Origin of the sequence: Citrobacter sp. wls716 (assembly GCF_005280975.1) — a bacterium.
GTDB classification, from domain to species: Bacteria; Pseudomonadota; Gammaproteobacteria; order Enterobacterales; family Enterobacteriaceae; genus Citrobacter; species Citrobacter youngae.
On the sequence record NZ_SZWX01000039.1, the window covers coordinates 229,440 to 275,904 of the forward strand.

57 protein-coding genes, 2 tRNA genes and 2 pseudogenes (1 of these 61 running past the window's edge) are annotated in these 46,465 nt (G+C 49.5%); 47 read left to right on the forward strand and 14 right to left on the reverse strand.

The features are described 5' to 3' along the window. Window positions 1-120: the 3' portion of a hypothetical protein gene (locus tag FDX24_RS23730; protein WP_071524449.1), read on the forward strand. Its footprint begins 48 nt before the window's first position; only the last 120 of its 168 coding nucleotides appear in the window; its start codon lies beyond the left edge, outside the window; its stop codon occupies window positions 118-120. Between the two features lie 119 nt (window positions 121-239). Continuing rightward, the gene (locus tag FDX24_RS23480; protein WP_170973077.1) at window positions 240-401 is read left to right on the forward strand and encodes a hypothetical protein; all 162 of its coding nucleotides are present in this window, start codon (window positions 240-242) and stop codon (window positions 399-401) included. Window positions 402-730: 329 nt separating this feature from the next. Here FDX24_RS23480 and FDX24_RS15980 read toward each other — a convergent pair whose 3' ends face one another. The 3 genes from FDX24_RS15980 to FDX24_RS15990 are packed head-to-tail and all read right to left on the reverse strand — an operon-like array spanning window position 731 to window position 3,418. After that, a complete protein-coding gene (locus FDX24_RS15980; RefSeq protein ID WP_137364592.1) occupies window positions 731-1,669 on the reverse strand; it encodes an alpha/beta hydrolase in 939 nt (312 codons plus the stop codon). 38 nt (window positions 1,670-1,707) lie between these two features. Further along, window positions 1,708-2,463 carry an SDR family oxidoreductase gene (locus FDX24_RS15985; protein ID WP_137364593.1) on the reverse strand — a complete coding sequence of 252 codons (756 nt, stop codon included), beginning with the start codon at window positions 2,461-2,463 and terminating at the stop codon, window positions 1,708-1,710. Window positions 2,464-2,509: 46 nt separating this feature from the next. Next, window positions 2,510-3,418, reverse strand: coding sequence for an alpha/beta hydrolase (locus FDX24_RS15990; RefSeq protein WP_212732652.1), 909 nt, complete (start codon window positions 3,416-3,418; stop codon window positions 2,510-2,512). A 114-nt stretch (window positions 3,419-3,532) separates the two neighbouring features. Here FDX24_RS15990 and FDX24_RS15995 point away from each other — a divergent pair, with 114 nt between their 5' ends. Next, entirely contained in the window at window positions 3,533-4,423 is an 891-nt protein-coding gene (locus tag FDX24_RS15995) for a LysR family transcriptional regulator (protein WP_137364594.1), read from the forward strand. A gap of 225 nt (window positions 4,424-4,648) precedes the next feature. Beyond that, window positions 4,649-5,530, forward strand: coding sequence for a hypothetical protein (locus tag FDX24_RS16000; protein ID WP_137364595.1), 882 nt, complete (start codon window positions 4,649-4,651; stop codon window positions 5,528-5,530). Window positions 5,531-5,826: 296 nt separating this feature from the next. On the opposite strand, the gene FDX24_RS16005 is transcribed toward FDX24_RS16000, so the two are convergent. The 3 genes from FDX24_RS16005 to FDX24_RS16015 are packed head-to-tail and all read right to left on the reverse strand — an operon-like array spanning window position 5,827 to window position 8,856. Next, the gene (locus FDX24_RS16005) at window positions 5,827-6,690 is read right to left on the reverse strand and encodes an HlyD family secretion protein (protein ID WP_005121043.1); all 864 of its coding nucleotides are present in this window, start codon (window positions 6,688-6,690) and stop codon (window positions 5,827-5,829) included. Next, window positions 6,687-6,902 carry a DUF1656 domain-containing protein gene (locus FDX24_RS16010; protein WP_040233557.1) on the reverse strand — a complete coding sequence of 72 codons (216 nt, stop codon included), beginning with the start codon at window positions 6,900-6,902 and terminating at the stop codon, window positions 6,687-6,689. The genes FDX24_RS16005 and FDX24_RS16010 overlap by 4 nt, the downstream gene beginning before the upstream one ends. Next, the gene (locus tag FDX24_RS16015) at window positions 6,892-8,856 is read right to left on the reverse strand and encodes an FUSC family protein (RefSeq protein ID WP_252362824.1); all 1,965 of its coding nucleotides are present in this window, start codon (window positions 8,854-8,856) and stop codon (window positions 6,892-6,894) included. Before FDX24_RS16015 ends, FDX24_RS16010 begins: the two co-directional genes overlap by 11 nt. A 152-nt stretch (window positions 8,857-9,008) precedes the next feature. Between FDX24_RS16015 and FDX24_RS16020 the strand changes: the two genes are divergently transcribed. Beyond that, window positions 9,009-9,803: a helix-turn-helix transcriptional regulator gene (locus FDX24_RS16020; protein ID WP_137364597.1), complete on the forward strand. Its 795-nt coding sequence runs from the start codon at window positions 9,009-9,011 to the stop codon at window positions 9,801-9,803. A gap of 222 nt (window positions 9,804-10,025) precedes the next feature. On the opposite strand, the gene FDX24_RS16025 is transcribed toward FDX24_RS16020, so the two are convergent. Continuing rightward, complete coding sequence (locus FDX24_RS16025; protein ID WP_137364598.1) at window positions 10,026-11,063, reverse strand: hypothetical protein; 1,038 nt, start codon at window positions 11,061-11,063, stop codon at window positions 10,026-10,028. Window positions 11,064-11,427: 364 nt separating this feature from the next. On the opposite strand from FDX24_RS16025, the gene FDX24_RS16030 reads away from it, so the two are divergent. Next, window positions 11,428-12,168 carry a DUF559 domain-containing protein gene (locus tag FDX24_RS16030; RefSeq protein WP_137364599.1) on the forward strand — a complete coding sequence of 247 codons (741 nt, stop codon included), beginning with the start codon at window positions 11,428-11,430 and terminating at the stop codon, window positions 12,166-12,168. A gap of 269 nt (window positions 12,169-12,437) precedes the next feature. On the opposite strand, the gene FDX24_RS16035 is transcribed toward FDX24_RS16030, so the two are convergent. Further along, complete coding sequence (locus FDX24_RS16035) at window positions 12,438-13,127, reverse strand: aspartate/glutamate racemase family protein (RefSeq protein ID WP_137364600.1); 690 nt, start codon at window positions 13,125-13,127, stop codon at window positions 12,438-12,440. A gap of 174 nt (window positions 13,128-13,301) precedes the next feature. Here FDX24_RS16035 and FDX24_RS16040 point away from each other — a divergent pair, with 174 nt between their 5' ends. The 6 genes from FDX24_RS16040 to FDX24_RS16065 all read left to right on the forward strand — a co-directional run bounded on the left by FDX24_RS16040 (window position 13,302) and on the right by FDX24_RS16065 (window position 16,560). Then, window positions 13,302-14,192, forward strand: a complete 891-nt coding sequence (locus FDX24_RS16040) for a LysR family transcriptional regulator (RefSeq protein WP_005121037.1) — start codon at window positions 13,302-13,304, stop codon at window positions 14,190-14,192. A 424-nt stretch (window positions 14,193-14,616) separates the two neighbouring features. Then, a complete protein-coding gene (locus FDX24_RS16045; RefSeq protein ID WP_137346182.1) occupies window positions 14,617-14,853 on the forward strand; it encodes a DinI-like family protein in 237 nt (78 codons plus the stop codon). 122 nt (window positions 14,854-14,975) lie between these two features. Next, a complete protein-coding gene (locus FDX24_RS16050) occupies window positions 14,976-15,158 on the forward strand; it encodes a hypothetical protein (protein WP_046671202.1) in 183 nt (60 codons plus the stop codon). A gap of 145 nt (window positions 15,159-15,303) precedes the next feature. After that, window positions 15,304-15,612: a Ref family recombination enhancement nuclease gene (locus FDX24_RS16055; protein ID WP_137364601.1), complete on the forward strand. Its 309-nt coding sequence runs from the start codon at window positions 15,304-15,306 to the stop codon at window positions 15,610-15,612. Beyond that, window positions 15,605-15,964, forward strand: a complete 360-nt coding sequence (locus FDX24_RS16060) for a RusA family crossover junction endodeoxyribonuclease (RefSeq protein WP_137364602.1) — start codon at window positions 15,605-15,607, stop codon at window positions 15,962-15,964. The genes FDX24_RS16055 and FDX24_RS16060 overlap by 8 nt, the downstream gene beginning before the upstream one ends. After that, entirely contained in the window at window positions 15,961-16,560 is a 600-nt protein-coding gene (locus FDX24_RS16065) for a hypothetical protein (protein WP_137346178.1), read from the forward strand. The genes FDX24_RS16060 and FDX24_RS16065 overlap by 4 nt, the downstream gene beginning before the upstream one ends. A gap of 342 nt (window positions 16,561-16,902) precedes the next feature. On the opposite strand, the gene FDX24_RS16070 is transcribed toward FDX24_RS16065, so the two are convergent. Further along, window positions 16,903-17,115 (reverse strand): KTSC domain-containing protein, encoded by a 213-nt coding sequence (locus tag FDX24_RS16070; protein WP_016150437.1) that lies wholly within the window; start codon window positions 17,113-17,115, stop codon window positions 16,903-16,905. 704 nt (window positions 17,116-17,819) lie between these two features. Between FDX24_RS16070 and FDX24_RS16075 the strand changes: the two genes are divergently transcribed. The 4 genes and pseudogenes from FDX24_RS16075 to FDX24_RS16090 all read left to right on the forward strand — a co-directional run bounded on the left by FDX24_RS16075 (window position 17,820) and on the right by FDX24_RS16090 (window position 18,545). Beyond that, window positions 17,820-18,008 (forward strand): hypothetical protein, encoded by a 189-nt coding sequence (locus FDX24_RS16075; RefSeq protein ID WP_137364603.1) that lies wholly within the window; start codon window positions 17,820-17,822, stop codon window positions 18,006-18,008. Between the two features lie 158 nt (window positions 18,009-18,166). Further along, a pseudogene (locus FDX24_RS16080) lies at window positions 18,167-18,367 on the forward strand (putative holin); the annotation flags it as partial. 25 nt (window positions 18,368-18,392) lie between these two features. Further along, window positions 18,393-18,469: transfer RNA gene (locus FDX24_RS16085), tRNA-Arg, on the forward strand. A gap of 1 nt (window position 18,470) precedes the next feature. After that, window positions 18,471-18,545, forward strand: a tRNA-Gly gene (locus FDX24_RS16090). Window positions 18,546-18,637: 92 nt separating this feature from the next. On the opposite strand, the gene FDX24_RS16095 is transcribed toward FDX24_RS16090, so the two are convergent. Next, the gene (locus FDX24_RS16095) at window positions 18,638-19,180 is read right to left on the reverse strand and encodes a DUF6037 family protein (protein WP_137346176.1); all 543 of its coding nucleotides are present in this window, start codon (window positions 19,178-19,180) and stop codon (window positions 18,638-18,640) included. Window positions 19,181-19,394: 214 nt separating this feature from the next. Here FDX24_RS16095 and FDX24_RS16100 point away from each other — a divergent pair, with 214 nt between their 5' ends. Genes FDX24_RS16100 through FDX24_RS16115 form a run of 4 tightly spaced genes read left to right on the forward strand, consistent with a single transcriptional unit; the run spans window position 19,395 to window position 20,932 of the window. Beyond that, window positions 19,395-19,673: a phage holin gene (locus FDX24_RS16100; RefSeq protein ID WP_072025529.1), complete on the forward strand. Its 279-nt coding sequence runs from the start codon at window positions 19,395-19,397 to the stop codon at window positions 19,671-19,673. Beyond that, the gene (locus FDX24_RS16105) at window positions 19,645-20,193 is read left to right on the forward strand and encodes a lysozyme (RefSeq protein WP_137346175.1); all 549 of its coding nucleotides are present in this window, start codon (window positions 19,645-19,647) and stop codon (window positions 20,191-20,193) included. Before FDX24_RS16100 ends, FDX24_RS16105 begins: the two co-directional genes overlap by 29 nt. After that, entirely contained in the window at window positions 20,190-20,705 is a 516-nt protein-coding gene (locus FDX24_RS16110; RefSeq protein ID WP_137346174.1) for a DUF2514 domain-containing protein, read from the forward strand. Before FDX24_RS16105 ends, FDX24_RS16110 begins: the two co-directional genes overlap by 4 nt. Further along, window positions 20,702-20,932: a hypothetical protein gene (locus FDX24_RS16115; protein WP_137346173.1), complete on the forward strand. Its 231-nt coding sequence runs from the start codon at window positions 20,702-20,704 to the stop codon at window positions 20,930-20,932. The genes FDX24_RS16110 and FDX24_RS16115 overlap by 4 nt, the downstream gene beginning before the upstream one ends. Here the strand turns inward: FDX24_RS16115 and FDX24_RS23765 are convergent. Next, on the reverse strand, window positions 20,925-21,053 hold the full coding sequence (locus tag FDX24_RS23765; RefSeq protein WP_255562039.1) for a hypothetical protein: 129 nt from the start codon (window positions 21,051-21,053) through the stop codon (window positions 20,925-20,927). The genes FDX24_RS16115 and FDX24_RS23765 overlap by 8 nt on opposite strands. A 240-nt stretch (window positions 21,054-21,293) precedes the next feature. Between FDX24_RS23765 and FDX24_RS16120 the strand changes: the two genes are divergently transcribed. The 21 genes from FDX24_RS16120 (at window position 21,294) to FDX24_RS16215 (ending at window position 38,298) form a co-directional block, all read left to right on the forward strand. Continuing rightward, window positions 21,294-21,533 carry a hypothetical protein gene (locus FDX24_RS16120; protein WP_137346172.1) on the forward strand — a complete coding sequence of 80 codons (240 nt, stop codon included), beginning with the start codon at window positions 21,294-21,296 and terminating at the stop codon, window positions 21,531-21,533. A gap of 164 nt (window positions 21,534-21,697) precedes the next feature. Continuing rightward, window positions 21,698-23,155: a glycosyltransferase family 2 protein gene (locus FDX24_RS16125; protein ID WP_137346171.1), complete on the forward strand. Its 1,458-nt coding sequence runs from the start codon at window positions 21,698-21,700 to the stop codon at window positions 23,153-23,155. Next, the gene (locus FDX24_RS16130) at window positions 23,137-23,754 is read left to right on the forward strand and encodes a hypothetical protein (RefSeq protein WP_137346170.1); all 618 of its coding nucleotides are present in this window, start codon (window positions 23,137-23,139) and stop codon (window positions 23,752-23,754) included. The genes FDX24_RS16125 and FDX24_RS16130 overlap by 19 nt, the downstream gene beginning before the upstream one ends. 39 nt (window positions 23,755-23,793) lie before the next feature. Continuing rightward, window positions 23,794-24,159, forward strand: coding sequence for an HNH endonuclease (locus FDX24_RS16135; protein WP_137346169.1), 366 nt, complete (start codon window positions 23,794-23,796; stop codon window positions 24,157-24,159). Window positions 24,160-24,479: 320 nt separating this feature from the next. Continuing rightward, entirely contained in the window at window positions 24,480-24,992 is a 513-nt protein-coding gene (locus FDX24_RS16140) for a terminase small subunit (protein WP_119922270.1), read from the forward strand. 3 nt (window positions 24,993-24,995) lie between these two features. Then, complete coding sequence (locus tag FDX24_RS16145) at window positions 24,996-26,654, forward strand: terminase large subunit (RefSeq protein ID WP_137364604.1); 1,659 nt, start codon at window positions 24,996-24,998, stop codon at window positions 26,652-26,654. Between the two features lie 58 nt (window positions 26,655-26,712). Next, window positions 26,713-28,647, forward strand: a complete 1,935-nt coding sequence (locus tag FDX24_RS16150) for a phage major capsid protein (RefSeq protein ID WP_137364605.1) — start codon at window positions 26,713-26,715, stop codon at window positions 28,645-28,647. A gap of 38 nt (window positions 28,648-28,685) precedes the next feature. Then, window positions 28,686-28,853: a hypothetical protein gene (locus FDX24_RS23485; RefSeq protein WP_170973078.1), complete on the forward strand. Its 168-nt coding sequence runs from the start codon at window positions 28,686-28,688 to the stop codon at window positions 28,851-28,853. Next, entirely contained in the window at window positions 28,853-30,211 is a 1,359-nt protein-coding gene (locus FDX24_RS23735) for a phage portal protein (RefSeq protein ID WP_137364606.1), read from the forward strand. The genes FDX24_RS23485 and FDX24_RS23735 overlap by 1 nt, the downstream gene beginning before the upstream one ends. Further along, on the forward strand, window positions 30,208-31,599 hold the full coding sequence (locus tag FDX24_RS23740; RefSeq protein ID WP_137364607.1) for a phage gp6-like head-tail connector protein: 1,392 nt from the start codon (window positions 30,208-30,210) through the stop codon (window positions 31,597-31,599). The genes FDX24_RS23735 and FDX24_RS23740 overlap by 4 nt, the downstream gene beginning before the upstream one ends. After that, window positions 31,596-31,922 (forward strand): head-tail connector protein, encoded by a 327-nt coding sequence (locus tag FDX24_RS16165; RefSeq protein WP_119922244.1) that lies wholly within the window; start codon window positions 31,596-31,598, stop codon window positions 31,920-31,922. The genes FDX24_RS23740 and FDX24_RS16165 overlap by 4 nt, the downstream gene beginning before the upstream one ends. Window positions 31,923-31,992: 70 nt before the next feature. Continuing rightward, window positions 31,993-32,205 carry a hypothetical protein gene (locus tag FDX24_RS16170; protein ID WP_137364608.1) on the forward strand — a complete coding sequence of 71 codons (213 nt, stop codon included), beginning with the start codon at window positions 31,993-31,995 and terminating at the stop codon, window positions 32,203-32,205. Window position 32,206: 1 nt separating this feature from the next. Next, complete coding sequence (locus FDX24_RS16175) at window positions 32,207-32,539, forward strand: phage head closure protein (protein ID WP_137364609.1); 333 nt, start codon at window positions 32,207-32,209, stop codon at window positions 32,537-32,539. Beyond that, window positions 32,532-33,101 carry an HK97-gp10 family putative phage morphogenesis protein gene (locus FDX24_RS16180; RefSeq protein ID WP_119922247.1) on the forward strand — a complete coding sequence of 190 codons (570 nt, stop codon included), beginning with the start codon at window positions 32,532-32,534 and terminating at the stop codon, window positions 33,099-33,101. Before FDX24_RS16175 ends, FDX24_RS16180 begins: the two co-directional genes overlap by 8 nt. Continuing rightward, the gene (locus tag FDX24_RS16185) at window positions 33,098-33,463 is read left to right on the forward strand and encodes a DUF3168 domain-containing protein (RefSeq protein WP_137364610.1); all 366 of its coding nucleotides are present in this window, start codon (window positions 33,098-33,100) and stop codon (window positions 33,461-33,463) included. Before FDX24_RS16180 ends, FDX24_RS16185 begins: the two co-directional genes overlap by 4 nt. A 58-nt stretch (window positions 33,464-33,521) precedes the next feature. After that, the gene (locus FDX24_RS16190) at window positions 33,522-34,013 is read left to right on the forward strand and encodes a phage tail tube protein (protein WP_137364611.1); all 492 of its coding nucleotides are present in this window, start codon (window positions 33,522-33,524) and stop codon (window positions 34,011-34,013) included. Window positions 34,014-34,065: 52 nt separating this feature from the next. Further along, complete coding sequence (locus FDX24_RS16195; protein WP_137364612.1) at window positions 34,066-34,446, forward strand: phage tail assembly chaperone family protein, TAC; 381 nt, start codon at window positions 34,066-34,068, stop codon at window positions 34,444-34,446. 110 nt (window positions 34,447-34,556) lie between these two features. Then, on the forward strand, window positions 34,557-34,733 hold the full coding sequence (locus FDX24_RS23745) for a hypothetical protein (protein ID WP_199999103.1): 177 nt from the start codon (window positions 34,557-34,559) through the stop codon (window positions 34,731-34,733). 62 nt (window positions 34,734-34,795) lie between these two features. Continuing rightward, window positions 34,796-35,515, forward strand: coding sequence for a zinc ribbon domain-containing protein (locus FDX24_RS16205; protein ID WP_137346292.1), 720 nt, complete (start codon window positions 34,796-34,798; stop codon window positions 35,513-35,515). Between the two features lie 74 nt (window positions 35,516-35,589). Beyond that, window positions 35,590-38,064 (forward strand): phage tail tape measure protein, encoded by a 2,475-nt coding sequence (locus FDX24_RS16210; protein ID WP_137364613.1) that lies wholly within the window; start codon window positions 35,590-35,592, stop codon window positions 38,062-38,064. 42 nt (window positions 38,065-38,106) lie between these two features. Next, window positions 38,107-38,298, forward strand: a complete 192-nt coding sequence (locus tag FDX24_RS16215) for a hypothetical protein (protein WP_137364614.1) — start codon at window positions 38,107-38,109, stop codon at window positions 38,296-38,298. On the opposite strand, the gene FDX24_RS16220 is transcribed toward FDX24_RS16215, so the two are convergent. Next, window positions 38,293-38,508 carry a hypothetical protein gene (locus FDX24_RS16220; protein WP_108961635.1) on the reverse strand — a complete coding sequence of 72 codons (216 nt, stop codon included), beginning with the start codon at window positions 38,506-38,508 and terminating at the stop codon, window positions 38,293-38,295. The two genes, FDX24_RS16215 and FDX24_RS16220, sit on opposite strands and share 6 nt — an antisense overlap. A gap of 164 nt (window positions 38,509-38,672) precedes the next feature. Between FDX24_RS16220 and FDX24_RS16225 the strand changes: the two genes are divergently transcribed. Genes FDX24_RS16225 through FDX24_RS16250 form a run of 6 tightly spaced genes read left to right on the forward strand, consistent with a single transcriptional unit; the run spans window position 38,673 to window position 45,332 of the window. Beyond that, the gene (locus FDX24_RS16225; protein WP_137364615.1) at window positions 38,673-39,266 is read left to right on the forward strand and encodes a hypothetical protein; all 594 of its coding nucleotides are present in this window, start codon (window positions 38,673-38,675) and stop codon (window positions 39,264-39,266) included. Continuing rightward, window positions 39,266-39,850: a hypothetical protein gene (locus FDX24_RS16230; RefSeq protein WP_137364616.1), complete on the forward strand. Its 585-nt coding sequence runs from the start codon at window positions 39,266-39,268 to the stop codon at window positions 39,848-39,850. Before FDX24_RS16225 ends, FDX24_RS16230 begins: the two co-directional genes overlap by 1 nt. Before the next feature lie 6 nt (window positions 39,851-39,856). Continuing rightward, window positions 39,857-40,255, forward strand: coding sequence for a hypothetical protein (locus tag FDX24_RS16235; protein WP_137364617.1), 399 nt, complete (start codon window positions 39,857-39,859; stop codon window positions 40,253-40,255). Further along, complete coding sequence (locus FDX24_RS16240; RefSeq protein ID WP_137364618.1) at window positions 40,255-42,975, forward strand: DUF1983 domain-containing protein; 2,721 nt, start codon at window positions 40,255-40,257, stop codon at window positions 42,973-42,975. Before FDX24_RS16235 ends, FDX24_RS16240 begins: the two co-directional genes overlap by 1 nt. After that, window positions 42,975-43,919, forward strand: coding sequence for a DUF6453 family protein (locus tag FDX24_RS16245; protein WP_137364619.1), 945 nt, complete (start codon window positions 42,975-42,977; stop codon window positions 43,917-43,919). Before FDX24_RS16240 ends, FDX24_RS16245 begins: the two co-directional genes overlap by 1 nt. Window positions 43,920-43,928: 9 nt before the next feature. Next, entirely contained in the window at window positions 43,929-45,332 is a 1,404-nt protein-coding gene (locus FDX24_RS16250; RefSeq protein WP_137364620.1) for a phage tail protein, read from the forward strand. Between the two features lie 52 nt (window positions 45,333-45,384). On the opposite strand, the pseudogene FDX24_RS16255 reads toward FDX24_RS16250, so the two are convergent. Further along, a pseudogene (locus tag FDX24_RS16255) lies at window positions 45,385-45,486 on the reverse strand (DinI-like family protein); the annotation flags it as partial. 69 nt (window positions 45,487-45,555) lie between these two features. Next, the gene (locus FDX24_RS16260) at window positions 45,556-46,170 is read right to left on the reverse strand and encodes a YagU family protein (protein WP_137364621.1); all 615 of its coding nucleotides are present in this window, start codon (window positions 46,168-46,170) and stop codon (window positions 45,556-45,558) included. Window positions 46,171-46,465 lie beyond the last annotated feature (295 nt).

Here is a 46,465-nt window from a genome sequence, read left to right on the forward strand (position 1 = left end):
GCAACGGCAGCAAACAAGCCATGCTCAGGTAAGAAAGGCGGAATATCGCATTGTTCGGGTGAAAAGTTTGTTTGCAATGATGGCTCTATCAGCAAGTCTAAGAAGGTTTGTCAGAAATAGTTATTAATAAATAGCACTCGCCATCAAAATCAAACCCGCTTCGGCGGGTTTTTCACTCTCTAACGGATATGTTATTTTCATGCAATAAGAGCGATTAGTAAGATGCTGCTGGGGAGAACATGGATTCAACGGACGACGAAGAGAAACGCATAGAATTTGAAAAATTCATCATTGAAAGGTTTGGTGATACGGTTGACCTTCGCAGGGCGAAGCATGGCAATAACGGATATATTTCATGGGAAGCGGCGGTTGCTTGGGTTGTCTGGCAGGAGCGCTCATAGCACCATGAAACAACGTCTACCTCTAGCGGGCGCTGATTTATTATGGCGCTGCCCGGAGCGTCCCGTCATTCACTATGGACTCCCACTTGGCAACGTCGTTTTAGAATTTGATTTTGGTCCGCTATGAGCTGTGAGTTCAACTGATGGACGCAACACACTTATTGAACCGCTCTGCAGGATGGCTCGACACCTGGATTATTATTCCAGAGATTAGCGCTGGCTTTTTTCTCGCTTTCAGGCAGCAGAATGAGGCCAATTTTTAACACCCGACCATGGCTTGCACGGCCGGGTAATGGCTAAGAATGCGCGTAAACAAAAGGTTATGCCACTTATGTGCCTAAATGTTTATTAAAGAATGGAATAATCTCCGATAGCGCTTGTGCCGTCGCTTCCGGACGATCATACAGATCATAGTGAGATACCCCTTTCACAACCTGCAGCGTCTTCTCAACGGAGCGCGCGCGCTGATAAAGTTCATAACCGTCGCGATAAGAACCAAAACCACCAGGAACATCGCCAATAACAATATGTAATGGTTGTATCAGTAGCTTTTCCGTAAAGGCAAAAGCATCCCAGTTTAAGGCCGGTGCGGTGCTGGTAAGTCGCAGTTTGTTAGGCGAGCCTGGCTTTTGCCCGCGCGGGGTCGTGTAGTAATCAACGGCCTCAATGAGGTCGATATCGTTGATGTTCGCATTCGCCAACGCTTCTGCATTGTCAGGAATATAACCGACAACAAGAGCAGCGGCTCCCCGAGCTTCAGCAGTACGCTGTTTACCCAGCGCGTCAATCGTTCTGAGCGCGGCATCCGGACTGGAATCCCCTTCACGCATAATGCGCCCATAATTGGCGGCAACCACAGTGGCAACGGCTTTGAAACGGTGATCAATGGTAGCGGCGCTAACGGCATATCCACCGCCGCCACAAACGCCTAAAACCCCAATACGATCTTCATCCACGTAGGCTAAAGTCACCAGATAGTCTATCGCGCAGCGAAAGTCTTCCACGCGGATGGATGGATTTTCGCTAAAGCGTGGCTCACCCCCGCTTTCACCCTGGGTAGAGGCATCGAAAGCAAGAGTAATAAATCCAGCTTCAGTTAGCTTCTGGCCGTAGACTGCGCCAGATGTCTGTTCTTTACAACTGCTGATAGGATGGGCGCAAACAATCGCCGGGTATTTCTGGTTGGCATCAAATCCCTCAGGTAAGCGGAGAGTGGCGGCAACTTGCCAGCTGTTGTGCCGGAATGAAACGAGTTGTTCATGAGACATAGCAGGAGTTCCTCAAGTTAATGGCGACGTTCTGAGCATTAATGCGGGACGTTAATGTAAGGATAGACGGGTGACTTAAGCATCAACTGGCGGTCGGCATTGACGATGCCCACCGTACTGTCGCTGTCAAACAGTTGCCATGTGTATTCCGCCAGCTTTTCCGCGGTAATAAATGAGTCCTCGGCAAACAATCCATCGCCACTGATGCCACTATTGTCTGAAGAATGAGCAACGAATTCACTCTGTGTTGGACCTGGCGCGATCACTTTTGCCCGCATTTTTTTGCCCTGGTCACGCAGATTCTGTGCCAGCCCCTCGGAAAATACGGCGACAAAGAACTTAGTCGCGCAGTAGGTAACGGCGATATCAAAGAGTGAATAACCGCCGACAGATGACACATTAATCAGCGTCGCCTCCCGATCGGCATAATCCCGTGTATACAGAAGGGAGAGTGTGGTCAGGGCCTTAACATTTAAATCCAGCATCCGGGTCGCTTTCGCTAAATCGATATCCCAGGGCATGGAGAAATCGCCAAACCCCGCATTATTGATAAGCATAACGAGATCGAAATCAGCCAACTGGCGATACAGGTGTTCTGCCTGGCCTTCCTGCGCCAGATCGCACGGTTTTGCGATGACCTGCACCGCATACCGGCTTTCAATATCCTGTTTAAGTTTCTGCAACTCGTCCTCGCGTCGGGCAGTGAGAATCAGGTTGTAGCCGCGGGAAGCGAACTGATAACTAAGGGCTTTGCCGATGCCTGAACTGGCGCCGGTGATAAGGGTATATTTCATGATGTCGTTCTCTGGTCAGTGGTAGCCCGGTGGGCAAGGCGTGGGTCTACAGGTGTTCTGCGAAGAAAGAGACAAATTTGCCTGCTGCTTCCGACACATATTCAGGCTGGTCATACATGGCGATATGGGTAGCACCATTAACGATATGCAGGTTTTTATTTTGGCTTGCGGCTCGCTGATAAATCTCTTCCGTCATCCAGCGCGTTCCCGCTTCGCTGCCCGCAATTACCAGCATGGGCTGAGTCAAAAAAATATTGGCGAGGTTGAAGGCATCGTAGGTAACCAGCTGCGCAAGGCTGCGGGTGGTGAGCCGACTCGGCGAATTGCGATGCATTGCCCGTGGCGTTCGGTAGTACTCATAAGCTTCTGCAAAATCTCTGTTTGGCGCCTCCGCCATGGAGTTTGGGGTGGTGGGCAGATAGCCAGTGGCTGCGCCTTTTGCCTCCGCAGTACGTTGTTCCGCAGCCATTTGCAGAAGTTCAAGGGATGATGCAGGCTGTTGATTGCCTTCCCATCCCTGGCGATACATGTCGCCATAGTTAACGGCGCTGACGGTGCCAAGTGCTTTAATTCGACGATCCAGCATGGTGGCGTGAATGGCATAGCCGCCGCCGGCGCAGATGCCAACGACACCGATTCGCTGATCATCGACGCAGTGCTGAGCCACCAGATAGTCTATAGCTGCGCTGATATCTTCCACCCGGTGGTATGGGTTTTCAAGCTGACGAGGTTCCCCGCTGCTTTCACCCTGATAAGCGGCATCAAACGCCAGGGTAATGTAGCCATGACGCGCCAGCTCTTCAGCATACAGGCCTGACGTTTGTTCTTTAACGCCGCCGCTCGGGTGAACGACCACAATAGCTGGATAGCATGCGGATTCGTTAAAATTCTCGGGCAGGAATAGATTCCCCGCCATGGTGATTTCGGCATTGGTAAATCGAATGGATTTCATCATTTTCTTCTCCTGGAGTCGACGTGTGTTGTGTCGGTGAGATGATGATAGAACTGGACAGTTCATTTGATTAGTTAGGATAATCTGATGTCAGTTATTAGCGTGGCTTATTAATCAATGAAAGAGAATCTTAACGACCTGATCACTTTCCTGACGGTTATTCAGGAGGGAAGTTTCACGCGGGCGGCAGTGAAATCAGGGACATCACAGTCGGCGGTGAGTCAGACTATCGGGAACCTTGAAGCGCGTCTGCAACTAAAATTACTCAACCGCACGACGCGGAGCCTGACTCTTACGGAGGCGGGAGAGCGTCTGGCACAGTTGATTGGCCCGGCTATCGAAGAAATTTCTAGCGGTCTTGATCAGCTTGCTGACTTGCGGGATAAACCCGCGGGAAAAATACGTATATCCGCCGATGAATACGCTATCCAGCAGGTTCTGTGGCCGAAACTGGCGCCGGTTTTGAAGAACTATCCTGATATTCACCTGGAACTGATCACGGATTATGGCCTGGTTGATATCGCCAAAGAGCGTTTTGATGCCGGCGTACGGCGAGGTGGCCTGATAGCCCAGGATATGGTGGCCATTCCGATTAGCGCGGAACACCGTATGGTGGTCGTAGCCTCGCCTCAGTGTCTGCAGGAACAGGATTTCCCGACAACTCCCGCACAATTGCTGACGCTGCCGTGTATCAATTTACAGTTACCCACTCATGGTCAGAATTTGCCGTGGACGTTTTTAATTAATGGGCAAGAGCAAAAGTTGCGCGTTCAGGGGCAGGTTATCGTTAACGGCATCAATCAGGTTCATCAGGCATCTCTTGACGGTTACGGGCTGGCCTATGTTCCGCAGGCATTAGTGCAGGATGATATCGACTCAGGCCGACTGCTCACCGTTCTAGACGACTTTACTATCACTTTCCCGGGGTATTATCTGTATTACACCAGTCGGCTGAAATCCTCGGCTGCGTTTAATATCATTGTTGAAGCGCTGAGAATGCCCGCATGACCAACGTTCAGCAACTCGTCCACGGCAGCAACGTAGCGGACAGCAAGTATGGCCATAAAGTCCGCAGTGAGCGAACAGCGGACGTTATTGTACAAAGCATATAGCCAGATTACAGTGAAGCTACTGATTGACAAGTGAGCCAAACCAGACAAGCAGCCAATGAAACAAAACTTCGCCAACGTAACCAAATCTGGATAACTGATCGGTTCATGAGGACAACAAATAATGTCATTCAATAATAAAAAACTGTTAATTACTCTCTTATCCCTCTGCACATTTCAGACTTCTGCAGCACAATGCACTGCGGAAACCTTCGCAAAAAACAAACTGAACAACTTCATCCTTCTGAGCGAGCCGACAAGAACTGAAATTCCCAAATCTGTATCAATCACTATTGATAGTCCTGACGGGTATCTCCGCACATCGGTTCAAAGCAACTTCAGTCAATGCGGTGAATTAATTGGCGGCCGTATGAAAGAGGTCAAAACCTCAACAGGCCAGAAAGCAGTTTTCACGGCAACCTCTGAAATTCAGTTGAATAAAACGGAATTTGGCTGGCGCATCCAGGTGGACTCAAACGGCGTCATAGCCGATAAAAACAGTCAGAAAACCACGCAGGCATATCGGCAGACTCTTGAGGGAATGTACCTGCTTAACGATAAAGGAATTATCAACCGTGCAGTTAATCGTTCGGTTATCGCGGCCACAAAACCAGAAGATAAAGACAAAACCGTAGTGGGCACAATCGACTACGCCTTCAATTCATCAGGATTACTGGCAAGCGCGACAAGCAAAGGAAGTATGGCGATAGATAATAATACGATTGTATATAGTTATGATGGCAATCATCGCCTGATCAAAACCCAATCACCCTCAACCATAGAGGAGTATGGCTATGATAACGAGGGCCGTGAGTTGACCCTGAGCAAGACCCAGACGTATTTCACCATCGAAAAAAATCTGACCACCTGCGAGGAGTGGAACTCACATGGAGAATGCACACACGCCAATATAGATATTACAATCACCCCAACTGATCGGACAGGTAAACAGTATGTGGACAAACATAACGCAGTAATGACGGCGAAATATGAATACTGGAACTGACCATTTGTAAGTATCCCTGCAAAACGAACCATCAACTCTCAGGGAGTCTCTGGCACTCCAACTTCCGCTCCTGGCACGATGGGGACCTTCGCAAACAGGACACCCTCGATCTCACCAAAATGGTCAAGCTTCACCTCTTTAATAGAAATATGGCTACTACCCATCGTGTTGCGACCTGGCTCATTAATAAATCAACATTATAGGTCCGCAGAAGTCATGGGATGACCGGTGTTACTGGGATATTTACACATACACCGTTACCCCAAACCTATGATAGTCAGAGCTGTTAATACCTGTTAAGGCATAATGGATACACTCGCGGATAATCCTGCCACTAACTCAATGCCTGCAGGCATGGTATCTAACTGGATGCGCACCGGTACGCGTTGAGCCAGCCGAACCCAGCTAAAGGTGGGATTGACATCCGGCAGCCCAAGTCCGCCGGTCTCATCGTTGCTGTCACCAATTCCCCGCCCGATACTCTCCACATGGCCTATGAGCAGCGAATCAAAACCCATCAGTGAAATCTGCGCGGTTTTCCCGACGCGGATATGACGCAGTTTAGTCTCTTCAAAATAGCCCACCACCCAGAAACTGTGCGCATCGACAATGGCGACTTTTGTCTCTCCCGCGGTGGCATAGTCACCGGGCCGAAGACGGAGATGTGTGACATAGCCGTCCACCGGTGATCTCACGGTGGCATGCGCTAAATTAAGCTGCGCCAGTTCCAGCGCGGTCAGTGCGCCCTGATAATTGGCCGCCGCGATGCTTGCCGCACTGCCTGTTTGCTGGATGTCCTCACTGGATATCACCCCTTTGATCAGCGCCCGTCGCCTTGCCGCATCCTGCCGCATGAGCATCTCATGACGTTTTGCCTCAACGTCAGCCTGTGAACTCAGCACGGCCAGCTTCAGCCAGTGGGGATCGATGGCATAGAGAATATCGCCACGGTTAACCCACTGGTTATCGCGGACCGCCACGCGACTCACCGGCCCGGAAACATCCGGTGCAATCTGCACCACATCCGCACGCACCCGCCCGTCGCGTGTCCAGGGTGTTTGCGCATACTGTTTCCAGAAAATAAATGCCACGAGTATCGCCACCGCAACGGCACTTAACGTCAGTGCATAGCGACCCAATAAAGAGAGTAAAGATTTCATGCAAATAACTCCAGAGTGGTCAGGCCCTGCAAAAGCAGGAAACAACTAATGATAAAAGTCGAAAAATCAATCAACGGGCGAAAGGGCAAACGTCGGTAAAGCCTGCTGAAAGAGAAAATTAATAAGAGTGATAGCGTACAGATCAGCGCGATGAGCACAGTCATCAGCAGACCGGGGAAAAAAACACCCCCGATATTGATGTCATTTATCATTTGTGGATTCCTCGTCCTGCGTTCGTAACGCGCAGTGCAAATCAACCAGTTTGTCGACTAACTGGCGCGATGGTTTATCAGTGGCGGGCAAGTATTGAACGGTTATCTCCGCAATGCGCTCGCGCAAGGCTTCAGTCTCCGTAGAGCGGGTAAGGTCATAAAGGATGGCGTTGATGCCACAGCCTGAGGGCATGTCGCAGCGGCGAAGATGCATCACACCGAGGCCAATGCGCAGAAAGTGCATCAGGTGAACAAGTGCCCGAGCGGATGATGGCCTGCTACGCGGTATGCGTGGCAGCAGCAAGGCAGCTCGATCAATCATCAGATTGGTCCAGTGCGTTTCATCTCCTTTAAATACGCCGTTCACGCTCCGGCGGATATCACGCTGACAAAGTTTCAGCAGGCGGTTTATCGCCGCGTCGGCTTGCACGGTTTGCAGCAGGCTCATGCTAAAGACCGCAAAACCGGTCGCGAAAAATAGCGCGATGGCGGTGTTAGCCGCATCGGCGAAGTTGCCGCTGTAATGCGCACCCAACTCGCACAATACAGGTAGCGTCAACGTTATTCCCATCGCCATAAACGTGGTGGGCGGCCGTGCCTGGAGTGACCCGGCAAGCAGGTAGACCGGAGCAAGCACGGCAACCAGTACGGGAAAATCGCTGACCTGGGGAAGCAGGGCAAAACTATAGATGAGACTTATCAATACGCCCCAGAAGGAGCCGATAATGTATTTCACAATATGGGGTGCAGGCGTGTCGAAACTTCCAAACAGCGTGCAACAAACCCCAAGAATGGAAACCGCTGTACCGCCATCTGACCATGCTGAGTCGATCCATATCAGACAGCCGCTCAGGATGATGGCAAACGCGCCCAGTGCCGTCCGGATTGCACTCAGGGGATCGCGATGAAAAATATATCCTTTCGCCGCGCTATCTTCCGCCCGTATGGTCTCGGGTTCCGCGTGAAATATAGCCTGCGAAAGGCGCTCACACTGGTGAATAAGACTAATCAACTCCGCTATGTAGCCTAAGAAGTTCACCCCCAGCGTGTCCTCAAAGGTTAGTGATTGCACCGCACGCTTCTGTAGTAACCGGGTGCTACGTTTTTGTAGGGCTTCAGCAGTACTTTTGTGTTTCCCGACATTGTCGCAGGTGAGCCAGGCCTGGACATCATTCAGCAGCGTCTGTATATCGGCGGGCATATCCGCGATCACCTGCAAGCGATCGCGTAATTCGCCGTTCACGATGGCTAATCGTGCCAGCCTGTCATGGAGTGCTTTTCTGGCCTGTCGGACCGGAACTGAAAGGGCAAAATCATACGGGATGTGGTGGCTGATGCCCTGCAGGAATTGCAGTGCAAGCGCGAGTTGCAAGGGGGCTGAAACCTTATCAGACTTGCCCGCCAGAGTATCGGCAACATGCTGTCGTGCCGCGTGTAGCGTCTGGGTCAATTTGCTGTTGAACAGGCCTGATATCCGACTTGGCAGAATGTACCGGTGGATCAGCGCGGCGCAGACGATACCGATCGTTATCTCCTGCACCCGGATGATAGCAATGTTAAACACCGAGCCTGGGTCGGATACGGCGGGAAAGCCAATCAGGCTTGCGGTGTAACCGGCCAGTACAAAGGCATAGGCGCGGGGAGTACGGTCAAGCAGGGATAACCAGAGGCAGAAGGCTATCCAGCCTGTCAGCATCACGCTGCATAAAATCGGCATATTCACAAACGTAGGCACGATCAATACCGTTGCCCCTGCGCCCGCCACGGTGCCGACCAGGCGATAGAGACACCGGCTCAGCGAAGCGCCCACCGAGGTTTGCGAAACAATATAGACGGTGATGATGGCCCAGGATGGCCGTTCCAGGCCAATCGATAGGGCGATATAATAGGCGAGCATCGCAGCGGCAAAACTCCTGAGGGAATAGAGCAGGGCATGGGCGTCACTCAGTAGCATGGGAGTGATTATGCTGCCTGACCAGCGGCGTATCGCGTGCCAAAAAGGGACGTGTTGGGGGATGATTGTATTCATGCCGAGAATTATTCCCGGTTTGCACACGTCACTAAATACTCTATTCTGTCAAAAAATACCTAAATGTTGCCAATAACATGACATCCCGACTTGCCAATACCTTGTTTGATCCCGACAGCACGTCGAGCCCGGCAGTCGCTCGTCATATCGATTTCGTCGATTACGCAGCCGAAGTGCCGGTTCATACGCACCGTAAAGGGCAGTTGATTATTGCACTGTATGGGGCGGTAATTTGTCGTGCGGAAAACGATATCTGGATTGTGCCACCCGATTGCGCGGTGTGGATCCCCGGCGGCGTTCCTCATAGCGCCAAAGCGACCTGGAATGCGCACCTTAACTATCTGTTTATTGAACCAGGCACTGCCGCATTGCCGGAAAAATGCTGCACGCTGGCCATTTCACCGCTGATTAAAGAGTTAGTTGATCGTTTAACGAATGAAGGCGTTGATTACGCACCACAGAGTCATGTTGGCAGGCTAACCAGAGTGACACTTGATGAACTCGTGACCATGCCACAGCAGAAATTGAGCCTGCCGGTCTCTGCGAACCCTAAAATTCGTGCTATGGCCGATGCGTTAGTCAGCAATCCAGACGACCGGAGCACATTCAAAGTCTGGGCAAAGCGACTGGCACTCAGCGAACGCTCGTTAGCGCGCTTAATGCTGCGTGAAACCGGTCTGACCTTCGGTCGCTGGCGTCAGCAACTGCACTTGATTATTGCCCTGCAGGAGCTGGCAAGTGGGGTGTCAGTACAAAATGTGGCAGCAAACCTGGGGTATGAGTCGGTTAACGCATTTATCACCATGTTCAGAAAAACCATGGGCAGTACGCCAGCGCACTATTTTTCTGTTCGCAAAACGGCTGATTCATAGACTTGATAAAGTGTGAGGCTCTTGATTTACGCGTGGGCAAGATGCGGGCAAGCTTACTGAGTTGAACGTCTGCTATCAGCGAGGAGCGGAAGTTCACTTTAAAGGTAACCTAATCCGCATGCAAAGACCCCTTAAGGAGATTTGTGTGGATTTTAGGCACATCTGTGGTTCGAAATTAATGCCTGAAAAATTTTAATTTTGGTTTAATTGCACATTAAAGATTCATAAATGTCGTATATATAGTGACGGAAATGGATGTAGATAATTTCTGCTAGCAGTAGTATTTAGCGCTTCAATCAATGCAACATATAGCTTAGTCGTTTTACCTCGTACAAAGCCATGAGTGTAAACTGGCCCATATCCAGGCGCTAAACTCATGGTTTTATGATGGCCATCTAATATCTGTATTTTTGTAAAAAAACAGTTCTTATCGCAAAATAAGCTTAACTCATCGTGACTGAAAGTGATCACTTTGAAATCAGCATCAAATGGATAGTGCTGCTCTTGAATCTCAAATAATGATTTTTTAAGCATAGAAATTGTACGGTATAGATGTATCATTTCTATGGAAACAGAAACACTCATTTTATTTGCCATGTACCCTCCCCCGGGGGACATAATTGCAATGTCATCACTAAGGGCCGTAATCACATTGGCACCGTTACTTCGTAAGGCATTTCGTTCCTCTGGGGATAGTGTTTGCCCTGTCACACCTCTAACTCGACACTGTTCAAGGAGATGTGGCCACTCATCATATAAGGACTTGAGCAGTTGTTCATCAGAATAGATGAATTGTTTTTCTTTACTGTTATGTCCGAACACTCCTAATAAATAAATGTCGTCCTGATCAACCTTTGCAAAAACAGTATTGCCAGTTCTTTCAATGTAGCGCTTATGCTTTCCAGTCTTTTGAGTTGTTTCACCAAGGTGGAAATGATGTAAGCCAAAATCATTCAAAAAATCATCATTGAAGTTAGCCCTTTCCAAATGATGACTTTGATAGCCGTTAATGTTGATCCCACATTGCATTTTATTAATGAGTAAAGCAAAACCATTTCTATTTTTTTCAGGAACAATCAAGGATCTGTGAAAATGTACATTCCTTTTACGGGGTTCAATAAGCCTTTTGTTCATGTTCAAAAGTAGAGGTAAGTAGCCGTTAGTAGTTTCCTTAGGAACTCTGAAACCTGCATTAACAAGTTGCTGTTTGCAGATATCTTCAATTGAACTATACAGACTGATGCAAATATTATTGATCATTGAATGCCTCTTTCCACCTATAGACAACATGTTCTGCTTTTACATTCTTCACTCAAAATTATCAGGTAATCTCACGACAAAATTATTCATGACTTTCACTCAGTGAGCCTAATTATTGTGCATGTTAATCTGGTCATTTCCAAGTCATAAATGTCTGCTCCTGGCACAGAACGGACCAATCTACTGGTTGTCAGGTCCGCTGTGAGCGAGGAGCGGACATTTTCCTGCTGACGGAGGCTGATAAATGAATGATATTTTCATTCATTTCATAGTTTTTTATAATGTTTTGTTATAATTAAAACCTGCCATAAACGTTCTCTTTCCGCTAGTATCAAAGGACAGCATTGCTACTAGGATAACGAGAATGTTTAATTTAGCCATCGATGAATCAGCGTCGCCAGTTTCCCGCGAAACCGTTGAGCGGACAGCCTATTCTTTGGGAGTTAATAGTTTTACGCTCACTCCATTACCTTATAATGAGCTATCAAAAAAACTAGGATATAAAGCAAGTTTGCTAATGCTATGCCTTTCAAAAAACCCTAATGTCAGCCTTCCTGCATTAAAAGGGACTATAGAATTAATTTCTACACTGACTGAATATCCAGCGTTCAAAGTTAACTCGTTAACAATATCTAATAATGCCTATCCAGTTTTCACATTGGAGACATTGGCTGCTAACGGTATATTTTCAAACGATTTGGAATTTTCTACAAATATCTCTCATTGCTTTCGAATTAGTCCAGAATTAAAAGTACCAAAGATATCTCTAGGTTTGAATGCAAGAGGATCGTATGAATTAGACTTATCCTTGGAATTGGTGATTATTAAAGAATTGATTGAATACTCTGTAGCAAAAGTGATCGTTGAATTTGATGGCCCGATGCATCTTAATTCAGATAATGTTCGTAATGATAAACTAAGAGATTCTTATGTCCAAAGTCAAGGGGCTACGGTTTTTCGTATTCAGAGCGTGAATACACATGATCTGACCAAAATCCAGCAAACCGAGAAATCACATGAACAATTGATGGCACACATTGGAAATATTAAAGAACACTTCCGAACGAGACTATTCGAATTTTTAAAAACGTTTCATAATAGTTGATTAGCGACTATAAGTGAGTACCCCTCAATCAGAAATTATCACTTATAGCAATTCAGCATCAATCTAAATTAATGGCAATACCCCAGAGATTAGCTAATACACTAGCAACGTCCGCTCCTGGCACAGAACGGACCAGTCTACTGGTTGTCAGGTCCGCTGTGAGCGGACAGCGGAAGTTCGAATTTTTCTGAAGGCATTACTTAAATCGTAGCGTGTTAAACAAAGGGGGCAGTTCGCCCCCGGTTCTTTCCGAAAATTGATGTAAAATACTACTGAAGAGCTTTAAACAACGTCTCAATATGAATATCAACCGTGTCCAGTGCTTTAACAGGTAACTCTGTACCCGCGAACAAAAGGGGAAGCTCTGTGCATCCCAGAATGATGGCCTCAATGCCTTCATCCTGATACATCCGCTCAATGATCGCGGTAAACGTGTCTCGCGTCTGTGACTTAATAATGCCTCTTTCGAGTTCATCGTGGATTTTTTCTGCGATGTAATCAACCTCGTCAGCATGCGGGACGACCACCTGGATGCCTGCTTCAGTGAAAGGCCGTTTGAAGAAGTCAGCCTCCATTGTAAATCGTGTTCCCACGAGACCTACTTTTTTCAGACCCTGAGTCTGAACTTCTGCACAAGTGGACTCGATAATGCTGACAAGAGGAACTGTTGTACACGACTGGAGTTCATTAAAGACGATGTGTGGTGTGTTACCGGTCAAGGCGACGACTTCAGCCCCGGCTGCCACCAGATTCCCGACAGCCTTGGCCAGATACTTCGTCAGCGCTTCATAATCTTTCCGTCCACACATGGTCAGGACGTCATATACGTTGATACTTTCAATAGTTAGAGACGGGAAGAATGTATCGCCAATTCTTTTGTTAGCTTCATAAACAAATTTGCGATAGTAGAGCAATGTTGATTCTGGTCCGGTGCCGCCGATTAATCCAAGTTTCTTCATTTTACCCTCAATAGCTCCCGTATTAATCAAACGTGACCATTTTGCGATGATCAACAAGCGCTTGAGACTAGCTGGGAGGCTGGTAGCTGTTTAAATGGAGTAAATAAATTAAAAAACATGTAGATTCATTTCAATTGAATAAAATAGAATCCAATTTTCAATTATGGTGAAAGTATGGATATAGCTGACTTCCGAACCATCATTGCACTGGTAGAAACAGGTACTATTACTGCAGCAGCAAATTTGCTCTGCCGAGTCCCCTCCGCAATAACCACTCGCGTTCAGAACCTGGAGAGCCAGCTCGGAACCACATTGTTTGTAAGGTCTGGTCGTAGGTTTCTTCCGACAAATGAAGGCCAGGTGCTTTATAACAATGCATTGAAGATTATCGAGCTGGTTACCTTAGCAGAACAGCAGATGGTAAAGCCGGTGCCTGGCGGTCGGTTCCGACTGGGTGCGCTCGACAGTATGGCCGCAACAAGGTTGCCTGAGCCGCTGGCGCGCCTTTACCAGCAACATCAATCAGTAAAGGTGGAGCTGGTTACCGGGATAAGCCGCACACTGCTCGATGCAGTGCTTAGTCACGAACTTGATGCAGCCTTCATTGCCGACGCGCCGGCTAATGACAGACTGGAACGCATGGTTGTTTACAAGGAAGAACTGGTTATTATTGCCGCAGCAAATTTCCCGCTGATACGTTCTGCTGCCGATTTAGCTCACACAACGTTGCTGGTATTCAGTGACGGTTGCTCCTATCGCGACCGGCTAACAACCTGGTTCAGAGAGGCTGGGATCAGACCTTACAGGCTGGCAGAAATGTCCTCCTACCATGCCATTCTGGGGGGTGTCAGTGCAGGAATGGGGGCGGGGGTGATACCAACACCAATCCTCGATACGTTTCCGACACAGGAACTCATCACAATCCATCCCTTTGATTCAGAAAACAGTCAAATAACAACGGAACTGATATGGCGCAAGGGAGATCTCACGGCTAATACAGGTGCCCTGATTGATATCTTGGCCTCAACGTCGAAATTGCCTGACAGGCAAAGTGCTGCAATCTAGTTTGAGATTATGATCGCCTGACGGTGTCTGCAATGTCGAAATCCTTACCGGGTGAAATGACACTTCTGGTCTTTTCTATCCTGCCAGAGGCTAATGCCCGACTTTGAGCCGTTAACAAAAGCTTAAACTTTCAACTTCCGCTTATGGCACTAACCAGTCCTTTGCTGATTGAAAAAGACGAATGAAAGTTGGATAACGCTTTACCTCATGGTGACACTGTTGCTCATTGATGAGGCGTTAGTGAGGGCAAATCTCACGGGATTGTGCCAGCAGAAAGAATAAAATATTGCTAATTCAACCCACTACGGCGGGTTTTCTTTTTTTACTACTGACTGAAAGTTAACAATTTGTGCTCTTAAACCGTTGATCATTTTCGTGCATAGGTATACTGTATAAAAACACAGTATGTGCAATGGAGGCCATTATGAAAGTTGAATTAACCATTGATCGCATGAAAGAACTTCCTAAAGGCGCGGTACCAGCATTGGAGAAAGAATTGCTTAAGCGCCTGAATAATCACTATGACAATTGCAGGCTTACAATCCGCTGTGCCGGATCGGATGGGTTAAGTGTTTTTGGCGGTGACAGGGACGATAAAAAGAAAATTGAATCAATCCTCCAGGATACCTGGGAAAGTGCAGACGAGTGGTTTGTTAACTAACACCCCCTTAGCTGGTAGCTCCTGCTGCCATTTTTTAAATCGAGTTTCCGCATCGCCTCGCATGATTATTGCCAGGTAATTCAGGTTGATTCAGGTGTGGGAATCTTTGCAAGGGGCATCTCATGCAAATTCCGGATGATTTAATCCCAGGGTTGCCGGAGCACACTGGCCCGGTTCTGATTTATTTCGTGAAGGGGAGTGTGGTGAGGGGATTCGCTTTACGTAAAGATGAATTTGTTACGTCTTTGCGGGCACTGGAAGAGGCCAGAAAGAAAGCTGGTCTTCCTGTTTCAGATGCAGGATAAGTTGGGTTATACTCAAACACGGGTCTGAACAGCCTGCTGAGTAACACTGCGCCAACCGGGAAAACGCGATGGTGCATAAAACTGAATTACCCCAATCACACCGTTCTTTCGTGAGCGGTGTCTTTGTTCGTGCTGGTGCTGCAGCATGAGCAGATCAAAGAATAAAGCTGAAAAACTCCACTTATCCCGCGTTGCCGATTTGAATTATATTGTCTGCCGCAATAAAGGACTTGGAGACACTCCCGCTGAAATCCATCATTGTAGCTCCGGTACCGGGATGTCTGTTCGTGCAGATAATTTTCACGTAATTCCTCTCTGTCATACCCATCATCGTACCGGCGGTCATGGAGTGGCCATTCATGCCGGGCGGCAGTCCTGGGAAAATAAATTCGGTACTGAAACCGAATTGCTCGTGCAGGTTCTCTACGAACTGGGGGAATCGACTCATGCCTGATTATAAAATCACGCCTGTTGGTAAGCCCAGAATGACCTGTGCTGATAAATGGAGAAAACGCCCCGAGGTTCTGCGTTACCGTGCTTTCTGTGATGAAGTTCGTCTGCAGGGGGTTGATCTGCCGGAAAGCGGTTCGCATGTCACCTTCATTCTTCCGATGCCAGCGAGCTGGAGCAGAAAGAAACGTGCTGAGTTCAACGGTAAACCACACCAGGCTAAACCTGATTTTGACAATATGATGAAAGCCCTGATGGACGCCATTTACGAAAATGATGCTCATATATGGGATGCACGGGTATCAAAATTATGGGGAGAAACCGGGAGAATAATTATTGAGGAACTAAAAGCATGACGCCACGCCAACGCAGACTACAGCAGTCAGCATTTGAAAAAGCAGCAGCTGCGCCACGTAAAAGCTGGCTGGGTAAATGTATCCTCCTGACGGGGATCCAGTCCGGATGGATTAAATCCCTGCTCACTACATGGGGTGAGGGTGTGGGAGGAAAAACTGCCCCCCGTATGCCGCGAGGCCATGCGTGCTGGAATGTGCTTAAGGGACGGAACTGGTCAGAAAAGGCACTGGAGCGCTTCACCACAGCATTGAATCAGGCTCGTGAAGAGGGTTTCCGTGGACAGCAGGCAATGAACAGGGCACATAGCATTCTCTGGCCCCAGTCACCTGCCAGTGTAATTGATGAAGCCCTGCATAATGATGATGTCGATTTTGTTGAGCAATGCGTGCTGCGGGCGCTGGATATAAATGATCCGGTTTATGTTGTTGGTCTTCAGTATTACACCACCCGAAAAAAAATCTCAGACATAACTCGGGAACTGCAGGTGATTGCGCCATGGTTAACTGATGGGGAGGCGAGAAAGCGCGTGCGTTGGTGTCTGGAAATATTTAGAGCAAAGGTCTTTCTGGAAGCGCGCAAACTGTTATCTGAATAGACTAACTGAAATCAATTTTAGCTATTAGTGCTATTTTTTGGTAATGGTGTTGAAAACGGGCCAGAAAATCAGATAATCCATTCATGCTTGGCAGAGCTGTGCCACGATGGCAGCGACGAAAAGCGAACAATTTGAATATAACGAGAACCCCGCCAGCGCGGGGTTTTTGCTTTCCGGCGATACGACAGGGGTATTCGCGAACTTGCTACGGCAAAGTACCCCTGTCACATCGTCGGTCTAACCTTAGAAAAGATAAAAGCATGCCATTTCGCGGGCTTTATCATCTCTGGAGCCAGGTGTCGAAAATTAAAACAACACCTAATACGGTATATTTACCCTGACTTACCCAATTTTTCTGCAAAGGTATTTATCTTTGATAACACCATCAAAGAAACGCCCCTTGGATTTAGCCTCTAAAAAGGTATTGTAAATTTTGGCTGAAACTCCAATGTACTGATAAGTTCCAGAATTAGTAAATGCAATCTCCAGAATTTTTTCTGAAGGATAATAACCTATGGATTTTATTTTAGATGACATAACTATCTGATGGCGCATTTTACCTCCTTGTTGTTCTTTTTAATCGGTTCCTTATTGTACACCCGCAGATATTCTTCATGGGTAATTACATGAATGTTATGTCGATTGTTTTGACGCAGGGATCAGCCGAAGGTATGTTATTTTAGTGGTGAATCCCCCTGTGCGGCGGGGCGTCCGGTAAAGTCAACATCCCTTTGACGCAATATGCACGCGAGGCTTGCTGTCCGGGGCAGCCTCACCGGGAGGCACCCGGCACCACACTCATTTCTTATAATGCTAAATTTCTAATCTCAGACTCGCTCATCCGAACGAGCCTGTTTCATTTTAGGCTCATGAGTTTCATTCAATTGAAAATTACCTGATACAGTAATACTAGAACTGCAAGATAACCCCAGTATTGTACGTGGTAAAAAAGTGTATTTGTCATCTTTCATCCCTCTGGTTCCATTTTGTTATGTTCCTTATGCAATAAATGAACCATTCTAGAGGTGAATAAAATCAATTTGTTATGGTGGGCTTGTGACGTTAGATGCACTCCGGAAGTGCAATCGCACTATAAAGAGGCTCATCAGTAGAGTTATTACATCGCACCTGATAATGCCATCTGAAGAGGCTATGACCAGAACTAGCCCCGTGGATAGCAAACAATGAGTTGTGGTTTCTTGCAACGCTGCATAATCTGCTCCGCTCTATACTACCTGCTTAGTATCGCGGAGGAATGTATGAAGGAAGGGTATTACTGGATTCAGCATATCGGTGTTGTTCAGGTGGCGTATTACACGAACGACACTGTTGATGATCTGGAAACGGGTAAAACAATCACAGGTGTCTGGCATCTGACCAGAGACGATGACATATGCCATAACGGTGAAGCAGAGGTGTTAGAAGGTCCTCTCACCCCACCTATGTAAACAATCCTACTTACTTTGAGGCTGCCGCATGGTGGCCTTTTTCATTTCAGGCTCACGGGAATCATCCGCTACGTGCTTTGTTGATAAATCCAGCCCGTGAAGCTGAGCCTATTTCCCCTCATTCCTGAGAGGACTCACAGCAATTAAGAGGGGGCTAAATGTCCGATCCGATTTCCGGTACTGGGCTGGCTGGTGGTGTCCTGACGGGAGCCAGCGTCTATGGATTTCTGTCCGGAACCGATTACGGCGTGGTGTTTGGCGCATTTGCCGGAGCTGTATTTTACATTGCAACCGCCGCGGACCTGAGTGCAGCGCGCCGGCTGGCGTATTTTGTCGTGTCCTACATCGCCGGGTCGCTGGTTCAAGTCCAGCAAGGTCCACCAGCCGTCACTAGCTCATCGGGATAGAGCATCAACCATCTAAGTTGACGGTGCGAGGTTCGAGCCCTCGGTGGCGAACCATGCGGGCATCGTATAATGGCTATTACCTCACCCTTCCAAGCTGATGATGCAGGTTTGATTCCTGCTGCCCGCTCCAGTTAAAGCTTTTCGGTCTGTGATGATGGGATGGCCCTGAGTGACTGAAAAGCTCCCCATTTTTGGATGGGCGCGACTTCTTGCAATGATGTTTTATTTGTCTTTTTTTGGCGACCATCGACTACTGATGTTTCTTATCTTACAGAACTCATGGATGTCCTTTCCGAAAGCATTGAGAGTCTTTCGTAGATTAGGTTCTGTTACGTGGCCGCCACTCTCTCCATTATTACGCCATCCAAGAAATACGACTTTGTCTGCCTCATCAATCTCTGGGGTAAGGGAAGATGGTAGTGTGCTATTTCGTGCTTTGACTGTTTCAGGGATCTTCAAAGCGAAGTCTTGGAAAAATGCTTTAGCACTAAAACGATTGGTAGGATCCGACGTCAGCTTAAGTAATTTTATCAGGCATAAAAAGGCTGACTCTGGTCTAATTATTGGTACCAGATCATAGCCTTTTTGAACTTTGACAAAAAAGCTACAGTTATGCCCAACAGCACCAAATAGCAACTCGAAATTTTCCTCTGCAATGAACAGTACATCAAATGTTAAATGATTATGCATATATTGAAACTGAGTTCGTGTAATACCCTGTGTGAGCATGTTCTTATGTAGAGTTTTTAACTGATTGACGATCATTATCTTTCCTCAATTTCTAGCGAATTTAACAGGTTACTCTGTTTGAACGTGCAATTATTAGATGAATATCACTCTGCTTAAAATGATTTTCGTCGCTTCACCTCTTTTCAGGCTCACTGAAGTCATCCGCAACGCGCTTTGTTGATACATCCAGCCCGTGAAGCCTGACCCTTTAATCACACACAATGCCATCCGAAAAGTCGGAGGTAGGGCTATGACCAGAATGAGCACCATTTACAGCAGACTTTCATATGGATCAGGAACCACGCTTGCCGGCTGCGGTGTATCAGCGAAGGCATATGCCGAAACCGCTAAAACAGCAAAAGAGGTGTCCTGGATGTTGGCCGACAGAATTGCAGGGTTAAGCCTGAGCGACTGGGCAATTATTGTCGGTATCGCATGCACCGTTATTACCTGTGCAGTGAACTGGTACTACAGGCAAAAGGAAAGGGAGGACCGGCTTAATGGCAATGTCACCAAAGCTGAAGAATAAACTGAGCGCAGCGGTCGTTAGTTTGATTCTTGCCGGGGCTTCCGCGCCCGTTATTCTCGATCAGTTTCTGGATGAGAAAGAGGGGAATAGCGAGCAGGCGTATCGCGACGGCGGCGGACTCTGGACGATTTGTCGTGGTGCCACAATGGTTGATGGCAGGCCGGTAGTTCAGGGCATGAAGCTGTCAGCTGAGAAATGCGCCCTGGTAAACGCCATTGAACGCGACAAGGCGCTGGCGTGGGTTGAGCGAAATATCAAAGTACCACTGACCGAACCGCAGAAAGCGGGTATCGCTTCTTTCTGCCCATATAACATCGGCCCCGGAAAATGTTTCCCGTCTACGTTTTATAAGCGAATAAATACTGGCGACCGTGAAGGCGCCTGTGAAGCGATCCGCTGGTGGATTAAAGATGGTGGTCGAGATTGTCGCCTGACCAAAGGCCAGAAAAATGGCTGCTATGGGCAGGTAGAAAGACGGGACCAGGAAAGCGCGCTGGCGTGCTGGGGGATAGACCAGTGAGTCTACGCTATCAGTTCATTGTTATTTCGCTGCTGGTGGTCGTCGCATTCATCGCCGGCAGTGTATGGAGCAGTCGCGGGTGGGAAAAAAAGTGGGCGGAACGTGACAGCGCGGAATCATCGCAAACAGCGAACGCGCATACCGCAGCCCGCATGATTGAACAAGGGCGCATTATTGCCCGTGATGAGGCTGTAAAAGATGCACAAGCACAAGCCGCTAAATCAGCTGCCACTGCTGCTGGTCTGTCTGCTACTGTTAGCCAGCTGCGCACCGAAGCAACAAAGCTTGCCGCCCGCCTGGACGCTGCAAAGCACACCGCAGATCTTGCCGCTACCGTCAGAAGCAAAACAACCGACGTCAGCGCCGGAATGCTCGCCAACATGCTCGGAGATATTGCAGCAGAAGCTAAACGATATGCTGCAATCGCTGACGAACGCTATGCCGCCGGGATGACGTGTGAACGCATTTACGACTCGGTGAGACAGTCAAATAACTATAAGGCGGCACAATGAACGTAGAGAACCTAGGTGAAGCGTATTACCTAAATAACGAGATGAGAGAGCTACAGCGGCAGAAAGGCATGCTGGAAAGTGGTGCCTGGCTTGGTGTGACAATCCAGTCCACCTATCAGGATAAAGCCTTTCTTGATGCCATGTGCCCACATGCAGTGGCTGTGCTTGATAGTAGGATTGACCAGAAGAGAAAAAAACTTAAGGTGCTTGGGGTAACTATTACTTGAGTTTTTTACGGGTATATCGCTCTTTTAGCTCCAGTCTTGCCCACTCCATAAGCAAGTCAATTACTGGGGAGGCAAAGGGGGCTAGAGCAATAAGTAAAGCAATTAAAGTTGGATCAATCATTTTTTATATCCTTGAAATTAGCTATCGGAGATGACCACGAGTTGCAGCCATCCTGTTGTAGGGCCCAATAGGCCTTTCCATTAGTTAGTCGTAAAGATTGCGACTCTATAAAAGATTCATTACTGGAGATATGGAAATGGTTTCACTTAGTTTGAACAAGGCTGTGTTAATCCGCACCGCAGGCATTCACTGAGTGCCTGTGATAATGTCTGGATAGATTTTCTACATGTGGGGATATTTATGCAGGATGTAATGCTATTTGGTGAAGGACGTAATGGCGAGGTATATGAAATTGAAGATGGTCGTCGTGAAATCCGTTACACCCCAGACAAAACCTTTCCTCTTGGTGAAGTTGTCTTCATTATTAATGAGTACATCTCAGACAATGGCGAGATGTATCTGGTTGGTCACCATGGGCGTGAGCCTTTGATGCCTGACGTGGAAGACGCCATCCAACGATTTAAACCCATCCCAATTTGATTGCTAGTGTCATGTGCATAACTTTGAGCCTCGCTATAAGCGGGGCTTTTTATTGCGCATCGCACGCGCACATCAAAGAGTGTATTTCAGTAGTGAGCTTGGGTAATCCGTTAACTTTTGGCGGCTTTGCCGTGCGACAGACTCACGCCTAAAAGGAAAATCAAATGCAGGTCACTATTAATGGTGTCTCGTATGCACCCGCCTGCGCAATTTCATCGCGGATCGGTATTGCCATTTCGACACATCAGCGCTCCGAAGTTTTAAAACGTGCACTCGAACAGCACCTGAAGCACCTGCCAGCCGGCGCGTTGGTGGTTGTTATCGATGATGGTTCAAAACCTGCAGCGGCAGTGCCTGACGGAGTGCAGTTGCTTCGCCACGAAACATCACTCGGCATTGTTGCTTCGAAGAACGCCAGTCTGTCAGCCCTAATGGATGCCAGGTGCGAGCATTTTTTTTTATGGGATGATGATGCTTGGCCCATCGCTGATAACTGGCATCTTCCCTACATCGAATCACCTGAGCCGCACCTGGCTTACCAGTTTCTGGATCTGGCTGGACGCAATAAGCTGAACGACCTTTCGGTGCTTTACCGTGACGATCAGCATGTGGCGTACACCGGGCAGCGCGGCGTGATGCTCTATTACCACCGCAGCGCCATTGAGAAGGTGGGCGGATTCGATCCGATTTATGGTCGTGGCATGTACGAACACAGTGACCTCGCCCTGCGAATTCATAACGCTGGCCTGACGACGTGGGCTTACGCTGACGTCGTCGGTTCAGAAAAGCTGATTCATTCTCTCGATGAGCACGAGGCCGTAGAGCGTTCGGTACCGAGGCCAGACCGTCAGGCGCTGGTGGAACGTAACGTTAAGATCCACAACGAACGGCGCGATACTGGATTTACCGGTTACGTTGAATACCGGCAGCAGCGCGACGTGGTAATAACAACATTACTTACCAGCCAGCCTGACCCGCAGCGCGGTAGCAGAATGCAGCCTGACCCGACGGCGCTGACCACCTGGGCTAAATCAATCCGGGGTGCTGATGCCATAGTGCTGGCCGACCAGCTAACCTCCGCTCCCGGTGGCGCTCTACTAGTGACAGTTCCTGATGTCGCAATGAACGTCTATTTTCGGCGCTGGCTGCACATCTGGCAGCACCTGCGCGATCATCCAGAATACCGGTTCGTCTGGTGTACCGATGGCACCGATGTCGAGATGCTACGCGAGCCGTGGGGTGAAATGCAGCCAGGAAGGGTTTATGTCGGTTCAGAACCGAAGACCTACGCCGACGCCTGGGCTAAACAGAATCATCCGGAGCGTATTTATCAGGAGTTCATTGAGGCGTATCGCAACGATGTGATGATTAACGCGGGCCTGCTGGGTGGTACTCGTGCCGATGTAATGGCGTTCGCTCACGGCATCATCCGTCTTTACTACCGGATCGAGAGTTATCGTTTCTGGAAGAAAGAGCATGCTGGCGCCGCGGTGGGTGACATGCTGGCGTTCGGCATTGTCGCGCAGTCATTCGCTGACAGGCTGATCACCGGCCCTCTGGTTCACACTGTATTCAAAACCGAGGGCGTCGGTAAGGAGGGTGCATGGTGGAAACACAAGTGAAGTTTGTGGTGGTTGCGCATCATTCCAGAGAGCAACAGGCGAGAGCGCTGGCATACCACATAGGACCTGCAGCCCATGCGATGATCGACCCATGCAATCATGGGGCAGCATGGAATCATCGGCGGGCGCTTGAATGGGCTTCAAAGCAGGATTGTAGGGTGGTAATCATTGAGGATGACGCGCTACCCGTACCGGACCTTGTGGCTCTGATTACTGGATGGTTAGATCGCTTCCCCGATTCACTGGTGAGCTTTTATCTGGGAACTGGCCGCCCACCTCAGTACCAGATGCAGGTAGCAGAACGGTTGATAGCGGCCGACAAGACGCGTACCAATTACATCACGTTGCCGCGACTGATTCACGGCGTCTGCTATAGCGTTCCACAGCATCATATTAAGCGTGTACTGGAGCGGTGGGACAACAGTAAGCCTGCTGATTATGCCGTTGGTGATGCATATGGCGGCGAGGTGATCTACCCGTGCTATTCGCTGGTTGATCACGCAGACGGCGAACCGGTAGAGCGCCACCCTGACTTAATACCCAGAACAGAGCGCCGCCGCGCATGGCGACTGGCTGTGTTTCCTGTATTGAGATGTTGATCCTTCCCATACATATAATCCACCAGGCATGGAGGTTACATGTCCAGGCTAAAGACATTACAGCCACGATTAAAAGCCATCGACACCCGACGAATTAAGCCTGCCTATGGTGAGAGCCGGCGCATTAGTGGTAGCGCCAGGGTGGGTCTGAAGCGCCGAATTTATGTCCGTGATGGTGGTCACTGCTGTATGTGCAGTCGCATCGTTGGCCTGCATGACAGCGAACTGGATCACCGTGTGGCGTTACAGTTTGGCGGTGATAACGATGAGTCCAATCTGTGGACGCTTTGCATCGATTGCCACTCGGGTAAGTCAGCTCGTGAAGCCTCGACGGGACAGCCTGATGAGGAAGCAATGAAGCATGCTGTGGCCACTAATGACAACGATTCAATAACTATTATATGAGGCGAATATGGGGTGGTTGGTATTGATCTTCATTGTCGGTCTGGCACTTCTTCTGATTGAGCTGAGCCAAGGCGCGCAGCCTACATGGATGCATTGCAGGGAGATGCGGAACCGATATGGAACGCCGAAGAAAACTGATAGCAGGCTCCCAGGTGGAGGATACCAGCCAGTGAAACCTGAAGGTGAGACCGGCGAAGTCTTACCGCCACCCAGGAACAGGTAAGGGGATGGGGGGGGAGGGTTGAGAGCTTACCCCCTTCGCCCCGGACACCGCGCCCCCTCTCACGCACAGAAAAAATCCACCTCTGGAGGGTATAAACATGTTAACAGCGCAAAAGCGAAAATTCGCCGTCGCGCTGATGTCCGGTATGTCTCAAAAGGATGCGGCAATAAAGGCGGGATATTCTGAGAAATCCGCACGGTCCAAGGGGTCGCAGCTTGCAAAAGACCCGGAGGTCATCGCGTTTATTGGACGTAAAAAAAAGGAAGTCATCGAAACAGACGACGTACCGACGTACCGTCAAAATGTTTACATCCCAGCGGTAAACAACCCTGAAAAAAACAGGGCTCCGGTAACACCGCCAGAGGCCCCACCTGTTGCCGGGACTTTTGATGATCCGCTCGAATTTCTTATGGCGGTAATGAACGATTCAACCGAAGAAATTGACGTCAGAAAGGATGCGGCGAAGGCCATGCTTCCCTATATCCATCCCAAAAAGGGGGAAACAGGGAAAAAAGATGCGCGCCATGCTGCGGCAAAAGCGGCCGCTGGTGCCAGTAAGTTCGGTTCAATGGCTCCGCCAAAACTGGTTGTGAATAATAATAAGGGGTGACGTATGGCGCAGTGGTCTACAGCCTGTACGGACTGGGAAGCGCGCCTGGTCGCCGGTGAATCCATCATTCCGCCGCCCATTTTTCCTGATCAAGCGGCGCAGGCGCTGAGTATCTTCCGGGAACTGCGGGTTTCTGACCTGCCGGGCAAGCCCACATTCGGAGAATGTTCTGAAGAATGGGTGTTCGATTTCGTCAAGGTCATCTTCGGTGGTTATGACGCTGAGACAGGAAACCAGCTGATTCGCGAATATGGGCTGCTGATATCGAAGAAGAACACCAAATCGACAATCGCGGCGGGCATTATGCTGACCGCACTTATCCTGTGCTGGCGAGAGGATGAAGAACACCTGATTCTGGCACCGACTAAAGAGGTTGCCGACAACAGCTTTAAGCCTGCTGCCGGGATGATACGCGCTGATGATGAACTCACCGACATGTTCCAGATACAGGATCATATCCGCACTATCACGCACCGGGTGACGCGTAACACACTGAAAGTCGTGGCCGCTGATACTGATACGGTGTCCGGTAAAAAGTCCGGCCGGATCCTTGTCGACGAACTCTGGCTTTTTGGCAAACGCGCCAATGCCGAAGCGATGTTTATGGAGGCGACGGGCGGACAAGTATCCCGTAATGAAGGGTGGGTTATCTACCTCACCACTCAAAGCGATGAGCCGCCTGCTGGCGTATTCAAAGAACGCCTTGATTACTGGCGCTCTGTACGCGACGGAAAAATCAACGATCCCAAAACGCTGGGAATTCTCTATGAGTTCCCACAAAGCATGGTTGAAAGAAAGGCCTATCTCGATCCGGATAATTTCTACATTACTAATCCGAATATCGGGCTCTCGGTCAGCGCTGAATGGATATCAGACCAGCTTCGCAAAAATCAGGCAAAAACCGATGGCACATTGCAGCAGTTTCTGGCCAAGCACCTCAATATTGAAATTGGGCTGAACCTGCGCACCGATCGCTGGGCGGGCGTCGATTTCTGGGAGCAACAGGCACAGCGTGTCAGCTTTGAAGACTTACTACGGCGATCAGAGGTGATCACCGTTGGGATAGACGGCGGCGGCCTTGATGATCTGCTGGGTGTTTCTGCGGTCGGGCGTGACGCTGCAACACGAGAATGGCTCTGCTGGTGTCATGCATGGGCACATGAGATAGCGGTTCGCCGGCGTAAAAGTGAGGAATCCCGATTTCACGACTTCGTGAGAGCCGGTGACCTGACCATCGTGAAGTGCGTCGGACAGGATACGGAAGAGGTGGCCGAATACGTCAGCCGAATCCATGCAGCGGAGTTGCTCGACAAGATCGGCATTGACCCTTCCGGGGTCGGGCAGATACTCGATGCACTTATTGAGGCGGGAATTCCCGCTGATGCGGTAGTCGGTGTCAGCCAGGGCTGGCGACTTGGCGGCGCGATTAAAACCACCGAGAGAAAGCTTGCCGAGGGCGTATTGATACATGGTGGTCAGCCGATGATGGCGTGGTGTGTCGGTAATGCCAGAGTTGAGCCGAAAGGCAACGCCATTCTGATCACCAAGCAGGCCAGTGGCAAGGGCAAGATTGATCCCCTGATGGCGCTGTTCAACGCTGTTTCCCTTATGGCCCTTAACCCTGAACCTGCCAAAAAAGATTACCAGGTATTTTTCGTATAACAAACACGTCAGTTAATGACCCGCACAGGCGGGTTTTTTCGTTTCTGGAGGACAGCAAATGAATAATCGCGCCTATAGCCTGATGCAGGTAAAGGCGGTCAATGAGGACTCTCGGGAGATTACCGGCATCGCCAGTACCCCTGAACCTGATCGCTATGGCGACATTGTAGACCCTGCCGGTGTGAAATTTACTCTTCCGTTACCTCTGCTGTGGCAACACTGGCATGACGAGCCAATAGGCCAGGTTACAGAAGCAAATGTCACCGACACTGGCATCGAGATTAAAGCAAAGCTGGTAAAACCAGATGCGGATATGCCATCGCAACTGGTCGCCAGGCTTGATGAAGCGTGGGCATCTATCAAAACGGGTCTTGTCCGTGGGCTTTCTATCGGATTTAAGCCCATTGAATACAGCTTTATTGACGATGGCGGCATCCGGTTTATTTCGTGGGAGTGGTATGAGCTTTCTGCTGTAACTGTTCCTGCCAACGGTGATTGCTCCATTCAGTCTGTTAAATCAATCGATCGCAAGTTTCTTGCCGCGTCCGGCAATAAAAAAACCGTCGTTAAATCATCCATTTCCGCTGGCGCTACAGCAACCAATACCAAAAAAGGAACCAATTCGATGAATATTGCAGAACAAATCAAGAGCTTCGAAGCGAAGCGTGCAGCGCTGGCAGCCTCGCTGAGCGACATCATGAGTAAAGCTGCTGATGAAGGCCGTACGCTTGACGCAGAAGAAACTGAAAGCTACGACGACACGTCTACCGAAATTAAGGCGGTTGATGAGCATCTGAAACGCCTGCGCGATATGGAAAGCAATATGGCATCGACCGCTAAACCGGTAGCAAAAGCCGCTACTGGCGAAGTCACTACCGTTAAGGCTGGTGCACCAGGCATCATCCGCGTCGAACAGAAGCTGGAAAAAGGTATTGCCTTTGCCCGCTTTGCGAAGGCGCTGGCCGCCGCTAACGGCAGTCGTTCCGAAGCGCTGGAGATCGCCCGCAAACAGTATCCTGACGACGCCAAACTGCATCATGTACTGAAAGCTGCCGTGGGCGCCGGTACTACCACCGACCCTCAGTGGGCTGGTGCGCTGGTTGAATATCAGGAATATGCGCTGGATTTTGTTGAATTCCTCCGCCCGCAAACCATTATCGGGCGTTTCGGGCAGGGTGGTATCCCGGCCCTGCGTCAGGTTCCGTTCAACATCCGTATCCCGGCGCAGACTTCCGGCGGCTCAGCGAACTGGGTGGGGCAGGGCAAGGCCAAACCGCTGACCAAATTCGACTTTGAATCGATCACGTTCAGTTTTGCCAAGGTGGCGGCTATCGCGGTACTGACCGATGAACTGATCCGCTTCTCCAACCCGGCAGCCGATGCGCTGGTGCGTAACGCCCTGGCTGAAGCGGTCATTGCTCGTCTGGATACAGACTTTATCAACCCGGCGAAAGCTGAAGTTGCTAACGTCTCTCCGGCCTCAGTAACCAACGGTATTGTGGCCGTTCCGTCTACCGGTGACCCGGATGCTGATGCTGAAGCGGCCTTCGCCCAGTTTGTTTCGAATAATCTGCAACCGACGGGCGGCGTATGGATCATGTCCAGTACTAACGCGCTGGCGCTGTCCATGAAGAAAAACGCACTGGGACAAAAAATGTATCCGGAAATGACCCTGCTTGGCGGCACCTTCCAGGGCCTTCCGGCTATCGTTTCCCAGTTCGCGGGCACCAACCTGACGCTGCTTAACGCACCGGATATCTATCTGGCTGATGATGGCGGCGTGGCGGTGGACATGTCGCGTGAAGCCTCTCTGGAAATGGAAAGCGAACCAACCGGCGACAGCATCACCCCAACCGGAACTGAGTTGGTTTCCATGTTCCAGACCAACAGTGTGGCTATCCGCGCCGAGCGCTGGATCAACTGGAAGCGCCGTCGCACGGCAGCGGTGGCGGTTATTTCTGGAGTGAACTACAGCTCCAACCAGGGCAGCTAAACGGCGGAAGGAGGGCGGGGGAAACCCCGCCGTAATGCATGGCAAAAATCAGATATCTGCAACGTACCCATGATTCGGTTCCGGGAGACGTAAAATCCGTAGACGATCGGTGCGCAAGGGTGCTGGTGCTGCTTGGCAAGGCTGAATATTTCACCGGCGCGCGTACTGGTGGCAAAAAGAACAAGCGAAAAGCGGAGAACGGCTAATGTGGAATCCTTTCCGGAGAAAACAGGGAAAAGAAAAAGCCCTGCAGCAGCCTGTCAGCCGCGGAGGCTGGTCGCCATTATTCGGCTTTATGCATGAACCATTCGCCGGGGCATGGCAGCGTAACCTTGAAATTAATCAGGACACCGTTCTTTCTTATTATGCTGTGTTCGCCTGCATATCACTGATTGCGAGTGATATCGCCAAGATGCCGCCACGGCTGATGCGCCGTGACACAAAAGGGGTCATGCAGGAAGTAAAAACAGGGGATATTCCGGCACTGTACAAAAGGCCAAATGCCTTTCAGAACCGGATCCAGTTCTTTGAGCACTGGATGAGCTCGAAGTTATGCCACGGAAATACGGTGGCGTTAAAAATACGTAATAACGCAGGGAAAATTACCGAACTCAGGCTGCTGGACTGGAACAAGGTTACCCCGCTGGTGGCGGATGATGGTTCTGTCTTCTACCAGATAAACCCTGACAATATGACCGGAATTGAATCGTCGATTACAGTCCCGGCGCGCGAAGTAATACACGATCGCTTCAATTGCCTTTTCCATCCGCTCATCGGATTGTCTCCCATTTACGCCGCTGGGCTCGCGGCGATGCAGGGGCATCACATTCAGGAAAACTCGGCCTATTTTTTCCGCAACGGAGGAAAGCCGAGCGGCGTGATTGAAGTACCTGGTTCCCTGACTGAAGATAACGCCAGAAAAATTAAAGACAACTGGGATTCTGGTTATTCCGGTGAGAATTCAGGTAAGACCGCCATTCTGAGCAATGGCGCGAAGTATAACCCGACAACGGTATCAGCCGTTGATGCGCAGACTGTTGAGCAGTTAAGCATGACGGCGCAGATCATCTGTTCTGTCTTTCATGTCCCGGCCTATAAGGTTGGCATTGGTGAATTACCCACTCATGACAATATCGAAGCGCAGGACCAGCAGTATTACTCGCAGTGCCTTCAGTCGCTCATTGAGTCGATAGAACTACTTCTGGATGAGGCTTTCGGGCTTGAGGGGGATTCAGGTACTGAATTTGATGTGAATGCGCTGCTGCGTATGGACAGCGAACGCCGTATCAAATCACTCGGCGAGGGTGTGAAAAATACCATCCTGACGCCAAATGAGGCGCGACGGAGTGAAAACCTTCCTCCCTTACCCGGAGGCGATGCGCTGTATCTTCAGCAGCAGAACTTCAGTCTTGAGGCACTGGCGCGGCGTGACGCTTCTGATGATCCGTTTGCCAAATCCGGTACCGGCAGCCATACCACGCCTGACGATGCGGAAGGGAAATCTATGTCTGAAACTGAACTGACAGCGGCAAAAGCCATGCTGAGAGGATTGTTAACCAAATGAATGAACGTGAACTTTCCCTTATCAGGGCTCTTGGAGAGGAATTTTCTCTTGCGCTTGGCGAACTTCGCGAGTCTTTCATAAAAAGCCTCAGTGACTATCAGCGAACAACGGAAGAGCAGCTTAAACAGCTCTCACTGGAGGTCATGGCACTGAAGGATACTCCGGCACCTGACTTTACCACGCTGCTGGCCGATGCAGTGGTATCTCTTCCGGTTCCTGAGGCTCCTGAATTGCCAGATATCGGCGCTATGGTCAGCGAGGCGGTGTCCGCCCTGCCTGTACCGCAGGACGGCAAAAGCGTGACAGTGGAAGAGATTCTCCCTGTTCTGGCGGAGCTGGTCAGCAAGGCAGTTGGTGAAATGCCTGTGCCGAAAGACGGCAAAGACTACGATCCGGAGGCACTCAAACAGGCCGTTGACGATGCCGTCAGTAAAGCCGTAGCGGAAATTCCCGTACCGGAGGACGGCAAAAGCGTGACAGTGGAAGAGATTCTCCCTGTTCTGGCGGAGCTGGTCAGCAAGGCAGTTGGTGAAATGCCTGTGCCGAAAGACGGCAAAGACTACGATCCGGAGGCACTCAAACAGGCCGTTGACGATGCCGTCAGTAAAGCCGTAGCGGAAATTCCCGTACCGGAGGACGGCAAAAGCGTGACAGTGGAAGAGATTCTCCCTGTTCTGGCGGAGCTGGTCAGCAAGGCAGTTGGTGAAATGCCTGTGCCGAAAGACGGCAAAGACTACGATCCGGAGGCACTCAAACAGGCCGTTGACGATGCCGTCAGTGAAGCCGTAGCGGAAATTCCTGTACCGCAGGACGGCAAAAGCGTGACAGTGGAGGACATCAGACCTGTATTGCAGGAGCTTATTACGGCAGCAATGCCGGAAATTCCTGATGTTAAAGCTCTCATCAGTGAGGCTATGGCTGAGATCCCCGCGCCGGAACCTGGCAGGCCCGGCGAAGATGGCCGCGATGCGCTTGCGCTGGAATTACTGCCTTTTATTGATGGGTCAAAAAGTTATCCCCGTGGTTCTTATGCCACCCATAACGGAGGCCTCTGGCGGGCCTATGAGAAAACTCACGGCATGCGTGGCTGGGAATGTGTAGTTGATGGTGTTGCTGGCGTTGATGTCGGCAAGGAAGGGATGCGTAACTTCACTGTCACCGTTAACCACGCCAGTGGTGCCAGTGAGAAAAAAACTTTTGATTTGCCAGTTATGGTGTACCGGGGCGTATTCAAATCAGGTGATGAATATCTGCCTGGCGACACTGTGACGTGGGGCGGCTCTCTTTGGCACTGTGACGAACAGACGCAGGGTAAGCCTGGTGAAACAGGCGCTAAAGGCTGGACGCTGGCCGCCAAGCGCGGTCGTGATGGGAGGGATAAAACATGATTGAACTCGTCACTCTTGATGAGGTTAAAGACCACTGCCGTATTGATGGGGACCATAGCGACAATGATCTAACAGGAAAAATCCGTGCCGCAAGTTCCGCAATTATTCGTTTTTGCCAGGGCAGCAGGGACAAAATCGTTGATACCAATAACCGACCGCTGGAAAGTGAAGAATGTTCGCTGGCAAAGGAGGCGACGTTACGCCTTGTCACTAAGCTTTACAACGATCCTGATGGCACAACAGTGCAGAATTTAAAGCAGGGCGAGTTACCTTTTGATGTGACGATGCTTATCTGGGAGCTGCGACTGCCAACGATTATTTAAGGGGGATAAATGTCATGTTCCGGGTGCTATCAGCAGCGCTAGTGGATAAAAAAGTGGGTGAAAATAGCTTATGAACGAGCAACAGGTAAACGCGCTGATAGCAGCGCTGAGCGAACAGAACGAAGCGCAGAGAGGGCAGACGGAAGCGTTAAACCGCCTGGCTGAATCAAATGAAGCCCTGTGTGATGTCATTATCCAGTCACTGGCCGGAGATGAAGGTATTGATGCTACTTCATTAGGCGACGAGCGACCCGTTTACTTGAGTCAAAGACCGAGGGGGTGATATGCAAGCCGGGAAATTACGTCACAGGGTGACCCTGCAGGAGACGGTAAAAGATCAAAACCCGACAACGGGAGCCGTAAAAAACACCTGGCGGGATGTGGCAACTGTCTGGGCGGAAGTTTCCCCGTCGTCAGTGCGTGAATTTATTGCTGCGCAGGCGGTTCAGGGGGAAATAACCACTCGCATTGTTATTAACTATCGTGCAGGGATTACCAGGAAACACCGTATTCTTTTTCGTGGTGGCATCTACAATATCGAAGGTGTTTTGCCCGACCCGAAAAGCGGGCGTGAATACCTTACGCTCCCGTGCTCAGAAGGGGTAAACGATGGCTGATGGTGTAGAAGTAAACCTTACCGGACTGGATTCTTTGCTGGGGAAAATGTCAGCAATTACTGATGTGACAAAAAGTAAAGCAGGGCGATTTGCACTTAGAAAGGCTGCTGAAGTTATCCGTGACAGGGCGAGAGGGAATGCTCAAAGAGTGGATGATCCACTTACCAATGAAGCCATCTTTAAAAATATTGTAGCGAGATTTGATAGCCGGAAATACAGGCAAACTGGTGATATAGCTTTCCGCGTTGGCGTACTTGGCGGAGCCAGGGCAACCAGAAGTGCTCGTGAACAAAGGAAAACTGATCGCCGTAGAGCAAGACTGGGGCAAACATCTTTATCGGAAATGGGGGAGATTGCTGGTTCTGGTAAGGGAAACCCAGGTGGAGCTACCTGGTACTGGCGTTTTCTGGAGTTTGGAACAGAACATGTTGCAGCTAAACCAATTCTCAGGCCCGCGATGAATGGTGTTGATATGCAGGTAGTTAACGTTTTCTCTACCGAGTTTGAAAAAGCTATCGACAGGGCTGTCTCTCGCGCGCAGAAGAAAGGAACCACAGCATGATTGCTCCAGTTTTTTCCGTCTGTTCGACAGACCCGAAAGTAAAAGAGCTACTCGGAGCCCACCCGGTCAGGCTTTATCCGTTTGGCATGCATGATGATGACCTGGTGTATCCCTACGCGGTCTGGCAGAACGTGGGCGGTGAACCTGAAAATTACCTGAGTCAGAACCCTGACATCGACCGTTATTCTATTCAGGTTGATGTGTATGGCGACACTGATGACGATGCTCTTGCAGTGGCGCGAGTATTGCGCGATGTCATTCAGCGCAAGGCTTACATTGCTCGCTGGGCTGCGCAGGGCAGAGACCCCGCAACCCTCAAATACCGTTATTCATTCGACGTTGACTGGCTGGTCAACCGATAACTCAAAACAACTCACATCACACCGGCTATAAGCCGGTTTTTTATATCCGGAGATGACTATGTCAGTAGTGACTCAAGGCACTCAACTTTTTGTGCTCGCGAATGGTGTCGTGAGCGAAATCGAATGCATTACGGCATTCACACCAGGCGGCAGCCCGGCAGATCAGATTGACGATACCTGCCTCAGTGAACGTAACACCCGAAAATATAAAAAGGGTCTGCGTACTCCGGGGCAGGCGACTGCCACGCTTAACGCCGATCCACAGAATGCCAGCCACCTGATGCTCAGCAATATGGCTGAATCAAACGATCAGAGCGATGTGACATTTGCGATCGGCTGGTCTGATGGTGAGTCTGAACCAACAACGGGTAGTTCCCCTGATGCTGTTGATGGACTGATTCTGCCTTCAAATCGTACCTGGTACGTGTTCAAAGGTTATGTTTCCGACTTCCCGTTTGACTTCCAGGGTAATACCGTCGTGCAGACATCTGCCACCATCCAGCGTTCCGGCCAGGGGGCATGGATTCCGAAAGCGCAACCAGGCAGTTAATTAAGCGCGGGGAATATTCCCCGCCCCATTGATGTTTATACCGGAAAACAACATGAAACTGACTCTTGATACGCTGAAGAAAACTGGCGCCTTTACTGGTCGTCCTGTTGAGAAAGAAATTAAATGGAAAGGTGCTGACGGGAAAGAGCACATTGCCACAACCTATGTTCGCCCTCTGGGTTATCACACTGCTACATCTGACGTTCTCGCCGGTCTTGGCAAGATTGATGGCGTTGCTGGCCGTATTGCAGCATCAATCTGTGACGAAGACGGGCATCAGGTGTTTACCGTTGCTGATGTGACCGGTGAGGCTGATCCGGAACGTGGCGCACTGGATGGAAAACTTACAGTTGCTTTGCTGGTGGCCATTCAGGAAGTTAATGATCTGGGAAAGACGGACTCAGCGCAGAAGACGAAATCTGGTGCGAACTAGTCCTTAACGGGATTGGTGGACGTACCATTTCAGAAGCGCAGGAACGCCTTAGCTTCCTTGAGTTCCAGCAGTGGGTTCAGTATCGTCAAAAATACGGAAGCCTGAACCCTATGATGCGGACGGAATGGGGCGCAGCGCTGATTTCTTCTGTGCTGGCTAATGTGAATCGCGGTACAAACACGCCGGCATTCAGCATTGCTGACTTCGCTCCTCACATTGCAGCGGTAGAGCGCGTCGCCGCTAACGAACCAATTAGCCTGCAGGAAGCGATGAGGACGTGGAATTGAAAAGTAGAATTTATTAGAAACGCTTTCCTTGCTACCCTATCTAAAAATAAGGAGATCAAGGAATGGCTTTAATTAAATGCAAAGAGTGTGGAGAACAGGTATCTGACAAGGCCACATCATGTCCAAAGTGCGGAGCTCCCATAGCAAAAAAAAACAAAGGTCCATCGGGATGTATGATGGTGTTTTTTATTTTTGTAGGGGTTCTTATCCTTCTTTTTTTTATTGGCAAAGTAAGCAATAAAAAAGAAGCGCCTAGCCAAACAGTGGGGAGCACTCAGGTAAGCAATGATAAGTTGAAAAATGATGTCGTGAAAGAAGTAGAGGTAAAAAAAGAACCAGTTACAGTTATTAACTGGCATAACCAACCCACGAAAGATAGCGTGACTGGTGAGGTTGGGGAGATTTTTTATAATACGTCGAAAAATCATGTTAATTTCCCATTCCCTTACAACGTTGATGGTGGATCTGTACTCAACTTGGTTTTCCGCAAAAGAAAACAAGGTACTGATGCCTATGTCGTGATATCTAAAGGGCAGATTGTATGTGGTTACTCAGATTGCTCAATAAGAACGAAGGGCGATAACGGAAAGGTAAAAACCTGGACTGCAAGTAGTGAGGCGTCTGGAAGATCAGATATGATTTTTCTTGATAACCCACAGTCTTTCGAAAAATATATCAAGAGCAATAAAAAAATCACTATTGGAGTGACATTTTATCAATCTGGCGAACAGGGGTTCGATTTTGATGTTTCAGATTATCCAGAGCAAGCAAAGAAAAAATAAAAGTAATATTTACACTATTTAATAAGCATTAAAATGCCTCGCTTTGCGGGGCTTTTTTTTACCTGGAGGACAGCGTGGCAAGTAAATCATTAGGTACATTAACGATAGACTTAATTGCCAAAGTTGGCGGCTTTGTTGGCGGCCTAAGCCAGGCTGAAAGGGCATCGCAGAAATGGCGAAAACAGATTCAAGAGGATGCAAAATCTGTAGCTGTTGCATTCACAGGGGCAGCAACTGCAGCAAGCGCCGCTGCTATTGGCGTAGGTGTGGCTGGATACAACCTGTTAAAAAACACCTCCAGGCAAATTACTGAGTCTGACCGTTGGGCTAAGTCGCTCAACATGTCTACTCAATCATTACTTGCTTGGCAGTATGCTGCAGAAAAAGCAGGTGTTTCAGGCGATCAAATGGCTGATATTTTTAAAGATATCGGAGATAAAATTGGTGACTCGGTACTGAATAAATCAGGTGAGGCTGTAGATGCATTGGATGCACTCGGTTTATCAGCTAAAAAATTATCGAGTGAATCGCCGGATAAGCAACTTTTAGCCATAAGTGATGCTCTGAGCAAGATTAAAACAAACGCTGAAAAGACTACTATTCTTGAAAGCTTGGGTAACGATCTCTCTAAGTTGCTTCCTTTGCTTGATCAGGGCGGTGATAAATTACAAAAATATATTAAGGCTGCGAAAGAATTTGGCGTAGCACCAGATGATACCGATATAGAAAGTCTCGTAAAAGTTAATTCAATCTTTGAGGATATGGAAAACCAAGTTAAAGGGGTTAAGATTGAATTATCAGCTGGATTAGCAAAGGTTGACCTTTCTAACCTGCAGAAATCAATTAGCGACATGGGTGATGTATTTAAAGACCCTGAAGTTATCAAAGGTATCACCAACCTTGTTAGTGGCGTGGTCGACCTCGCTACCTGGCTTGTTAAGGTTGGAGCTGAAGCAGGAAAACTCATCGATCTTTACAAAGGGGGGCGGGCAGTAGGGGAGAATGCATCTATAGAGGAAATTGATCGTCGCATAAGAAACCTTGATGCAGATTTAAATGACGAAGGTTATCTTGCTGATTTCAACAGATTAGGAATGGATGTGGAAGGGAAACTGGCTGAACGATCAGAGCTTGAACGCCGCCGAGCAATCCTTAAAGCAGGAAATAACCTACCTCTATATCCAGCAACCTTAGGTAATTATTCTTCATCTAAAACAGATTATGGTCTTGGCGCAGGAGAATCAAACGGGAAATTAAAAACTGCTGCTTCAGCAAAAAAACTTGAATCAGCTTTTAAATCAATGGAGACAAGTTACCTCCGTCAGATTGCTCTCATCGACACCACTGGAAAAAAAAGCGCAGAGGTTACTGAACAACAAAAAATACAATTTGATATCGCTGACGGTAAGCTAACTGGACTTAATGCAACACAGAAGCAACGCCTTGAACAATTGGCTACAGAGGTTGATCGCCTAAATTCCGTAAAAAAGGCGAACGAGGAAAATCTAAAACTGGCTGAATACGTTTCGAACCTTCAGCGCGAAAATGCGAATTCAGCGGCTTCCCTTGATGCAGATGTCATTGGCGCAGGGCTTGGTGATAAAGCCCGCGAAAGGGTGCGTGAGCAACTCAGCATTGAACGCGAATTTCTGGAGAAGCGAGAGGATTTGCAACGGCGCTATCAGAGCGGAGATATTCGTAGCCAGGAGGATTATGACCGTTATAACCAGGAATTGGACAAAGCGCTGGCGGAACGACTCGATAAATACCGTTCTCATTATGATGAACTGGATAGATTGCAGGGTAACTGGCTAGCCGGTGCGCAGAATGGCCTGGCTAACTGGGTAGATACTTCCAGCGATTATTACACTCAGGTGTCAGATTTAGTCGGTAACACCCTTGATGGTCTGGTGGACAACATGGCTGACGCCCTCAGTGGTAATAAAGCTGACTGGGCAAGTTGGGCGAACAGTGTGCTGAATGAGCTGCAGAAAGTCTTGCTCAGAGCAATTATGGTCAACACGCTTAAATCTGCTGGTGATAGCGGCTGGTTTGGTTCACTGGGTGGGATGTTTGGTAGTTCAGTAGCTGGTGCAGCATCCGCTGGCGGTGCAACACCGTCCGGAGCTTATACTGGTGCGGCATCTCAATTGAAATTCGCTAAGGGCGGCGTAATGGACTCCCCTGATCTGAGTCGTTTCCGTAATGGCGTCGTGAATAGCCCGACGATGTTTGCATTTGCAAAAGGTGCAGGTCTGATGGGAGAGGCTGGCCCTGAAGCGATAATGCCCCTGACGCGAACTGCTGACGGTAATCTCGGTGTTCGTATGGTGGATGACACAGTTTCTTCTGTTGGCGGTGGCGGGGCTCAGCTCCAGCAAACTATTCAGCAGCATTTCTCTATTTCCGGTAACGGAGATGCTGCACTGAAGCAGGCTATGCAGGAAGCTGCGCGACAGGGAGCGAATGACGGTGCGAAGCAGGCGCGTCAGGATATCTTGCAGGACTTCTCTAATAGAGGCCAGGCGAGGCGCTTACTTGGTGTGTAATGCATTAATAATATTCATTAAGCCGAAAGGCGGGAGACAGTTATGACTTTAGAGCAACGAGTTGCAGAGTTGGAAAAAGAAATATCTGATATGAAAGAAGCGGCCAAACATAAGACCGCTGAACTATCATTGGCAATGTCAAAATCAACTGAAGAAGCTACTGCCGCAGCTATAAAACAAATACATCAAGACTTTCTTTGTCGTGGTCCGTTGCGTCGATCAATCGGTTTATGAAGAGTATATTTCTCTGATGTACTGGGTTATCTCTTTTTCAATTTCCGCCAGAGAGCGATTCTTCGCATTCTCAATGAATATATGATTGGTGATGCTTTCTCCGTGCTCGCCATAAACGGTAAATCTGACATTTGGAGCCCCGGCTTCTGGTTCGTAATCACCTGGCATTCCAATGTGTAGCAGTTGCACTTTAGACAGGTAAAACTTCATTTTATTTCCTTATCCAGAGGTAATCAGCCGTCCCTCCTAACCAGAGAACGCCAGTGTCCCACCACTGACGGGCTGAGTAACAACCATAACCAGGTATGTAAACCAGTAACATCCTGACAAATGATCAGTAGCGCTGACATGCGCAGAGTAATGCAGGAGAATCTATGGCTGTACTCGAATGGCCGGAAGATGTCTGTCCCGCGTCGCTAACCTGGCGACCGGAGAGTAATACCAAAACTTTTCGTTCTCCCTTCAATGGATCATCACAAACCGCACGCTTCCCCGGTACCCGCTGGGTATGTTCCCTGACCTTTAATAACCTGACAGATGAAAAGTCCAGGCTTATTGATGCTCTGGTGGCTTCGCTTGATGGTGAGTATGGCAGGGTAAAAGTCCGTGACTGGGGGAGAAGTGGCAGAACACCTGCTGGAACGCCAGTTGTTGATGGCGCGAATCAGACCGGAACCCAGCTTCAGAGTAAGGGCTGGACGCCGGGAACAGTGGTGCTCAGACAGGGCGATTATTTCACTGTTAACGACGAGCTAAAGATGGTTACAGCCGATGTGACGAGCGCGGCGAACGGTACCGCAATGATTGCATTTGCGCCGATGTTGCGTAGTTCGCCGCCTGCTAATGCTGCCATTGAGGTTGCGAAACCCTACGGCATTTTCAAACTGAAGGATAACCAACAGGGTGCCGGTAACCGTGTGCCGGGTGTTTTTACCAGTTACACGCTGGAGCTTGAGGAGGCATTTTAATGCTGTATTTCCCGTTTTCGGATTCAATGGTGGACTGGTTATCCCGTGACAGGGTGACGGTCGCGATCGCCGCCAATATTCAGTTTGAATCCGGCACCGTCTATGTGCATTCCGGTACCGGGACGCTGGTTCTCGGCGGCTATGTTTATTACGGCATGGGCCGCATGGGCTCTGTTGATGATGCCAGTGAAACCAGCACAACCAGCCCGACACAGGTCAAAATGACCCTTTCCGGTCTGGATATGGCTCTCTTTGCCACCACGCTGAATGAGCGCTGTGTTGGCAGAAATGCCGAAATCTATCTGGTGGCCATGGATGATAACGGCGTTGTCCAGGTTGCTGATCTCCTGTTCAAAGGGCGGGTATCCAGTACGGGGGCGACCGCTGGCGGGACAAACGCCCTGCAGTACACCCTCAGTAATATTTTTGAAGACTGGCAGCGTCCTTTCCCTGATCGCTATACAGATGAATCGCAGCAGGCTGCTTATCCCGGCGACCGTATATTCCGGTATGTAGCGCAGATGTCTGAACGTTCTATTTACTGGGGAAGTAAAAAAGATGCGCCAGGATTTACCTATAAGTGAGGCAACATGAAGCATCCGGACTGGCATAACAGATTAATCACCGTAATAAGGGCCGCTGAAAAGCGGCCTTTTTTATGGGGCAGCCATGACTGCTGCCTGTTCGCGGCGGACTGTGCTCAGGCCATGTGCGGCGAGGATTTTGCGGCAGGCTGGCGCGGAACCTACGACAGCGAACATGGGGCAAAAAAGGCGATATTGCGCGGTGGCGGTTCGCTTGAAAAGGTGCTGGCCCGGTATCTCGATGAAGTGCCGGTGAAGCTGGCGCAGCGTGGGGATATTGCCGTTGTTGAAAATGCGGGATCGCGGTGTGCCGGGGTGGTGTATTCCGGCGTTGTATGGGTACCTGGTGAAAATGGTCTTGTCAGTCTGCGGGTTAAGCCGCTGAGTGTCTGGAGGGTGCGTTAATGCCTGCTGCTATTCCTATTATTGCGACCGTTGCTGCAGGTGCCGCCGCCTCATATCAGTATTACGGGATCGCAATGGCTATCACCGTGGCCGCCCAGGTGGCAACTCAAGCGCTGACCAAAAAGCCATCACTGGATTCCTACCGTGACACATCGGAACGTAAACAGGTCCTTCGTGCCGCCGCCAGCGCCAAAACGGTTGTTTATGGTCACACCACGACAGCGGGAACATTGTTCTTTTCAGAGGAAGAGTCGGGGCAACAGGATGACGGTGAAATGCTGCACCTGGCTGTTGCGCTGGCGGGTCACTCATTATCCAGCACTGGAACCGTCTGGCTGGGTGACGAACCGATCAGCAGTTTTCCGGAGCATGCATCTTTTGAGCTGCACACCAATCGGCAGACCGTAGATCCATATATGCTGGCAAACTGTCCGTCATGGAAAGAAGACATGATCGGAAAGGGGATCACGTGGCTGCGCGTGTCCCTCAAATTCAGTGCAGAAAAATTCCCGTCAGGTATCCCGAATATCAAGGTAGAAAAGTACGGGCGTGCCGTTTATGACCCACGGACGGGGTTGACGGGTTACAGCAACAATGCGGCGCTGGTTATCCTGGACTATTACCGCAATTACCTGAAAGTGCCTGACGCCGATATTCTCTGGGAACAGTTTCAGGAAGCAGCGAACATCTGTGATGAGGATGTGATTACTGGCAGTAATACCGTTGAGAAGCGTTACACGATTAACGGAGAGTTCGATCTCAGTGAAAATAAAGTCAGTATTCTGGAAGGAATGCTGGCGGCATGCGCCGGGGATGTAACGTATACCGCGGGCAAACATGGTCTTCTGGTCGGGGCTTATTACGGACCCGCTACCGAAGTGATCACTGAAAGCCAGCTGGCCGGTGATATCGAAATCATGCCGGAGGTCTCTCAGGCGGAACGCGTTAACACTATCAAGGGGACATTCGTCGATCCGCAGCAGGGCTATACCGAAGCGGATTTCCCCTCTGTGTCTGTCAGTGAATGGGTGGCAGAAGACGGGGTGGAAATATCGCAGGATATGAAACTGCGATTTGTGACGAGTGAGTTTCAGGCGCAGCGCCTCGCTGATGTGAGGTTAAAGCGTACCCGTATTGCCAGAACGATGAACGTTACGCTGAATCTCAGCGGTTACCGATATCGTCCCGGAATGTATGTGAAGGTCAATTTCCCGTCTATTGGCATCGTGAACGTTGAGATGCGGGTGACGGACAGGAAATTCGGTGTGCAGAACGGCGTGCAACTGACACTGAAACAGGAAACAGCGGATGTATGGGGCGATGCCATCGGTAAACCGATTGAGAGACCGCCGTTTACTCAGTTGCCATCTGGTGGCGTGGCGCAGCCGCAGAACCTGAAATACACCGTGGAGGAAATCGGGCAGGTCGTACAGGGCATTCTGTCCTGGCAGAACATCGGGCAGGTGGTCTACAACAAAGTGATCATTCGCCGTAATGGTCAGATGGTCATGTCTGTCCAGGTTCCGGGGGCGTTCACGCGTCTTACCGGATTACCGAAAAATACCTACACAGCACACGTTATTGCTGTAAACCAGATGGGGGCTGAATCCCCGGAGGCTTATCTGGAATTCAGTATAGAAGCCCCGCCACCACCTTCTCATGTTGATATTGAGCAGGGCTTCTTTGCCATCACGCTGATCCCGCGTCTGGCGGCGATCACTAATGTTTCCACGCAGTTCGATTTCTGGACATCGGGCGAAACTCAATTGCCTGGGACGTCAACTGAAATAGTTGAAGATAACGCCAGTCGCGAGGGAATGGGAACCACCTGGACCAGCAGTCAACTACAGGTGGGGCATACCTATTACTGGTACATCAGGACAATTAACGCCTTTGGTGCATCAGGCTTTATCGAAGTACCGGCGCTGTGCTCTATGGACACCAGTAGTCTCATTGATCTCATTGACGATTCTGTCCAGAAATCAGAGGCCTTCCAGAATATTAAAGAGGGGGTGGATACAAACCTTGAAGGCATAATGGAAAATGCCCTCGCCAATCACGGCACGGTACAGCGTCAGTTTGAGCAGTACGGTGAAGTCAAAGCCGAAGTTATGACGGTGACCACCACGGTTGCAAATCTGGATGGTGCATTCGCTGAACTGGCTGATTATGTTCAGGCGCAGATCGGTCCTGAAGGTGAGCTGATGGCGGCTGTTAACCAGAAGATGACAGCCGAGGTTAAAAGCGATGGCACTGCGAAAGCATCATACACCCTGAACCTTGGCATTGTCAGAAACGGTGTGAAATATAACACCGGGTTTGGCATGTCCATTGAGCCATCAGGGAGCAGTTATAAATCCACGGTGGTTTTTGCTGCTGACCAGTTCGGTATTTACTCCGGAAGTGATCCGGGAAATTACACTGCTGCGTTCTTTGTCTATAACGGACAGGTATTTATCCGTGATGCTTTAATTCAGGATGGCAGTATCACCAATGCAAAGATTGGCAACTATATCAGGTCCACCTCTTTCGTTTCAGGCCCTTCAGGGGCCGGGTGGAATATCGATAAAAATGGTAACTGTGAATTTCATGGTCAGTTTTATGCGAACAGTGGTCAGTTTGCATTTAACGGCACGAATAACACCGTCGTTATCAACGGTAATGGACTAACTGTCAATTTGTCTGGCGGTGGACGGGTTGTTGTCGGGAGGTGGTCATAATGCCGGAAGGTATTCTGATTGATTACAACGATGGTCGTCCGGTGATGGCAATTACTGCGGGGCTGCGGGCCCCCAGTTTTTGCACAACGTTCTCTGGCTGGTCATCCCAGCCAATGCAGTACCCGGTATACACGCCACTGGTTCCAGGCTCTCAGGTTATTGTGATACCCACCAATCCTGTCTACACCTACTCATTTGCTGAATTTGATGTAGCCATTATGACGGGGGTCACCCGGAACGGGGACTCCGGGGTCATCATTGGCGCAGAGACAATCGGGGGTAAATCCCTTACTCCGGACTGGTCCGGCTACGTTATGGAACTGCTGCCTGCAGCGACTTATAACGAAGGGTTACTGGTTGCGAACTCTACCGACTTCACCGCCATATCTAATCAGGCCGCGCTGATGACCTGCGCCTGGTCCGGGCGCATCACGGTTAACGGCAGTGCTGCGCTTCCGGTAAGCGGCATTCCTTTTGGGAAATGGGATAACCCGAATGTATCGGTGGGGTTTGATGGCGGCAATATTATCGTTCGCGACATCTCGTACACAGGGCGGGACGACGTGGCCGGAACGGCGACCATAGACCTGGTGATATTCAATCAGACTGCACCTGTCGGCGGTGATGGCATCACGATGACCAACGCCGCAGGTCAGGTCACGTTCTCCACGCTGAAACGCCCCTTTGTATATGACCGGCAAATTCAGATAACCGATGCATTCCAGGATATTGGCGGCGGGTTCTGCCAGATAGTTTATACCGGCGCACAGGTCCGTATGGACGGCGGTTACGGGAACCTTCGTATAAAAGGTGTTGTGATGTCGGGCGGCAGCGTCAGGTCTGCCTATAACCGGGTTTTTGGTAATTACTTCAGCAATGGATGGGATATGACCCGTAACAGAAATATCACCATGCCCATTCTCGTTATCCCGAACATGTACTGAGGAAAATCTATGTCAGCAGGAACACTCACCCTGACGAATAATTCTGCCCAGGTATCAGGGGCGGGGACTTCATTTACTACCGAATTGGCAGCCGGCGATTTTGTTGTTGCCACTGTAGGCGGCATTCCGTATACGCTCCCGGTCAAAACAATCGAAAGCAATACAGGACTGACGCTGGTCAGTAACTATACCGGACCTAATCAGTCGGGGGCTGCATGGTCAGCGGTTCCTCGGGTGGCGCTGAATATGGTGACCGCCGCGCTGGTGACACAGAGTGCTGAGGCGCTTCGCGGCCTGAATTACGACAAGCAGAACTGGCAGCAGGTATTCAGCGGTACCGGAACAATTACCGTCAGATTGCCTGACGGTACCAGCTTTTCCGGACCAGCCTGGAACAGTATCGCGAGCCTGGTGGATAAGAAAGCTGACAAAACGGACCTGGATAAAAAGGCAGATAAGACGGCTCTTGATGATTACGCTAAAAAAGGTGCTAACAGTGACATCACCAGCCTCAGTGGGTTAACAACGCCTTTAAGTGTCACTCAGGGTGGTACGGGGGGCAACAGTCCCGAGTCAGCCCGCCAGAGTCTGTCTGCCACGACAAACCGACAGTTAACAGACGGTAGCGGCGGTAGCTGGTATGCCGCGTTTACATCCAGACGAGACTTTGCCATGTTCAGCTGGGGAGATACGAGCAACATCGGTCCCTGGGATGCGCCGGCAAAGTACAGTACCGTCAATTTCTTCCCGTCAACAGCAGATAATATTGGAACAGCGCTGGCCAGTAGTTGGGGTTCTGATAATGAATATTATCTGAACTCAAAGCGATCCGATAAAACGTCTTATGAGCAGTGGAAAGGCTGGTCACGACTATGGCATTCAAGAAACACAACCGTAGATTCTAACGGCTTCATCAAGCGATCATCCCCGGTAGTTAAGGTTTTCTCAGATGGACAATATGAAACCAATGAGGAGTCAGAAGGGTGTGTTGTTGCACGCCTGTCTGCAGGTGAATACCTGATAAGTGGGTGTACAGGCCTGAATGCTGATGCTGCGTGGGGCGGGGTTGATGGTGGTTTTGAAATACCGGTTGATCGCAATAAGCAGCCACGTATCTGGCTGGATTACACGGTTAATGCTGACGGAACGGTGCTGATCAAAACCTATCACCGGGTTCACGCATCATCGCCATCATTTGCTCAGAACAGAATCGGAAATACAGATGAACACGGTGCGTTTACGGAAACGGTGACCGATGGCGAGCCAGTAGACATACCGACAGATGCGTTTGTCTCGGTTCGTGTGCAGATGCCATCAGACAGTATCTGGAACCAGAGCAATGACGATGCGATGACGGCAATGAAAAACACTGAACTGGAGCTTGAGCAAATTCAGCAGGAGCCTCAGCAATAGGTAGTTGCCGCGGCGCGTCGTATGCAATGACGTCACTGCAGCATATTGTCCCTTAATCTGACACCAGCCACATATCAGCCTCTTCAAACATTTCCTGAACAGTCCGGCTTATCTGTTCTTTCTCATGCTTGCTGGCGTCAGTGTTGATCGCTGGTGGTATTCAGCACATAGATACTAAAAATGGCGCTGTATATGCGCCATTTTTAGTATCTCATTGATGGTATCAGCGGGTTGTCCCCAAAGGGATTTCCGGATCCGGTTGGTGAGTAATCCTGTTACGTAGATCTCGTCGAATAATTTCGATTGACCAGAACCAGATTAAATGACCAAAAATTTCGGATACATTCTCATACCATGGAAGGTCAACGAGAGGAGGGGTCAGTCCCATGAGAGGGAAGGAAATCATATGTACGAAAAGCTGGGCTAATGCACCAGCCAACAACCCCTGCCAGAGTTTAATTTTGGGAAAAACTTCTGCAACTACACAGTAGCCTACGGCGAACACAATAGAAAAAATGATGTGTGTTACACCAACCCAGTTAAACACATGCCCGGCAAAGGTGTAGACCGCTGCGTTAGGATCTGCAAGTCCCATCCAGTCCCGAAGGAAAATATATGGAGGGTTCAGGAAATTGCGGGAGCAATCAATTTGTCCCACCGCTCTGATTAATGATTCCGGAACACATGCAGTAGTGAACATATCAGACGGGCTACGAGGCGGCAAGGGTACTTCAGCCCCCCATTTAACGAATGCTGATACGATACCGGCGATTAACCCGATAAAAGCAGCCAGACCATAACGTCTGCGGTTAGGTGGTGTTTGTTCAAATATATTCATATTTCATCCATTGAATTTCATTACATCAACGTAATTACTAAGTAGTATTCATAAAAAACAATGAATGTAAAGAATTGTATGTGGCTGTATGTTCCATGCCTGAGTTAGTAACAGGCATTCCTAAATCAAACTACTTCATATGCTGCGGTAGAAAGACGGTGATATCAGCATCCGGGAAAATCCGGTGAAGCCTCTTACACAGTCAGATGAGTCTCATCAGATACCTTCGTCCGCTCTGTGCCAATAGCGGACGTTATTAAGCTTATTGTAGTGGTCAAGTAATACTGGCCACAGT

What these genes read in the sequence shown, in the direction of transcription:
- FDX24_RS23480 (WP_170973077.1), top strand. Translation starts at nt 240, where the DNA reads ATGGATTCAACGGACGACGAAGAGAAACGCATAGAATTTGAAAAATTC.
- FDX24_RS15980 (WP_137364592.1), bottom strand. Translation starts at nt 1,669, where the DNA reads ATGTCTCATGAACAACTCGTTTCATTCCGGCACAACAGCTGGCAAGTT.
- FDX24_RS15985 (WP_137364593.1), bottom strand. Translation starts at nt 2,463, where the DNA reads ATGAAATATACCCTTATCACCGGCGCCAGTTCAGGCATCGGCAAAGCC.
- FDX24_RS15990 (WP_212732652.1), bottom strand. Translation starts at nt 3,418, where the DNA reads ATGATGAAATCCATTCGATTTACCAATGCCGAAATCACCATGGCGGGG.
- FDX24_RS15995 (WP_137364594.1), top strand. Translation starts at nt 3,533, where the DNA reads ATGAAAGAGAATCTTAACGACCTGATCACTTTCCTGACGGTTATTCAG.
- FDX24_RS16000 (WP_137364595.1), top strand. Translation starts at nt 4,649, where the DNA reads ATGTCATTCAATAATAAAAAACTGTTAATTACTCTCTTATCCCTCTGC.
- FDX24_RS16005 (WP_005121043.1), bottom strand. Translation starts at nt 6,690, where the DNA reads ATGAAATCTTTACTCTCTTTATTGGGTCGCTATGCACTGACGTTAAGT.
- FDX24_RS16010 (WP_040233557.1), bottom strand. Translation starts at nt 6,902, where the DNA reads ATGATAAATGACATCAATATCGGGGGTGTTTTTTTCCCCGGTCTGCTG.
- FDX24_RS16015 (WP_252362824.1), bottom strand. Translation starts at nt 8,856, where the DNA reads ATGCTACTGAGTGACGCCCATGCCCTGCTCTATTCCCTCAGGAGTTTT.
- FDX24_RS16020 (WP_137364597.1), top strand. Translation starts at nt 9,009, where the DNA reads ATGACATCCCGACTTGCCAATACCTTGTTTGATCCCGACAGCACGTCG.
- FDX24_RS16025 (WP_137364598.1), bottom strand. Translation starts at nt 11,063, where the DNA reads ATGATCAATAATATTTGCATCAGTCTGTATAGTTCAATTGAAGATATC.
- FDX24_RS16030 (WP_137364599.1), top strand. Translation starts at nt 11,428, where the DNA reads ATGTTTAATTTAGCCATCGATGAATCAGCGTCGCCAGTTTCCCGCGAA.
- FDX24_RS16035 (WP_137364600.1), bottom strand. Translation starts at nt 13,127, where the DNA reads ATGAAGAAACTTGGATTAATCGGCGGCACCGGACCAGAATCAACATTG.
- FDX24_RS16040 (WP_005121037.1), top strand. Translation starts at nt 13,302, where the DNA reads ATGGATATAGCTGACTTCCGAACCATCATTGCACTGGTAGAAACAGGT.
- FDX24_RS16045 (WP_137346182.1), top strand. Translation starts at nt 14,617, where the DNA reads ATGAAAGTTGAATTAACCATTGATCGCATGAAAGAACTTCCTAAAGGC.
- FDX24_RS16050 (WP_046671202.1), top strand. Translation starts at nt 14,976, where the DNA reads ATGCAAATTCCGGATGATTTAATCCCAGGGTTGCCGGAGCACACTGGC.
- FDX24_RS16055 (WP_137364601.1), top strand. Translation starts at nt 15,304, where the DNA reads ATGAGCAGATCAAAGAATAAAGCTGAAAAACTCCACTTATCCCGCGTT.
- FDX24_RS16060 (WP_137364602.1), top strand. Translation starts at nt 15,605, where the DNA reads ATGCCTGATTATAAAATCACGCCTGTTGGTAAGCCCAGAATGACCTGT.
- FDX24_RS16065 (WP_137346178.1), top strand. Translation starts at nt 15,961, where the DNA reads ATGACGCCACGCCAACGCAGACTACAGCAGTCAGCATTTGAAAAAGCA.
- FDX24_RS16070 (WP_016150437.1), bottom strand. Translation starts at nt 17,115, where the DNA reads ATGCGCCATCAGATAGTTATGTCATCTAAAATAAAATCCATAGGTTAT.
- FDX24_RS16075 (WP_137364603.1), top strand. Translation starts at nt 17,820, where the DNA reads ATGAAGGAAGGGTATTACTGGATTCAGCATATCGGTGTTGTTCAGGTG.
- FDX24_RS16095 (WP_137346176.1), bottom strand. Translation starts at nt 19,180, where the DNA reads ATGATCGTCAATCAGTTAAAAACTCTACATAAGAACATGCTCACACAG.
- FDX24_RS16100 (WP_072025529.1), top strand. Translation starts at nt 19,395, where the DNA reads ATGACCAGAATGAGCACCATTTACAGCAGACTTTCATATGGATCAGGA.
- FDX24_RS16105 (WP_137346175.1), top strand. Translation starts at nt 19,645, where the DNA reads ATGGCAATGTCACCAAAGCTGAAGAATAAACTGAGCGCAGCGGTCGTT.
- FDX24_RS16115 (WP_137346173.1), top strand. Translation starts at nt 20,702, where the DNA reads ATGAACGTAGAGAACCTAGGTGAAGCGTATTACCTAAATAACGAGATG.
- FDX24_RS23765 (WP_255562039.1), bottom strand. Translation starts at nt 21,053, where the DNA reads ATGATTGATCCAACTTTAATTGCTTTACTTATTGCTCTAGCCCCCTTT.
- FDX24_RS16120 (WP_137346172.1), top strand. Translation starts at nt 21,294, where the DNA reads ATGCAGGATGTAATGCTATTTGGTGAAGGACGTAATGGCGAGGTATAT.
- FDX24_RS16125 (WP_137346171.1), top strand. Translation starts at nt 21,698, where the DNA reads ATGCAGGTCACTATTAATGGTGTCTCGTATGCACCCGCCTGCGCAATT.
- FDX24_RS16130 (WP_137346170.1), top strand. Translation starts at nt 23,137, where the DNA reads ATGGTGGAAACACAAGTGAAGTTTGTGGTGGTTGCGCATCATTCCAGA.
- FDX24_RS16135 (WP_137346169.1), top strand. Translation starts at nt 23,794, where the DNA reads ATGTCCAGGCTAAAGACATTACAGCCACGATTAAAAGCCATCGACACC.
- FDX24_RS16140 (WP_119922270.1), top strand. Translation starts at nt 24,480, where the DNA reads ATGTTAACAGCGCAAAAGCGAAAATTCGCCGTCGCGCTGATGTCCGGT.
- FDX24_RS16145 (WP_137364604.1), top strand. Translation starts at nt 24,996, where the DNA reads ATGGCGCAGTGGTCTACAGCCTGTACGGACTGGGAAGCGCGCCTGGTC.
- FDX24_RS16150 (WP_137364605.1), top strand. Translation starts at nt 26,713, where the DNA reads ATGAATAATCGCGCCTATAGCCTGATGCAGGTAAAGGCGGTCAATGAG.
- FDX24_RS23485 (WP_170973078.1), top strand. Translation starts at nt 28,686, where the DNA reads ATGGCAAAAATCAGATATCTGCAACGTACCCATGATTCGGTTCCGGGA.
- FDX24_RS23735 (WP_137364606.1), top strand. Translation starts at nt 28,853, where the DNA reads ATGTGGAATCCTTTCCGGAGAAAACAGGGAAAAGAAAAAGCCCTGCAG.
- FDX24_RS23740 (WP_137364607.1), top strand. Translation starts at nt 30,208, where the DNA reads ATGAATGAACGTGAACTTTCCCTTATCAGGGCTCTTGGAGAGGAATTT.
- FDX24_RS16165 (WP_119922244.1), top strand. Translation starts at nt 31,596, where the DNA reads ATGATTGAACTCGTCACTCTTGATGAGGTTAAAGACCACTGCCGTATT.
- FDX24_RS16170 (WP_137364608.1), top strand. Translation starts at nt 31,993, where the DNA reads ATGAACGAGCAACAGGTAAACGCGCTGATAGCAGCGCTGAGCGAACAG.
- FDX24_RS16175 (WP_137364609.1), top strand. Translation starts at nt 32,207, where the DNA reads ATGCAAGCCGGGAAATTACGTCACAGGGTGACCCTGCAGGAGACGGTA.
- FDX24_RS16180 (WP_119922247.1), top strand. Translation starts at nt 32,532, where the DNA reads ATGGCTGATGGTGTAGAAGTAAACCTTACCGGACTGGATTCTTTGCTG.
- FDX24_RS16185 (WP_137364610.1), top strand. Translation starts at nt 33,098, where the DNA reads ATGATTGCTCCAGTTTTTTCCGTCTGTTCGACAGACCCGAAAGTAAAA.
- FDX24_RS16190 (WP_137364611.1), top strand. Translation starts at nt 33,522, where the DNA reads ATGTCAGTAGTGACTCAAGGCACTCAACTTTTTGTGCTCGCGAATGGT.
- FDX24_RS16195 (WP_137364612.1), top strand. Translation starts at nt 34,066, where the DNA reads ATGAAACTGACTCTTGATACGCTGAAGAAAACTGGCGCCTTTACTGGT.
- FDX24_RS23745 (WP_199999103.1), top strand. Translation starts at nt 34,557, where the DNA reads ATGATGCGGACGGAATGGGGCGCAGCGCTGATTTCTTCTGTGCTGGCT.
- FDX24_RS16205 (WP_137346292.1), top strand. Translation starts at nt 34,796, where the DNA reads ATGGCTTTAATTAAATGCAAAGAGTGTGGAGAACAGGTATCTGACAAG.
- FDX24_RS16215 (WP_137364614.1), top strand. Translation starts at nt 38,107, where the DNA reads ATGACTTTAGAGCAACGAGTTGCAGAGTTGGAAAAAGAAATATCTGAT.
- FDX24_RS16220 (WP_108961635.1), bottom strand. Translation starts at nt 38,508, where the DNA reads ATGAAGTTTTACCTGTCTAAAGTGCAACTGCTACACATTGGAATGCCA.
- FDX24_RS16225 (WP_137364615.1), top strand. Translation starts at nt 38,673, where the DNA reads ATGGCTGTACTCGAATGGCCGGAAGATGTCTGTCCCGCGTCGCTAACC.
- FDX24_RS16230 (WP_137364616.1), top strand. Translation starts at nt 39,266, where the DNA reads ATGCTGTATTTCCCGTTTTCGGATTCAATGGTGGACTGGTTATCCCGT.
- FDX24_RS16235 (WP_137364617.1), top strand. Translation starts at nt 39,857, where the DNA reads ATGAAGCATCCGGACTGGCATAACAGATTAATCACCGTAATAAGGGCC.
- FDX24_RS16240 (WP_137364618.1), top strand. Translation starts at nt 40,255, where the DNA reads ATGCCTGCTGCTATTCCTATTATTGCGACCGTTGCTGCAGGTGCCGCC.
- FDX24_RS16245 (WP_137364619.1), top strand. Translation starts at nt 42,975, where the DNA reads ATGCCGGAAGGTATTCTGATTGATTACAACGATGGTCGTCCGGTGATG.
- FDX24_RS16250 (WP_137364620.1), top strand. Translation starts at nt 43,929, where the DNA reads ATGTCAGCAGGAACACTCACCCTGACGAATAATTCTGCCCAGGTATCA.
- FDX24_RS16260 (WP_137364621.1), bottom strand. Translation starts at nt 46,170, where the DNA reads ATGAATATATTTGAACAAACACCACCTAACCGCAGACGTTATGGTCTG.